Source organism: Cedecea sp. VD22 (assembly GCF_037150195.1).
Lineage (GTDB): Bacteria > Pseudomonadota > Gammaproteobacteria > Enterobacterales > Enterobacteriaceae > Cedecea.
The window spans coordinates 1-44,174 of sequence record NZ_JBBCPX010000021.1; the positions used below are offsets into that span (position 1 = coordinate 1).

Sequence of the window (44,174 nt, forward strand, 5' to 3'; positions counted from 1 at the left end):
AGCAGAGCTGGAAGCCAGCCCATTAGCGGTGAAGCTGCCAGAGTCTTTCTATCCTGATGGCGATATAGATTGCCCGAAGGTAGTGGAAGTTGAGGAAGTTATCGAAGCAATCCGCGCCGCTGGCGGCACCGTGGAGGGGGAGTAGATGGCTATTTGGCTGGAAGTTCGCTGTGAGCGCAGAGGCGATGGAAGGTCGCCATACCACGGTTTTCGTTGCTGGTCTGACGATAATAATGGGCCGGGATTGATGGCTGATGATAACCAATCATCTGTTTTAAAAGTGCTAACTGAATTGAATAACGACTGCATTTCCGCTGGCTGGATTAAGTTTCGCGGCGAGGGCTGGGTTTGTCCGGCCTGCCTGGCTTATGAAAAACAGCAGGGTGAGGGGGAGTAGATGGAATATCTTTTTCTTTACTTTTGTTTCGGCGTCCCCGTGGGTCTTCTCGAGTTTGTGTCAGTGCTGTTTATCAGGGACAGCGGCGCGTGGTGGCTAAAAGGTGTTTATGCGCTGCTCGTGGCGATTGCGTGGCCATTAATCATCGTATTGATGTTTGTTCCCAATAGTGTTCTTTGCAAATGGCGCGAGCGCCTTACCGGGAGGCTTTATGAATAACCTGAGCCTAGACGATATCAAAGACCAGATCCGCATTCTGGAAGAAACAGCGGTAACTGGCGAAAGTGATGCTTTTGCTTTGCGCGCACTTCGCGAGCTACTTGCATTGCGGGAAGCGGGGAAAGAGCCGGTGGGGTTCCGCTGGCGGTATCCAGCATCCCGTGACTACGATCAGGCCTGGGCATACGTGAACCATCGTGCTACGCCCGACGCATTCGAGAGCGAGCAGGTAATCCAGTATCTCTACGCAGCGCCGCAGCTTCCTGCTGTGCCTGAATACCCTGAGTTGCTTCCGTGTCCTGTGTTGCTGGAGCCAGGGCTGCGCCTGAGCAAAGGCGTTAAAACCAGCTCACTACTGATGGCGCTTGCTGGCCGGGCTGAGCATGATGCACTGCTTGAGGCTATGACACCAGGAGAGCGGGCGGAATACGATGCGACTCTGGCAGAGGTGAGAGCAGCTCTTAATGGCGCGATAGCCGCAGCACCAAAGCCGGAGGTGAAGTGATGTCCAGGTTAACTTTCGTTGTTGAGTTTGAAGACGGCAAAGAACCGCCAGTACATGCGCACATGGAGGCGTTCGGCGGAAAGGTGGTTTCTGTCGCGTTTCGTGATGTGCTTGCTGATGAGGACTCCAGGCAGGTGAATGCACCGCCACACAAGTCAATGTGCCAAATTCGCTGTTTTATCTGCGGCGAGAAACACCCGATTGGCGTGGCCTGCCCACTGTCCACATTCACGTCGGTGGTGGGCTGATGGCTAAATCCGCAGCAGAACGCAAGGCCGCGCAGCGAGCGCGGCAGTTAGCTGGCGGCGAGCGTCGTATCGATCTGCCGCTGGATGCGCAGGAACTGGAAATGCTGACGCAGAACTGCGCCGCCCGGCGCCCGGGAAAGGCGCCGTACGATGCAGCGGAGTACATTGCGCTACTGATCCGGCAGGACAATGCACGCCTGAACGGCCTGATTAAATCGATGAGCGCAAGCAGCTGCGGCAAATGTGGTGACCGCACTCCAGTTAGTTCGTGCCCGTGCGCCGGTGATAGTCAGTGCTGGGTAAGTTCCGGCTGGCGCCGTATGAAAATAAAGGTGTGACTGGTCACGACAGATAAATAACAGCAACGGCCGCCGACTATGGCGGCTTTGTTTTGCGTGTTAGTATTACCAAAAAGGTACTTATAGCCAGGTGGTAACGATGGTCGCTAACCCGAAACGGAAATCAACGCAGTACAAGCCGCTGACGGCGAAGGTCGAAGCTTACTGCCAGGAATACATTAAATGCCCGGAGAATCAGACTCAGGCGGCGATTAATGCCGGTTACTCGCACAAGACGGCGGCCAAGTTCGCGAGCCAGAACATGCGCGATGAGCGCGTGCAGAAGCGTATCGCTGAACTAATGGAGGAACGGAACAAGCGCCTGCGCGTCAGCGCCGATTACGTCCTGCTGCGGCTGGTGGAGATCGACCAGATGGATGTGCTGGACATACTGCGCGACGATGGCGGCCTGAAGCCAATAAGCGAGTGGCCGAAGATTTGGCGCACCACGCTTAGCGGCCTGGATATCTCGACGACGATTACCAACTTCGACGAAACTACGATCGAGAACCTGCTTAAAAAAATCAAGTGGCCGGACAAGGTGAAGAACCTCGAGCTAATCGGTAAGCATGTCGATGTGATGGCCTTCAAAGAGCGCCTGGACGTTAACGTGAATGTCACCATTGCCGACCGCATGGCCGCCGCCCGCCGACGCCTGGCTAAATCAAAAGGCGGTGATGAATGACCGACGCCGCCAGCCTTTCCCCGGAAGAGCAACTGATCGAGGACATAGCCGGATTTACGCATGATCCGCTTGGTTATGCGCTCTACGCATTTCCTTGGGGCGAGGACGGCACCGAGCTTGCTCACGCCTCTGGCCCCCGCCAGTGGCAGGCCGACGCATTCCAGGAGATAGGCGATCACCTGCAGAACCCAGCAACGCGGCACCAGCCGCTGATGATTGCCCGCGCATCCGGCCACGGCATCGGCAAATCCGCTTTCATCTCGATGCTGATTAACTGGGGCATGTCCACGTGTGAGGATTGTAAGGTTGTGGTGACAGCCAACACTGACAACCAGCTGCGCACCAAGACCTGGCCGGAAATCATCAAATGGTCGAATCTGGCCATAACCTCCGAGTGGTTCACCACGACCGCCACCGCGATGTACAGCAACGATCCCGGTCACGATAAGCGTTGGCGCGCCGACGCCATACCATGGAGCGAACACAACACTGAAGCGTTCGCCGGGCTGCACAACGAGCGCAAGCGCATCATCGTGGTATTCGACGAGGCGTCGAACATTGCCGATCTGGTGTGGGAAGTAGCAGAGGGGGCGCTTACCGACGAAGACACTGAAATTATCTGGGTGGCGTTCGGTAACCCGACACGTAACACCGGTCGTTTCCGCGAGTGCTTCCGCAAATACCGGCATCGATGGAAGTCCAAGCAGATCGACAGCCGCACGGTGGAAGGCACCAACAAACAGCAGTTGCAGAAGTGGGTGGACGACTACGGCGAGGACAGCGACTTTGTGAAGGTGCGCGTGCGCGGGATATTCCCTGACGCGTCCGAGCTGCAGTTCATCCCCACCGGCCTGACCGATGCCGCAATGAAGCGCGTCGTCACAGGCGCACAGGTGGCGCATGCACCGGTTATCATCGGCGTTGACCCGGCGTATTCCGGTGTGGATGACGCGGTGATATACCTTCGTCAGGGGCTGCACAGCAAGGTGTTATGGACGGGCTCAAAGACAACCGACGATCTGGTGATGGCGAAGCGCATCGCTGATTTTGAAGACCAGTACCAGGCTGATGCGGTGTTTATCGACTTCGGTTACGGCACCGGCCTGAAATCCATCGGCGACGGCTGGGGGCGGTCGTGGACACTTGTGCCGTTCGGCGGCGCCAGCGCAGACCCTCAGATGGCGCGTAAGCGCGGTGAGATGTTCAACAGCTGCAAGAAGTGGCTCGCCCTGGGCGGCATGCTGGATGACCAGGAAACAGCAGACGACCTTTCGGCAGCGGAGTACAAAGTCAGGGTGGACGGAAAGATAGAGATGGAACCGAAAGAGGATATCAAAAAGCGTTTAGGGCGATCGCCTGGTAAGGGCGATGCCCTGCTGCTTACGTTCGCTTTCCCGGTGTCTAAACGGATGAATATCCCCGGTCAGCAGCAGGGCAGAGCCATCACGGATTACGATCCCTATGCTTGAGCAACTACTGAATAATTTGCAGTAGTTCGAAATGCTGTGTTTGTAGGTGATGGAAAAATAAAAGCCCGCGCATCGGCGGGCTAGTTGTGACAGGTCACGGTGTTATATTAACTCATTCCACTCAACCCATTTACCTGTTCTGCGTTTAACCTCTTCTCGCTTTAAAAATAAAAGTTCACGGCATCGCTCGCAGCCGTCAAACTCATCTGAATGTTTCTTAAAAGGCGCGCCACGCCGATACGTATACGTTCCGCATACGCACCTGGCAACATATCTTGCTCCTGATTTCCCTCCGCCTTGTTGGTCTGCCAGGCCAATAATTGTCAGTCTTCCTCGCTTTCTGCCGATCATTGATTCCACTTCACGCCGATGCTGAGGGTTTTTAATGTTATAAGCGGGAAATATTGGAAGTGGGAAATCACTGTCACCGGTTTGAATAACTTTGTTCGGTGTCCAGTCAACACCTTTGCCGACCACTCTCGCCGCGACCCTATCCACAGGTAATCTCTTCATATCGAATAGGTCTTTGCTCATGATTATCACCTTAAAAAAATGCCCGGCTAACCGGGCGAACTGGAAGTAATAGGAGTTTGGTTTTCACAGCAGGAAGTCATCGCAATGGCGTCATGATGTAAAAAGGGCGGTGGTCAGTAAGGGAATAACTGCCACCGCCAAGACTACACACAGCATTTTTTACCTCTGGTACCACGCTGGCTACGTGATTGGGTTGTGGTGGTGGTGCCTCCACCTGCCAGGCTGGCAACACCTGGCGACGTCAGACCATCTAAAACGTTTCATTTTCAGTGTTTGAAAACATGCCTCGTCGCGAGCGCTTAGCCGCAATTGCCACAACGAAGAGAGCACTAATTACCACAGTGGGCCGCCCGGCGAGAGAGGCGTTGCTTCCGTTAATGCGCTCCTCGTTATGTAATCCGTTTCGTGGATTGGACGGCAGGTGATCAGACTGCACCATGGTGGAACTTATTTTCAGCGTTATGCTCATGCCACAACGGGAGGCACCTTCCAGTTGCGTTTAACTGCCAACCACATTAGTGAGAGGGAGTTCTGAACGATGCCTGCCGTTGTGCCCTCGTCTCTTCCGAGGTGTCACACCGTATCGCCGCGATGGTGAGTCGCCATGTCAGGCAGTAACCAAGCCCGGCTTGCACATTCCGGCTTATCCCGTCGGTATGAGTACGCAAGGAACCTTCGGGGCCGCTAACGATGCATGTGCCATACACCGTGCTATTACCAATAAGGTAATAATTACATTGCAACCTGTCAATATACTACGTCAAATAATTCTTATGTGGTTTAATTGGTAATAATTTAAACGCATTGGAGTTAGCGTATGTGCATCGGAAAGACACCATCTGCACCGGCAGCACCAGAGATTCAGGCGGCACCTCAAGAGCAGGATGCTGCTGTTACTGGTGCCCGTGATGACGAAGAGCGTCGCCGCCGTGCCGCAGCAGGCCGTAACTCGACGCTGCTTACCGGTGCCCAGGGCGACACATCAACCGCGACAACCAGCGGTAAAACGCTGCTTGGACAGTAAGGGTTAACGATGCCGGATACTCTGAAGGAGCAATTGCAGAAAGAGCTGAGCCAGCTTAAGCAGGACAGAAGCTCTTTCGAGCCGCACTGGCGCGACCTGAGCGACTGGATAAGCCCGCGCAGCAGCCGCTTCCTGAAGAGTGACGTCAATCGCGGCGACCGCCGCAACACCAAGATTGTTGACCCAACTGCCACTATGGCTAACCGCACGCTGTCATCCGGCATGATGTCCGGCATTACCAGCCCCACGCGCCCATGGTTCAAACTGGCAACACCTGATCCCGAGATGATGGACTACGGCCCGGTGAAGATGTGGCTGGAGACTGTGCAGAACCGCATGAACGACATGTTCAATAAGTCGAATCTGTATCAGTCCCTGCCAATCATGTACGGCAGCCTTGGCACTTACGGCACTTCCGCCATGTCAGTGCTTGAGGACAACGCGGACATCATCCGCACGTATCCGTTCCCGCTGGGTAGCTTCTACATTGCGAACAGCCCACGGCTTAGCGTTGACACTGCGTATCGCGAATTCTCTATGACAGTTCGCCAGATGGTGCAGATGTTCGGCATCGACAAGGTGAGCACCACGGTTAAAGGGCTGTGGGATACCGGCGCTTACGAAACGTGGATCGAAGTGGTCCAGGCCGTTTATCCGAACCTGAACCGTGATACCGGAAAGCTGGACGCGAAGAACAAGCTCTACAAGTCCGTGTATTACGAGACTGGTGGCGACAATGACCGCGTGCTGCGTGAATCTGGTTTTGATGAGTTCCCGATTCTGGCGCCGCGCTGGGAAGTTAACGGCGAGGATGTTTACGGATCGTCATGTCCTGGCATGCTGGCGCTGGGCCAGGTGAAAGCGCTGCAGCTCGAGCAGAAGCGCAAAAGTCAGCTCATCGACAAAGCAACAAACCCGCCAATGGTCGGGCCTTCTTCGCTGAAGAATCAGCGTGTTTCTCTGCTGCCCGGCGACATCACTTACATCGACCAGATGGGTTCTCAGGACGGCTTTAAGCCTGCCTATCTGGTTAACCCTAACACTGCCGACCTGATCGCCGACATCCAGGACACGCGCAGCATTATCAACAGCGCCTACTTTACTGACCTTTTCATGATGCTGCAGAACGTGAATACACGCTCTATGCCGGTTGAAGCAGTGATCGAGATGAAGGAAGAGAAACTACTGATGCTTGGGCCGGTACTTGAGCGCCTGAACGACGAGTTCCTTGATCCGCTGATCGACCGCTCGTTCTCCATCATGGTGAAGAAAAACCTGCTACCGCCACCGCCAGATGTGATGCAGGGAATGCCGCTGCGCATCGAATACATCTCTGTCATGGCTCAGGCCCAGAAAGCTATCGGTCTGGGAAGCCTTGAGCGGTTTGTGGGCTTCGTGGCGAACATGGCGCAGGCCAAGCCTGAGGCTCTCGATAAGCTCAACGTTGACCAGGCGATCGACAGCTACGCGATTATGTCCGGCGTTTCGCCGACGGTTGTCGTTCCTGAAGAGGACGTGCAGTCCATGCGCCAGCAGCGCGCGCAGCAGCAACAGCAACAACAGGCAATGCAAATGGGCATGGCAGCAGCGCAGGGCGCTAAAACTCTTAGCGAGGCGCAGACAGCAGATCCGAGCGTTCTCTCTGCTCTGGCTGGAGGTGCTCAGCAATGACAGATTTTGACGAAGAGAAGCTGAGAGCTGACAGAGAAATAAAAGCGCGTGACCTGTCACAGCGAGAAGCCGATGACATCAATCAGGTGATGAGCACTGAAGGTGGCCGCCGCGTCGTTTGGTCAGTGCTGGAGCAGGGGCGTGTTTTCTCAGCAATCCCGCCAATGGATGCACTGGCAATGGCATTTAACGAAGGGCAGCGCAATCTGGCGCTGGCGCTGTTTCAGCGTGTTATGCAGCACTGCCCACATCAGTATCTGAAGATGGCCGAGGAGGCCAACCAACAGGAGCAATCATGAATTTGTTTGAACGTCTCATGTTCCGCCGGCTGTGCAACGAGCAGTCAGTGGAAGGCGGTGAGCATGCTGCGGCATCTACCGGCTCAGAAGTTTCTCAGGAGTCTGGTGAGAGCCATCAACAACAGCAGGGTCAGGAGCAAGATCAGGAGCAGAAGACTGAGGAAGGCGCTCAGAATCAGAAGACTGAAACTGAGTTGAATGCTGAAAAGCAAGCAGCTGAGAAAGCTGCTAAAGAGCAGAAGCCTGAAGGCGCTCCGGAAAAGTACGAGTTCAAAGCCGCTGAAGGTCAGGAGCTTGACCAGGTGGCGATCAAAGAGTTTGAGCCGATTGCGCGAGAGCTGAACCTGACCAACGAGCAGGCGCAGAAATTCGTTGACGTCTACACCTCAAAACTTCTGCCGCAGCTACAACAGCAGCAGGTAGAGAAGTGGACTCAGCAAACCGAGCAGTGGGCCTCTGACGTCAAGGCCGACAAAGAGATCGGCGGCGACAAGATGACGGCTAACGTCGGTCTGGCGCAGAAAGCCTTCGACCAGTTCGGAAGCCCTGAACTTAAAGAATACCTGAACACCACCGGGTTGGGTAACCACCCCGAAATCATTCGGGCGTTCATGAAGGTCGGTAAAGCCATGTCAGAAGACGACATGGTTATGACCGGTAACATTGGCCAGCGTAGTGCGGCCGAAGTTTTGTACGGCAAATAAGAGGATATGAACTATGTCTGTTAAAGGCGTAATTGCGCTGACGCTGGCCGACTGGGGCAAGCGCATCGATCCCAATGGCAAGGTGGATAAAATCATCGAGCTGTTGGGCCAGACCAACCCGATTCTGCAGGACATGCTGATTGTTGAAGGCAACTTGCCGACTGGTCACCGTACTACCATCCGTTCCGGTCTGCCGTCGGCTACCTGGCGCTTGCTGAACTACGGTGTGCAGCCGAGCAAATCAACCACCGTCCAGGTTACTGACGGCGTTGGCATGCTGGAAACCTATGCCGAGATCGACAAGTCGCTGGCTGACCTGAACGGTAATACCGCTGAATTCCGTCTGTCTGAGGATCGCGCTTTCATTGAAGCGATGAATCAGCAGATGGCGCAGACGCTGTTCTACGGTGACTCCAGCATTAACCCTCAGCAGTTTATGGGGCTTTCCTCGCGTTATTCCAGCCTGAGCGCCGGTAACGCGCAGAACATTATCGATGCTGGCGGCACAGGTACCGATAACAGCTCTATCTGGCTGGTGGTGTGGGGTGAGAACACCGTTCACGGCATCTTCCCTAAAGGCCAGAAAGCGGGCCTGCAGATGGAAGATAAAGGCCAGCAGACGCTCAAGGATGCTAATGGGGGCCAGTACGAAGGCTACCGCACCCACTATAAGTGGGATAACGGCCTGGTGCTGCGCGACTGGCGTTACGTTGTTCGCATCGCAAACATCGATGTGAGCGATTTGTCTGACCCAGCCAAGGCGGCCAATATCGCAAAACTGATGGTTAAAGCGCTTCACCGCATTCCTAACCGCGGCATGGGCAAGCCGGTGTTCTACGTGAACCGCACCATCGGGCAGGCGCTTGACCTTCAGTCTCTGGAAAAATCTTCCCTGGCAATTTCCGTCAAGGAGACGGAAGGCGAGTGGTGGACTGCGTTCCGCGGTGTACCAATCCGCGAAACCGATGCGCTTCTGGAAACCGAAGCGCGCGTAGTTTAACCCCTGACTTTAACCAGTGGCCCGGCAACGGGCTACTAAACGGAGAGATAAAGATGATCACCGACAAACTGTTGATGTTCTCCGAAGCGCAGGCGGTAACGGCTACCGCAGCTTCAACTGATGTGATTGACCTCGGGCCAATCGACGGTACTCGCCGCGATATCGGCGTTGGCTACCCTCTGGAATTCTGGACTCTGGTAAACACCACAGCAACCGCCGAAGGTGCGGCGACAGTTAACGTTCAGCTTCAAACCAGCCCTGACAACTCCGCATGGACCACCATTGCAAGCAGTGGCGATCTGGCTCTGTCTGCTCTGGTAGCGGGTAAGCGTATCGTTTCCCAGAAGGTGCCGGCGGGCGTTCAGAAGTATTTGCGCGTTAACTATGTGGTCGGTACCGGTCCGCTGACGGCTGGCGCGTTCACTTCTGGTATCAACCTGGATGTGGACAACAACACTGCCTATCCAACCCGCTCGAAAATTACTGGTTAAGGGGATTTAGATGTCAGGTGAAAAAGCAAAATACCGCGTACTTCGCCTCTCTCACATCCACAACCAGTTATGGGAAGAGGGTGCAGAGGTTGAGTACGACGGCGTGCCAGGCACTGCGCTTGATCCGCTGAACGATGCGGCCAAAAAGGCGAAGGCAGCAGGCAAGAAATTACCTGTGGAAATTACAGCCGGTGGCCAGGGTGGCAATGATCCGCTGAACGATGCTGAGCTGGAAAAGCTTCGCGAAGAGTATGAGGCGCTCTTCGGAGATAAACCCCACTTCAACACCAAAGCCGAAACTCTCCGCGAGAAAATTGCGGAAGAGCGCCAGCGGCTGGGCGTGTAACCGGCACTCACAAGGGGCCAGGCGGCCCCTTTCTTTTCTGGAGCGGATTATGGAACTCGTAAATTTAAAGACCGGCACCGATAGCTACCAGGATGAAAACGGGAGTGATGAGTAATGGCCTCCGTTATCGAAATCTGCAACATCGCGTTGAGCCGCATCGGCAACAGCCGCTCTATCAATAGCCTTACCGAGCAAAGCAAAGAGGCCGGTGCGTGCAGTCTGCACTACGAGGCTTGCCGCGATGCGACGCTCAGTGACTTCCCGTGGCCGTTTGCCACAAAACGCGCTGCTCTTGCAGATACCGGTAACCCGCCTCCTGACTGGCAGTATGCCTACACATACCCGCCGGATTGCAAACGCATCATTGAAATCATGGTGCCAGGTGTGCGTAACCCAACTGCTGCCATGCGTATTCAGTACGTGATTGGCGCTGACGAGGCTGGCACCGGAAAGCTTATTTACACGGATCAGCCTCAGGCATGGCTCAAATACGTTTCCCAGGTCACTGACGTGAACATGTTCGACGACATATTCCGTGACGCGCTGGCCTGGCGACTGGCCGGAGAGATTGCCATGCAACTAACCGGTGCCCGCGATCAAGGCAGTATGCAGATGTATGGCAGCACAATCCTCAGCGCCGGATCGCGCAGCCTGGAAGAGTCGCAGGAGCCGCCACAGCCTGAGAGTGAATTCACTATTGCGAGGTTGTCATAATGGCTTTCAGCCTGATTCAGCCAAGTTTCGCCGGCGGTGAAATTGGCCCCTCTCTGTATGGCCGTATCGACATGGCCAAATATTCCGTGGCGCTGCGCAAGTGCCGTAACTTTGTTGTGCGCCAGTACGGCGGCGTGGAAAACAGGCCTGGTACGAAGTTTATCGCCGCGGCTAAATACCCTGATAAGAAATGCCGACTGATCCCGTTCCAGTTCTCAACTGTGCAGACGTATGCTCTGGAGTTCGGCGACAAGTACATGCGCGTCTACAAAGACGGCGGGCAGGTGCTCGTGACGAATACCACCACAATTTACGAACTGGCAACGCCATACGTCGACGCTGATCTATTCCGCCTGAAGTTTACCCAGTCTGCCGACGTGCTGACCATCGTTCATCCGGCATACCCACCAATGGAGCTGCGCCGTTACGCGCATGACAACTGGCAACTGGTAGCCGTGGAGACCAAGAACGGGCCGTTCGAAGAAATCAATGTCGATAACGCTGCGAAGGTTTACGCCAGCGCCAGCACTGGAACTGTTACGCTAACCTCCAGCACCACGATATTCGGTGCCGAGCAGGTTGGAAAGCTTTTCTACCTCGAGCAGCCGGCGGTTGATTCCGTTCCCGTGTGGGAAACGAACAAGACGACAGTAGTGAATGATGTTCGCCGTGCGGAAAGCAATTACTACCGTGCGAATACTGCTGGCAAAACTGGCACGCTTAGACCATCACACACCGAGGGAATGTCATGGGACGGCTGGAGTGGTGACTCTGGGATTCAGTGGGAATACCTGCACTCTGGATTCGGTATCGCCATGATTACCGCAGTGGCAGCTGATGGCTTGACGGCTACAGCAACGGTTATTTCTTACCTTCCGTCACAGGTGGTTGGCTCCGCCAATGCCAGCTACAAGTGGGCCAGGTTCGCATGGAACAGCGTGAGTGGCTATCCGGGAACGGTAGTTTACTACCAACAGCGACTCTACTTTGCCGCGTCTACCGCATACCCTCAGACCATCTGGGCCAGCCGAACCGGAGACTATAAAGACTTCGGAAAGAAAAACCCGTTGCAGGATGATGACCGGATCATCTACACCTACGCCGGACGGCAGGTAAACGAGATTCGCCACCTGATTGATGTCGGCTCTTTGGTAGCACTGACTTCTGGCGGTGAATACCAGATCACCGGCGACCAGAACAAAGTGCTTACCCCAAGCTCTTTCGCGTTCAGCTCTCAGGGATCTAACGGATCGAGCAACATCCCGCCGATTGCTGTGGCAAACATTGCCCTGTTTGTGCAGGAGAAGGGTAGCGCGGTACGGGATCTGGCTTACTCGTTCGACGTTGACGGTTATCAGGGTAACGACCTGACGATACTGGCAAACCACTTATTCGCCAATCACACGCTGGTGGACTGGTCCTTCTCAATCGTGCCTTATTCAATAGCCTGGGCGATCCGCGATGATGGCATGCTGCTGGCGCTGACGTATCTCCGTGAGCAGCAGGTTTTTGCATGGGCGCCGCAGCCAACTGAAGGGAAATTTGAATCAACGGTATGCATCAGTGAGGGCGGTGAAGATGCTGTGTATTTCGTGGTGAACCGCACCATCAACGGCCAGGTCAAGCGCTACGTTGAGCGCCTGCAAACTCGCCAGTTCACCAGTGAAGAGGACGCTTTCTTTGTCGATTGTGGCCTGAGCTATGACGGGCGGAATGGCAGTGGGCGCACGGTAACTATCACCGGCGGTGCCGGGGAATGGAGTTATCAGGAACAGTACACGCTTACCGTCAGTGGGACCGAGTATTTTTCAGTTGGAGATGTTGGCGCGGAGATCCAGTTACCGTACACCGAAACGAACGATGACACTGGAGCGCCGGTAGATAAGCAACTGCGCTGCGAGATCGTGGAATTAGTGAACGGCAACACTGTGACCATTTCAGCAAGCCGCAATGTGCCCGCGCAGTTCCAAGCTATAGCTACAGCTAACTGGCGTATGGCACGCGGCCACTTCTCAGGGCTCGAGCACCTTGAAGGCAAAACAGTAAGCATTCTTTCTGATGGTAGCGTTGAGCCGCAGAAAGTTGTTACTGGTGGATCGGTCACGCTGGAATCGCCGGGCGCAGTCGTACACATCGGCCTGCCAGTCACTGCTGAATTTGAGACGCTGGACATCAATATCAACGGCCAGGAAACGCTGCTGGATAAGACCAAACTTATTCCTAAAGTGGCGCTCATTGTTAACGCCAGTCGTGGCATCTTCGCCGGTACTGACAAAGACCACCTTTACGAGTACCCGCAGCGTGAGTTTGAGTTTTACGACGATCCGGTTTCCGATGCCACCGGCGTTGTTGAGGTAAAACTCGATTCCCAATGGGATAAAGGCGGGCGCGTGTACATCAGGCAATCAGATCCTCTTCCGCTCTCTGTGCTGGCTGTGATCCCTCGCGTATCAGTGGGTGGTGCATGATGAACAGCACCAACATTGTTCCAGCCACTGCAGATCATGTGGCTGCATTGCTTCCGCATATCAGGCCCGCTGATGTCGATGAGTTCATTGCTGCTTCTGGCCAGTCACCAGCTGAAGTTCTCGAGCACGCACTTCGCGTTTCAACCCGTGCATGGGCCGGGGTGGTTAACGAAGAAGTGATCGGTATCTTCGGTGTTGCCCCGTCATCTCTCATCGGCGGTAAGGGTACGCCGTGGCTGGTGGGCACAACGCTGATTGAGAGCCACTACCGCACCTTTCTGCGCAACTCACGCCCAGTGCTTAGCGAGCTCCTTTCCCTGTACCCATATCTGGAAAACTTCGTCGATCAGCGCAATCACGTCGCTAAAGCCTGGCTGCACTGGTTGGGGTTCAGTCTTGAAGAGCCAGCCCCATATGGTGTGCAGGGCCTGCCTTTCCACCGCTTCCACATGGAGAAAAAATAATGTGTGACCCAACAGTGATCGGCGGTGCCGTGCTGGCAATGTCAGCAATGCAGGCATACAGCCAGAACCAGCAGGGTAAGTACCAGGCTGAAGTAGCCAATCAGAATGCGGGCATTGCTGAGCAGCAGGCCCAGGATGCTATTAACCGCGGCAATGCCCAGGCCGATGAAGTTCGCCGACGCAACCGGCAGGCCGCCGGTACTCAGGCTGCAACGATGGGCGCCACCGGCGCAGACCTTAGCTCTGGTAATGCGCTTGACATCTTCGGCGACACTGCGCAGTTCGGCCAGCTTGATGCGCTGACTACGGTGAATAATGCCCAGCGTGAGGCTTATGGCTTCCAGGTGCAGGCAATGAACTCAAGGGCGGAAGCCAAAGCCGCGCGCTCAAATGGGCGCACAGGCGCATTGACCACTATTCTCACAGCGCCGCTGCAGGCGTATGGCGCATATCAACTGGCAGGTGGTACGTGGAACCCGTTCACGCAATCTAAAGCCGCACCAATTTCCGCCGCCGTTGGCACACCGACAGGACGATAAGGGGGCTCTATGCCAGTAGTACCTACAGTACAGGGCCGCCAGGTACAAAGCATCGGCGTGCAGACCGGTGGCTTTACTCCGGCGCCCACTCAGGATGCTTTCGGCGCCATTGCCGGAGTTGGCGAGAAATACGCTGGTGCCTTTGCCGAAGCTAAACAGCGGGCCAATGTAGCTATGGTCCAGGATGCGTCGCTGCAGCTTAGCCAGCGCAGCAACGATCTGATGACCAACCCGGAAAACGGTTTGCTGTCACTTCAGGGAAAGAACGCGATCGGCAAGGGTCAGGAGTACACCAGTCAGTTTGATGCAGCAGCCAGCGAATTAGCGATGCAACTGCCGGATGATGCCGCTCGTAAAGCGTTTATGGATCAGGCGCAGCAGCAGCGCATTCAGTTCATGACGCAGGCCGGGCGCCATGAGATGGGGCAAGTTAAGCAGTACGAGGCTGGCATGCAGCAGGGTACGCTTAGCTCACTCACCCAACAGGCCATTGCCAGCCCTGAAATGTTCAATCATTCAGCAATGAATGCCTACCAGTCGATTATTGCCTACGGCAAAGCCCATGGCCAGAGTGAGCAGGAAATCGAAGGTAACTGGGTACAGTGGCGTGAGCAGGCGGCCAACAAAGCCAGCGAGGCCTGGTACACCCCAACCTACATGCAGATGATGGGGCCAGACGGAAAGATAGAGGTTACCGACACGCCGAACGAAGCACAGCTATTTTCCGCGATGATCTGGAATGAAAGCGGTGGAAACCAGTTCGGTAAGGACGGAGCCCCGCTTCGTTCTGGCAAAGGGGCCGTTGGCGTAGCTCAAGTTATGGAGGATACCGGTCCCGAGGCTGCCCGCCTCGCTGGTCTGGAATGGGATCGTGATAAGTGGCTCAATGACCCTCGGTATAACGCGCAGTTGGGCAAAGCGTACTTCGGTGCGCAGATGAAAAAATATGACAACAATCCTGTGCTGGCTGTGGCGGCATATAACGCTGGGCCAGGTGCCGTTGATGGCTGGATCAATAAGCTTGGTGATCCGCGTACCGGTCAGGTTTCTAATGAGCAATTTGCCGCGGCAATCCCGTTTGAAGAAACCAGAAACTATGTTGCCAAAGTGACTGGTAGCGCCGGGGCAATACCCGGTAAGGCGACCATGGAGAGCCTGGCAAGTCAGCCATTCTGGAATGCCATGAGCCCACAGAATAAGTCAGCGATGATGGCTAAGGTTGCCGGTATGTACGACATGCAGGCTTCCGCTGGGCGCATAGCGCTTCAGAGCAAGATGGGTGATGACATCGCCGCACTAGAAGCGGGCAAGACAGTTACGCCTATCACTGCAAAACAATGGGCGGCCACGATGCCGCTCCAGGCATCACCGGCAGAGCGCATGCAGCTGGAAAAAAACTACCAGCAGTATCAGCAGGCAATGACACTCCAGCCGGTATACCAGAGCATTATGCAGGGAACGCCGCAGCAGGGTATGGCGGCAGTTCAGGCCATGGCGCCGCAGGAGTCTGATCCAGACTTTAAGTATAAGCAGGGTCTTTACTCCACAGCTCAGGCGAAGCTCAATGCCGTGCTGAAAGCCAGGGAGTCGGATCCCGGCACGTGGCTGCAGAAAAACTCTAACGTCGCTCAGAATGCTTTCCAGCTCTACCAGAACGGGCAGGCATCCGGTGAATATCTGGCATCCCGCCTGCAGGCAGAAAAAGACCGCCTTGGCATCGTCAGCAAAAAAGTGCTGCCTGATACCATGGTCGATAACATCCTCACCAAAATTGACAACAACAAAGAGTCCAGCGTGCAGGCTATCCAGGCCGTTGCGCAGTCTTTTGGTAAGTATTCTGATCAGGTAATGAGGCAGGTTCAGAATAAATCATATCCGGCTCTCAAAGTTATTATGTCAACGCAAAACCCAAGAGCTGCAAATGCGCTATGGCAAAGTCGTAATGTTTCAACCTCTGATATTAAATCTGGGTTTGAAAAGACTGATACAGATAGTGCTGATTCATCATGGAATGATCAGTTCAAGGACTTTTCCTCTACGCTTATTCCTCAGCGTGATGGTGTAGGTAACTGGAATATTTATAATGAGCAGGGGAAGCGACTTACATATATTTATATGCAGCGTGGTTTATCCTCTGATAACGCAGCCAAGCAAGCATATCAAGATATGCTAGGCGAGCAGTATCAAACAAACTCTACATGGCGCCTACCAAACTCATCCGGGCAGGATTTACGGGATGTTAAGGACGGGGCCAGCAAATATCTTAACGACCTGAAGCCTGAGCAAATTATGCCGCTTATCGGCGATCCGCGCTTGCCGGATAATGTGAACCTCGATCAAAGTATTTCCCGCATTCGTGATAATGGGCAGTGGGTGACAAACACTGATGAAACAGGGCTTACGCTGATGATGAACGGCCTGTTGGTGAATGGCGCCGACGGCAACCCGATTACAGTGACATTCTCTGACCTGGCGAAGCTTGGTGCTGGCGATCGCTCAACCTGGAATAGCCTGACTAAGTTTGTCGATTCGCCTGTGAAATATACACCAGGGCAATCGAAAAATTACAGCGTTGAAAGCCAGCGTGACCAGTTGATTAATATCATCCAGAACGGCCAACAGCAGGGACGGTAACATGCCAATTTATACCGATGATCCAGGCCAGGGGATTAACCAGCCTATCAGCAACGCAGAATCAGGACTGGGCGAATCCCTGCTTTCTTCACTTAAGCAGGGGTTTGAAGAGGGGCCGGTAATGTCCGGCATTCGCTTTGCTCAGGCTGATATGCTGGCAAATGACCCAAACTCTGCCGTTATCAGCAAATCAGATGCGGATGCCCGGCTGAAAGAATACGGCGTGAAGAGTATCAATGTTCCTGATTCAGGCGTCACCCAGGCGTTTCTGGATCACGTCATTGATGAGCGTAAAACCTCGCTGGCCAAACAGCAGATAGCAATGGCTGCTCCTTCTGGATGGTTCGCAACGCCGCTGAATTTCACCGCCAGCCTGGCGGGCTCTATGGCCGATCCTGGTAACGTTGCACTAGCGTTTGTTCCATTCGCAGGAGAAGCAAAGGCGGCCTCTGTCGCTGGCAGGTTTGCCGAGCGTTTTGTGGCTGGTTCAAGAATGGGCGCTGCGCAGGCGGTGGCGACTGTCCCGCTAACTGCTCAGGCAGCAGCAGCTGAAGGTGACGACTTCACATACGGTAATGCGCTGGAGAGTACATTCTTTAACACCATGGCTGGTGGCCTTATGCACGCCGGTGGCGGGCTAATCGCTGACGCTGTACGAGCCAGACGCCCAGCGGCATTGCCTGATGAACCTGCAGCACCTGCAGTTGATATCGCCCAGCCTACGCCAGTCGTTACGCCTGATAGTATTCCATCCGGGATCGATATTCCTGAAGTCGGCACCAATGCAGACCTGGCCACAGCAATCTCACGCGATGCTGAAGGATATGCCTACAGCCGGGCCTATGATGATGTTGTGCCTGATTACCTGGCCCGCCAGCAAGAAATGCAAACTGGTTTTGCCGATAACGTTGGCGATCTGCGTTCAGAATTGGCGTCCAATAACCAGGAGATCGCATCTCTGGATGGCTCATTGCAGCAGCGCACCAGCGAATACCAGGCGCAGAGAATGAAGTTCAAGGATGCCCGCGCAAAAGCGCTTAAAGATATTCAGGCTGAGAAGGACGCTATCACTGCGCGGAATGAAGAGATTAACCAGACCATTCAGCGCAATGCTGATGCTGAGCAGGGGCGCGCCCGTGAATCGCAGTTGTCGAGAGGTGAAATACCAGAAGACCTGAAGCCCACAATCGCCTCGCGGGCGCAGGAAATCAGAGAAGGCATGCAGATGTCCCCTGTCGCTGGTGCTGTGAGAACTGCAGCAAGTGCCGTAAGGGAGGCAGACTGGAGTGTTAACCAGCAGGCGTACCGTGCTGCGCTGGCGCACATGATGGACGGGCGCAGCCCGGATGTTCAGCCGTTCTATGATCTGCATAAACCAGCACTGCGCGAGCGTGCTGTTTCCCGCATACAAAACCCTGAGCCAGTGCCAGATGAAGGCGGCCGTGTTGTCAGTGAAAGAGCCGATCGAGTATGGCAGGATACCCAGAAACCAGACCACGAAATGAATAACGCAGCTGCTGATCTGGAGAATGAATTTAACCTGAGCGATGCGTTGCTAAACGACATTGCAACTGACAACCCTGAGCTGGCTGCAACGATGCGTGAGAATATCGCAACCATCCGCGCTGAAGCTAATGACGAATCCTTTGGCAAGGCCCTGCGTGCTTTTGCCGCCTGTATGATTAACCGGGGGCTGTAATGGCTAACGAATTTTTAACGCAGTGCGAAATGACCGTGAACGCGGCCGCCGGCAGAAAGTTAAGCGAAACAGAAATGGAATCGCTGGTGCGCGACATGAACGACACCACAAATAGGATCCTCGCCAGCAATGAGGCGCTGTCACTTGAAGAGGCAGCGTTGCGCGCTGCTGAAGAGCTAACCGGCGCTGACAAACTGGCAAAGGTAATTGAGGCTCGCAACAAAGCTATCAACACCCGCATTGCCGCCCAGCGCCTGAGTGAGCTGCGAACCACATGGAAGGACAGGCCAGACATTGGCCTTGAGGCTATGCTTGTGGGCCGTAACGATGCCCGCACCGGCTCCCGCCGCTCAGTAGCTTCAGAAGTTGCTCAACTGCGCGGGAAATATCACGCTGGCATCAACTATGACCTGGACCAGGCAGGACTGGTGAAGTTTATCGCCAGCGGCAGTAATGACCGTGAGATCGCCGATGCAATGTGGCGTATCGGTCGAGAAATGAAAACTGACGGTATGACAAGACAATCAGTCAGCGCTGCACAAATCATCATGAAGTGGCAGGAGTCTGCCCGCATCGATGAGAATCGTGCTGGCGCATGGATACGCAAAGAGCCTGGTTATATCGTACGGCAGTCGCACGACATCCTGAAAATAAGGTCAGCGGGTTATGAGGCCTGGCGAGATGCTATTTTGCCGCGACTAGATGAACGCACGTTCGACGGCGTGAGCGATCGTGAAAGCTTCATGAGCAATGTCTACAAGGGCCTTGCCTCAGGCGTTCACCTGACATCTGAAAAGCCTGACTGGATGAATGGCTTCAAGGGCTCTCAGAACGCCGCTAAGCGTGCGAGCCAGGAACGTGTGCTGCACTTCAAAGACGGCGTTTCATGGCATGAGTATAACCAGCAGTTCGGTACCGGAAGTCTCCGTGAGGCCATATTTGGCGGACTGAATAGTGCGGCCCGCACCACCGGGATGATGCGCGTGCTGGGCACGAATCCGCAGACCATGTTCAAGTACCTGACTGACACTATCGCCGACGACGTCAGTAAGGCCGGAAACCCTGCGGCGCTGGCAGACTACATGACGCAGGTCAGACGGCTGAACCGTAACACCATGCCTCAGGTTGATGGTTCCCTTAACATACCCGGCAGCGTTGGCCTGGCCAATACCTCTTCCACTATTCGCGGCTGGTTGCGAATGACTCAGTTGGGTGGAGCCGTAATCTCATCATTCAACGACGTGCCGGTTGCGGCCACGGAAATGCGATATCAGGGACAGAACTTCATGGGCGCGCTGCTCACTGCGATGAAAGGGCGCTTTGCTCGTTACACTTCGGCTGAGCAGAAAGAAATTCTTTCTTCGGTGGGCGTCTACTCCGACACCATGACACAGGAGATCATCCGCCGTATCTCTGGTGACGATACGTTAACCGGAAAAATGGGCCGGGCACAGCAGTTGTTCTTCAAGTACAACCTCATGAACTTCTGGACAGAATCCGGGCGTAACTCTAACGCCATGATGATCACCAACTGGCTGGCACAGAATGCAGAGTTGCCGCATGTGCGCCTGAACGATGACCTGCGCCGCGTGCTTGATCTGCACGGTATCGGCGCGAAGGAATGGGACCTGCTGCGCGGCATGGACATGGCTGGCAGTGAAGGTCGCAAGTTCATGACCGGCAGCGGTATCCGAGGCATACCTGAAGAGCAGATTGCGGCATACGTTGAGAGTAAGGGGCTGAAAGCAACAGATCGCGCTATCGCTGACGCCAGAGAAACGCTGGAGGGGCAGTTGCGAGGCTACGTCCTTGACCGCCTGAACATCGCTATGTCGGAGCCCGGAGAGCGCACCCAGGCGCTCATGAAGATGGGCACCGTTCCCGGTACGGTTCCGGGTGAGGCGATCCGCTTCGCTGGTCAGTACAAATCATTCACCGCCAGTTTTATGCAGAACGTCATGGGTCGTGAGGTATTTGGGCGCGGCTATACACCTGCTGGCCTGGGTGAATCGAAAACTACCTCGCTCACCAACGCCCTGCTGCGCAACGGGAAGGGTGCATTCATGGGGGCGGCTAACCTGTTTGTGTGGGCAACGATGTTTGGCTACATCTCCCTGCAGACAAAGCTTATGCTGAAGGGTCAAACCCCGCGCCCGGCGGATGGTAAAACCTTCTTGGCCTCCGCAGCGCAGGGTGGCGGCCTTGGCATCCTGGGCGACTTCATGTTCGGAGAGGTTAACCGAATGGGGGCAGGGCCGGTTACTTCCCTCATGGGCCCAGCAGCATCCAATGCAGATACCATCATTACGCTGCTCCAGCAGTCGACACGCGGCGATGCAAAGTTGGGCGACTTCTACCGCACTGCACTGGACAACACGCCGTTCCTGAATGTTTTCTGGCTGCGCACAGCGATGAATGGTTTAATATTGAACCGTATACAGGATGCGTTAGATCCCGGTTCGCTGGAGAGGTACCAGCGCCGCGTGCAGCGCGAGCAGGGTAACGAGTTCCTGATCCCACCTTCGCAGTTCATGTTAGGAAAATAATAATGAGATTGATTTTATGCACAGCAATTCTTGCATTATCTGGGTGCTCTTCTTCATTTGATACATTTGATGGTGTAGATAAGGCATATTGTGACAAAGTAAAAATGAATTATTCGCTATCAATATTGGCTAAAGATGTATGTATAGATAACTACATAAAAAAATATACGAAAGACAATTCAATACCCACTGATGTGGCTGAAGCATCAATGTCTGAGTGTGGTAGGGTTATATCATCAGCGGCAAACTCATCTTACGATGAGGCAATGTGCGAAATGGCATATAAAAACGGAATGTCAGTTCAACGCCTAAGCAGCATGGTTTCTGACAGAGACAGAAATACAGCCATTTCGAACACGGATAATGTTAAAAGGGATGCTATAAACAGGGTCGTAAAGTATCAATCTACTTTATAACACCCCACAAAAAAGCCCGCAGCGCGGGCTTGGTTATTTTTAGTGGCTCTTCGCCTGCTTAATGATGTACTCGGCATGCGTCAGCATGTCACCAATCGCCTTGCGCTGTTGCATCAGGCAGTAGCGGATCACCTCCAGCTCACGGTACGCACCGGAAACTTCGTGGTTATTGTTTCCCAGTTCGCGTATCAGAGCGTGAAGCTGTAGCCCTTCGCGTTCCTCAGAGAGCAGGGCGGTCAGCACTTCATCCGGACCAATCTCGCAGTTGGAATAGTGGTACTGGTAATCGCGCATCTCGCGCAGGATCACCGGCACGCACTTCTCGGCGATACGTTCTGCCGCTTTGCGGTCCGTTTCCTTCTTGCTGCGGCGACCGTCACGCACGCTCAATGATGTAGGCTTGGTGTTAACCAGGTCACCCAGGGTATTTTCACCGACGCGCAAAGACAGCAGTTCAGATTCCATTTTGTCGAACTCTGCTATGTACGCTTCTTTGAACTCTGCAGCTTTCTTACCAGTGAATCCCATCACCAAAAACACGAACCCGTTTTTGGTCATTTCATACATTTTATAGGTGTTCCCGTTGTGCTCATAGGTAACCAGCGAAAAATTGCTGGTTAAAAATTGTTCTGAGCAATCAAGGGATTCGACTTTCTGCGTGACGTGTTGGTGCTGCTTGGCAAAGAAAGCGGCGACGGATTTAGTGGTAGTGACCGGACGGCCGCTGCGAACAATAACTTCTGGTGTGATACCGCATGGGAATTGACTAGCCATTGTGATTCTCCTTCGACTTGGATAATCACCACCTGAGGTGCAAATCTCGCTGGTGGTGAACTGAGAAGGGTTTGCACTACCGGCGTCGAAGGAAACCGGCCAGCCTTACGGCTGCCCCGCCCAGCCCACCATTGAGATGTGGCTGTGCCGCACAAACAAAAAACACGCATAGCGCGTGTCGTGCGCCTTCAACATTCCGGGGTGCAAATCCCGGCACCGGATTTTGCCGATGCCTGATAACTATGGCGCAGCTTTGTGCGAAAGTAAATACACCAAAATGTTAAATTAATCAACGATTTTTGGTAATTAAAATTCGTTTAGGGTTTATCTGGCAGGTTCTTTTTGATGATCGAAGTGCAATAGTCCAGGTGAGAAAGCAGGTCACCCATCGAAACATTGGTGCTGCTGACGTAGTTAATCAGCGCTGTCAGTTCTGCCGCCGCCCCGCTAACATCATACCCATCGCCATCCAGGGCTCTCAGTAATTTCATAAGGCTTGAATCCTCTACCAGCATTCGAACACCAGCTGGGCTGTGGATCCTTTCTTCCTGTCCTTCTTCAAGAGGGTAATGATACTCGCACGGCATGTGATGACCTCCACCATTGTACTGTATGGATATACATATATCAGAGGGTAGCAAGTTTCGCCAGAAAAAATAGTTACCTTATTGGTAATTTTTTGCTTTAAAAAACCCTGATTAATTCATAAGCGGGTTTATTGGTCATAGAATGACGATTATGCGGCCGCGCCGGGCGAGCCGATTCCCGGGAGTGAAAAGAGAAATGACAGTCTCAACCGAAGTAGACCACAACGAATACACTGGTAACGGCGTCACCACGTCGTTTCCGTACACCTTCAGGATTTTTAAAAAAGGCGATCTAGTAGTGCAGACGGTTGACCTGAGCGAAAACATCCGCGTGCTAACCCTGGATACCGATTACACCATAACAGGCGCTGGAAAATATAACGGCGGAAATGTCGTGCTTACCGCACCACTGGCAAACGGATGGCGAATCTCTGTGTTGCGTGAGCTACCAGTTACCCAAGAAACCGATCTTCGTAACCAGGGAAAGTTCTTCGCCGAAGTGCATGAGGATGCTTTCGATAAGCTGACGATGCTGATCCAACAATGCTTCGGTGGTTTACGCCTGGTGTTGCGTAGGCCGTCTTTTGTCGCTAACTTCTATGATGCGATGGGGTATTACATCCGTAATCTTCGTGACCCGTCACGACCTCAGGATGCAGCCACTAAAAGCTATGTTGATAGCGTGGCAAATACGAACCTTAACCACATCCTCCGAACGCCTGAGGCAATATCGCCGCTACCGGCAATTGAGCAGCGCAAAAATAAAATCGTTGCCATGGATGATAACGGCAACCCGATAATGGTACTCCCTGAGTCTGGTTCAGCTGCTGACGTTCTAATTGAGCTTGCAAAACCACCGGGCGCGGGTTTGATTGGGCATGGTGCTGGTACGGTAGAAGATTCCCTGGTTAGCCTGGAAGATAAAACCGGGTTTAACGCTGTGGGACGCTTCCTTAATCTTGCAGAGTTACGAGCTACTGTGCCAACTAGCGCAGGGATGATTGTTTATGTGGCTTCTTCGGCCAGTACAACGCATGCAGAATCGCATGTAGGCGGTGGATATTTCGAATCTGTAGATAATACCCAGGCATGGCCGGATGACGGTGGGATTGTCATTAAGCCAGCGACAGGTACGATTGTCTGGAAGCGCATTAATTTCACGCTGTACGATATGCAGTTCTGGGGGGTAAAGGCTGATGGAGTAACCGATAACGCCGCAGCCATTACAAAGGCAACGGATTACGCGAGAGCTAACAGGATTATTCTTGAAGCTCCAGCAGGTAGCATTAATACATCCAAAACTGTCCCCATATATGACAACATGGGTATTCGTGGCTTTGGAAAAGCCGAGGCCACTGTATTCTATAAAACGACAAATGATAAAATCGACCTAACAAAAAATGGAGCCGTCGTTCTCCAGGTCGATGCATTATGTGCATTCGTCCCTAAGCAGTGGGATATTAGTGATTTTTCAATGCAATCATTTTGCGCTAACGGTCGGATTGAAAACTGCATGTTCCGTAGGCATGGATTAACCGAGTCAAATGTACTTGCTATTAAACCGCAATACGGTTTATTCCTGGGAAAAGCAGCAGCCCCAGTGGCTCGACAAAGTGTTTTTGAATGCGCAGACATTGGTTGCTTCTCTTATTGCCCGTTCTCGGGAGTGATGGAAATGCTAGGTTTTCCGCAGTACGCGGGAAAGGGTTTTGCTGGAGTATTCTTTGAGGATTTCCGTGGCGGCCAAATCAGGGTTATCGGAACGTCTATGGATATGCGATTAGTACAAATTAACGGGTATCAGTTCGGCTTTAGAATGTCGGGAATGCAATACACAACAATGACAAACTGCACAGCAGAAAATTGTACCCCGATGGCTGGCGAAACGGTTAGTTACGCGTTTGATTTTGTTAATCCTTACTGCATAATTATGAATACTTGCGCAACAGAAGAGTGCGTAGGTGGTCAGATTCGAGTATCTGTGCAGGGAAATCCATCATTCAGGCCATCTCTGATTGTTAATGGATTCTTGCCAATCGGGCAACACAATCCACGCGCACCAACTCCTATAATTAACATAGACAATATCGGTATAGTTGAATCAAGCGTTATTATAAACGGCGGAGACCTTGCAATAGCACCTGGCCTCCCAAACTTAACTGTGCCTGTGGCCAGCGGGTCAGGGCAAAAGGTAAGGATGATTGGTGTTAATGGGTCGCCAAAATCAATATGGAACATCAGTGCCGGGGCTGATGTTCAGGAATTCTGATTTACACTCGTTGACATAGAAGCCATATGAAACTAACCTGCCAGAAATATTTAACTTTCTGGCAGTTATATGTCTAAAAAAATCAATATAATTCACAGTCTTACATCTCTTAGAAATTTTGCTGCCCTTGGTGTTTTTGTGAGCCATCTTGGGATTTTGTCGTTATCCACAATACCTCAGTTCAACGAGGCATCCCGTTACTTCTTTAACGGTTATGTTGGGGTGACATTCTTCTATATACTTTCAGGGTTTATTATTAACTACAGCTTCAAAAAAAACATAGCAAGTGGAGAGTTCAGTAAAAAAGATTTCATTGTCCACAGGCTGGCACGGTTGTTCCCTGTGCATTTAGTGTCATTGTTATGTGTGCTTTTTTTATTTGGATATACAGCAAACTTTGAGACCGTAAATAAAGAAGCATTGGTTTACAATTCACTATTGCTTCATGCTTTCATTCCAGACGTTAAGTATTACTTCTCTTTTAACCCTGTCTCATGGAGCATTTCATGTGAAATGTTCTTCTATGCTTGCTTCTGCTTGCTCGTAAAAGTAAAAACTAGATACCTTGTGTTTGTTTTGTTTGCTATTTTAGCAATTAACATCTACTCAATGATAAATCCATTATTTAACGTTACCCCTCATTGGCTGTTTTATATTAATCCATTCTTTAGAATTGGTGATTTTATAATTGGCGTTATCATTTGTAGAGTTTTCATAGATAACCCTGTGAAGCCAAAGGTTAGCGTATGCAGTGCTATGGAGGTTCTATCTTTGGCGTCCCTTGCATTGACTATTTACCTCGCAACAAATCATATCTCAAACATGAATGTTAAATATGATTTATTGTATATTCCATGCATGTCTTTCATAGTTATCGCGTTCTCATTTAATAACGGATTTATCTCTAGGATCCTGTCAGGAAAGTATTTTATTCTTCTTGGTGAAGCATCATTTTCATTCTATATGTTTCACTGGATGGTTATATCTAAGCTTATAGAAATAATTAATCCTGACAAAGATGATGCAATATCTGTTATTACGTATATTTTTGCGTGCCTGGCATTATCAATAGCTATTTCAATAGCTTCATTTAAATTCATTGAAATGCCAGCCAACAGACTGATTAGAGCAGCGTGGTCAAAATTATCTTCAAGGGAAAAGAAAGCCGAAAGCGTAGCCTGATGCACTAACATCAACACATAAATGATAGTCAGGATTCCTACCTCCCGACAGCAGAGCAAGCCCACTCCGGTGGGCTTTTTGTTGTACAGTATTGGTAATGTTTATCCATAAACGGTTTATTGTGTACTATATGATCACCAACTAAGGGGGTCTATATGCACATTGAACGGTGGCTGCTATGTCAGCATCCATAGCCAGCACGGCGCTTAACCAGACACTGGGTATCGCCGCGCTGGCGGCCTGGTTCGCAGGCGTTCCGCCAGAAGTCGCCCTTGGCGCGCTGGCCGGGGCTATTATCTTCGTAACATCAGCGGTCGAGTATCATATTCACCGGCGGCTACTCCTCGCAATATTCAGCTTCCTTTGCGGGCTTCTCTTCTTCAAACCCATTGCCTCTGTGCTTATCGGCGTGGCCAGCATCATACCGTCGATCACTTCCAGCTCGTTCGAGCGCGGTAGCGTAGACGCAGCTGGTGCTTTTGTGGCGGCCATTGTCGCCGTGCGTATCGGCACATGGATTTACCGACGTTCTGACAATCCGGGGCAGCTTATCCCAGGGGGAAAAGACGATGGTAAATCATGATCCGTGGACAACGTTTAACGCGCTTATATGCGCAGTGATAGCTATCCGCGTCCTCACCTTCCGACGAGGCGAATCCCGCCACCGGCGCTGGGGGGGGATCCTCGCTTACATCCTGATATTCATCTCGGCCAGTATCCCGGTGCGCACAGTGCTGGGCGACTACCCACAGGCCGACTGGTCAGAAGTCATCCTTAACGCCGTCATGATGGTTGCCGTGCTGCTGACGCGGGGCAACGTCGTGCAAATTTTCAAAGTTACGAGGTCACAATGAAGATTTCCCAGAACGGCCTGGCCGTCATCAAGTATTTCGAAAGTTGTTCTCTGACCGCTTATCCGGATCCCGGTACCGGCGGTGCCCCATGGACAATTGGCTGGGGGCATACCGGGCGTGATGTTGTGAAAGGTGTTGTCTGGACTCAGGCGCAGGCGGACGCAGCGCTACTGGCTGACCTGGACAAATTCGAGAAGGGCGTTTCCTCGCTGGTGTCTATCGAGCTAAAGCAAGGCCAGTTCGACGCATTAGTATGCTTCTCATTTAACGTCGGCCTGAAGGCGCTGGAGAATTCAACGCTGCTGGAGATGGTGAACAATAAACGCTTTGATCAGGCGCTGGCGCAGTTTTCCCGCTGGAACAAGTCCGGTGGTCGGCCGATGAAAGGGCTGACCCGGCGGCGCGCCGCTGAGTCATGGCTGTGGCGTGACGCCACCGGCTCAGAGGCAATCAAAAAAGGAGTCGCTGCTGCATGATATCCGCCATTCTCAAAGCCTACTGGAAACCATTGCTGGTGCTGGCGATCGCCGGGGCGCTGGTGGCTGGCGCTCGGTGGGCATGGGTTAGCCATGGTCAAGCCCAATACGCCTCAGGCTACGCCCAGGCAAAAGCAGAGCAGCGGCGGGCCGATGATGCAGCGAAGAAACAACGCGAACAGGAGAAAGCCAACAATGAACGTGACGCGCAGCAGCGCATTGATCAGGCGCGCAATGATGCTCTTGATGCTGCCAATCGTGCTGGCCGGTTGCAGCAGCAGATTGCCGCCATCAGGAAGCAGCTCGGAGAGTATAACGCCGCTGTCGGCGCTGGGCCGTCAGCCGGAGAAACCGGCGTTCTGCTCGCCGACGTGCTCAGCAAATCTCTCGAGCGAAACAGACAGCTGGCAGAATACGCTGACCGGGCAGCAGAAGCAGGGCGAGTCTGTGAACGGCAGTACGATTCGCTGACAGTCACCAGGTGAAAGAAGGGCACCTTAAAACATTGTGTACTTAAGTGTGCCCTTTTATTGTTTTGATTTGGTTTTAGCTATAATTAAATACAATTAAAACAATGTATTAAATTAAATCTAGAACACTTTCTTGTACGGTTTTACTTCAACTTTAGCGTACACGCCTGCGGCGATATACGGGTCTGCATCAGCCCAGGCTTTCGCCTCTTCCAGAGACACAAACTCGGCAATCACCGTGGAACCGGTAAAGCCGGCGCTGCCAGGATCGTTGCTGTCAACCGCCGGCATCGGGCCTGCGGTCAGCAGACGACCTTCGTCACGCAGCACCTGAAGGCGAGCCAGGTGGGCAGGGCGAACGGACAGGCGCTTTTCCAGTGAATCGGCAATATCTTGGGCATAAATGACGTACAGCACGGGCACACTTCCTTCTTGATGTTGGGTTGTAAACCACGGTAAGTGAACCTCGGGCAGACTGCAATTGAAAGATAAACAGGATGTTAAATCCTTGAGAAAATAGCGGGAAACTCGCGCAGACAGCAGGAAAAAGTGCGCCTTTGGGCAATGCGTTGTTGAATATGATTGTTATTTGCATTTAAAATTGTCGTCTCTTGAAAGACACTGAAACCATTATGACGTCAATGACCCTGGAATTACCTCGCCGCTTTCCGTGGCCGACTCTTCTCTCCGTCGGGATTCATGGTGCCGTTGTGGCCGGGTTGCTCTACACCTCGGTACATCAGGTTATTGAGTCCCCAGCACCTTCGCAGCCGATCAGCGTCACGATGGTTGCGCCTGCTGATCTTGAGCCTCCTCAGCCTCAGGTTGTTCAGCCTCCGCCACAGCCGGTCGCGGAACCCGAACCGGAGCCAGAGCCGATACCCGAGCCGCCGAAAGAGGCGCCCGTTGTTATTCACAAGCCTGAGCCTAAGCCAAAACCGAAGCCTAAACCGGTGAAAAAGGTTGAGCAGCCGAAGCGAGACGTTAAGCCGGTTGAGCCTCGTCAGACTTCTCCGTTTGAAAACAATGCGCCCGTGCAGCCTGCGCCAACGGCAGCGGCGAAACCAGCTCCTGCATCGCCTGCACCATCGGTGAACACCGGGCCGCGAGCGATCAGCCGCGACAGGCCGCAGTACCCTACGCGAGCTTTTGCATTGCGCATGGACGGCAACGTTCGCGTGAAGTTTGATGTCGATGCCGATGGCCGGGTGAATAACGTTGAGATCCTCTCCGCCCAGCCTGCAAACATGTTTGAACGTGAAGTTAAGCAGGCGATGAAGAAGTGGCGCTATGAGAGCGGGAAGCCAGGGCAGGGCATTACCGTCAACATTAAATTCCGCATTAGCGGCGGCGCAAGCATGGATTAATAATCATCACCCACCTTTTAAAAAAGCCACGTATGAGAATACGTGGCTTTTTTATTTCGTGACCTGTTTTGCCTAATGTTGCAGGACAATTATTGTTTAAATATTCATCAGTTAAACGATTCCAGAAAAATAATAAATGAGTTATTTCATTCCTTATCTTAAATTCAATAATCAAACTTAAGGTAAATTAACTACTAATATTAATAGGGTGTTTATTTAAGACTTTTCTTATTTATTGCTGCGCTGGCATACTAAAAGGAAATGACAAAAATAGACTCTTCCTTTATGCGCCATTATTATAAGGCCGCCTTTTTGTGCGTGCTTTTTTACTCCGAATTAAACTATGCTGCGCCGCTGACGCCTGCCGACCGGGACACTATTCTCCAGCAGCAGCAGGATTTGCTGTTGCAGAACAGGCAGCAGCGAGAGGAGATCCAGCGTAGCCTCCAGCCCCGACTGGCAAGCCCTGTGGCCCAACCTGACCAGGGACCCTGCTTCACCATTCGCCATATTGATATTGAAAATGCCACGCTGCTTTCCGACCCGGCCCGGAATCGCCTAATTACGCCCTATATTGATCGCTGCCTCGGCATGGCGAAGATCAATCAGCTAACCCGGGATATATCTGACTGGTATATTAGCCGCGGATATATCACCAGCCGGGCATTTTTGACCGAGCAGGATCTTTCGGGGGGAACGCTGCATATTGCCGTGCTGGAGGGCAGGCTGCAGGCTATTCGTATTGAAGGGGCTCCTTCACGCCAGCTAAAAATGGCGTTTCCGGGACTGGAAGGGAAAATACTTAACCTGCGCGATATTGAGCAGGGGATGGAGCAAATAAACCGGTTACGCACCACGCCGGTACAAATTGAAATATTACCGGGCGAGAAGGCCGGGGAATCAATTGTCAATCTCACGGCCACGCCTGAATTTCCATTTTCCGCAGCCGTCGGGTTTGATAACAGCGGGCAAAAAAGCACCGGCACCGGGCAGCTCACCGCCTCGCTGACCGCCAATAATCCGCTGGGGCTGGCTGATAAATGGTTTATCAGCGGTGGGCGCAGCAGCGATTTTGCCAGCGACCATGATGCCCAAAGCTTTCAGGCCGGGGTCAACGTGCCATGGGGTTATAGCCTCGTTGATTACAGCTACAGCTGGAGCGACTACCTCACCACCCTGGATAACAAAGGTTATCTGTGGCGTTCGACCGGGCGAGCCGAAACGCATCGCCTGAACTTCTCCCGCGTGCTTTACCGAAACGGTGACTTAAAAACCGCCGCCTCCATCGGCCTGACTCACCGTATTAGCCGCAACTACCTGAACGATGCGCCGTTGCTTAGCAGCAGCCGGAAGCTCACCAGCCTGCAGTTCGGCCTTAACCACACGCAGAAAATCGCAGGCGGCGTGGCAACTCTGAACCCGTCATTCAGCCACGGCGTGCCGTGGTTTGGGGCCGAAAACGATAACGGCAAGCGGGGCGATGTGCCAAAAGCCGAATTCAAAAAATGGAGCCTGAGCGGCAGTTTTCAGCGTCCGCTGACGCAAAAAATTTGGTGGTTAACCAGCGTCTACGGCCAATGGTCGCCCGATCGACTTTACGGCAGCGAGCGCTTAACGATAGGCGGTGAAAGCTCCGTGCGCGGCTTTAAAGAGCAATACCTTTCCGGCGATAACGGGGGCTATCTTCGCAACGAACTGAACTATGCCCTGTTCAGCTTCCCTTATCTGGGCGAAGTCAGCCTGAACGCTGCCGTAGATGGCGGTTGGCTGCGCAATGACAACGAAGACAGGCAGGCATCCGGCACGCTTTGGGGTGCCTCCGCTGGCCTCACTGTCGCCGGGCGTTTCTACTCCAGCCAGTTCACCGTTGGCACGCCACTTCACTATCCGGGCTATCTGGCACCGGATCATCTCGTGATTTATTACCGCCTGGGCCTGGCGATTTAAGGTAAAAATATGGATAAGCACCCGGTTGGATTAGCGCCGCGCCTGTTAAGTTACCTCATCATCTGCCTGATTGCCGGGCAGCCGGTCTTTCCGGCGGTGGCGGCGACCATCAACCCGGTCACGCCGGGTACGCAGATGGATCAGGCCGGAAACGGCGTCCCGGTAGTTAACATCGCCACGCCCAACCAGGCGGGTATTTCCCATAACCAGTTCCAGGACTATAACGTCGGAAAAGAGGGGCTGATCCTTAACAACACCACCGGGCAGATGACGCAAACTCAGCTCGGGGGGATTATTCAGAACAACCCTAACCTTCGGGCCGGCCAGGAAGCGACCGGCATCATCAATGAAGTCATCGGCGGCAATCGCTCACAGCTGCAGGGTTATACCGAAGTGGCGGGCAAGGCGGCCAACGTGATGGTCGCTAACCCCTACGGCATTACCTGTAACGGCTGTGGATTTATCAATACCCCCAATGCCACGCTGACCACGGGCAAACCTCAGTTTGATGCGGCAGGTAACCTGCTGGCGCTGGATGTCAGCAAAGGCACCATCACGGTTGAAGGCCAGGGCCTCGATGCCAGCAAAACCGACGCGCTGTCGATCATTGCCCGGGCAACGGAAGTCAACGCCGGTATTCACGCCAAAGATCTTAAGGTGACCGTGGGCGCCAACCGCGTTTCATCCACGGGCGTGGTCACGCCGATAGCCGGAGAAGGTGCCGCGCCCGTGGTTGCCGTGGATACCGGCGCGCTGGGCGGCATGTATGCCAATCGTATTCACCTTGTTTCCAGTGACAAAGGCGTGGGCGTCAACCTGGGGAACCTGAACGCGCGCCAGGGCGACATCACCCTGGATGCCAGCGGCAAGCTGGTGGTGAATAACAGCCTTGCAAGCGGGAGTCTCTCGGCTCAGGCGGATAGCGTCGTGCTGAGCGGCGAGCATAAAAGTGGGGGCGCAACGCAGGTTAATAGCCGCTCTGACATCACCGTCGCCAACGGTAAGTTAGCCAGCGATAGGGACATCACGCTGAACGGCAGCGGAAAACTGGCCCTGAACAACGGCCAGCTCACCGCAGGCAATGACATTGCTCTCAATGCCGGGGCGGTAAGTATGGACGCGGCCAGCGAGGCCAACGCGGGCGGCGCGATCCGGGCCAGCGTGGGGGCAGGCATGGGCAATGCCGGGAAGCTGACGGCGGGGCGAGACATTGCTTTATCCGCTGGCCAGGTAAGCAACAGCGGCCAGATTACGGCCAACGGGGACCTGAACGCCAGAGCCGGCAGCCTCAACAACAGCGGGAACGTACAGGCACAGCGCAATATCCAGCTCGACCTCGGTTCGTTCACGCACAGCGGCCAGATGCTGGCCGGGGCAGGACTCACGGCCACGACCGGGGATGCCTGGATAGACGGCATGTTGAGCAGCGGCACCGACCAGGCGTGGACCAGTCGCAACACCTTCAATATTGGCCGAAATGGTCAACTTCTGGGCAGCGGCAATCTTGCGCTTCAGTCCGGAACGTTCAGTAATGCGGGGACGGTTAACGGCAAGCAGGATGTGACGTTAAGCAGTCAGCAGTTTTACGGCCAACAGGGAAGCTCTCTGGCAAGCGGGGGCAACCTTGAGCTGGTTACTCAGCAGCTACAAAGCGCCGGGCAAATCACCTCGCAAAAAGATCTGACGTTCAAGGGTGAGCGATTTGATACCCTGGCCGGCGGGCAATTGCAATCTGAAGGCAATATGCTGCTGCAGGCTAATAATAGCCTCACGCTGAGCGGCACGCAGGCCGCAAAAGGTGCGCTCGTGATTAACACCGGCACACTGACACACAGCGGAAGCACCCAAGGTAATACCGTTACGCTTGGCGCCCGTCAGATCGACACCAGCGGAAATATTCAGGCTGATGGCGCAATGTGGCTCACCGCAGACAATATTGTGCAACAGGCCGGTGGTGCCCTGCTGGCGCAAAAAAACTTACAGCTTAATGCGCTGAACTTTACCAACCGGGGCTCGCTGGACAGCGATGCGCTGACGCTGGCTATTGCCGGGAATATTGACAACCAGACAAGCGGAAAAATCACCGCTCGCAATGGCCTGAACAGTACCTCCGATAGCTTTAACAACGCTGGGCAGGTAGCGGCCTCCGCGCTTGACGTCACTGCGCAGACCGCCCTGACCAACACCGGCAGCCTGCTGGCTGAGAAAAACCTGAATGCAACGGCAGCGCAGCTAAAAAACACCGGCCAGCTTGAGGCGGCCTCTCTCGCGCTGCATGGCACCACGCTAGACAACGGCGGCCTGATTCAGGGCGGTCAGCATCTCACGTTAACGGCCGCGGACCTGGCTAACCGAAGCGGCGGCAAAATCATCAGCGGCAGCGGCCTGGCGCTCAGCATCCCGCAGCTCACCAATGCAGGCCTGATTTCCGTTCAGCAGGGGCTGGCCATTGATAGCCTGACGCTGGTTAACAGCGGGAATATTGAATCTCAGGCGATGACGCTGAAAGCGGGCCAGCAGGTAGACAACCAGGCCAGTGGAGCACTGCTGGCGAAAGATGCGCTCTCGCTCTCGGCTGGCAGCTTCAATAACGCCGGGAGCCTGCAGGGAAAAAATCTCGCTATCGGCGCGGGGCAATGGAATAACAGCGGACTGACCCGCGGAAGCGAGAGCTTAACGGCCAGCGTTAGCGGGGAGCTGAATAACGGCTCACAAGGGAAAATCATCGTCGGCCAGCCGGACGCTCTGGGCGTCATCGCCGGCGGTCAGTTTAATCTCAACGCCGGGAGCGTGACCAACGAAGGCTGGCTGCAAAGCGGCGGCGGGGCGAACGTGACCGTTCAGGCCCTGGTGAACGCGGGGGTGATTTCCGCTAACCAGGGCGCAACCCTCGAAGGGCTGACGCTCGATAACCGGGGCCGCATTGAAGCGCAGGATCTTCAGCTAAAACTGCGTGACAAAGTGAATAACTTTGCTGGCGCCGTGCTGGTGGCAAAACGCAACCTGCAGCTTTCTGCTCCTGAGTTAGATAACGCCGGCCAGTTAATTGCCGACAGTACCGTTCTGGATGTGCAAAACGTCGCTAACACGGGCTTGCTGCAAGGGGATTCCGCGCTCAAAGCCACGGGCGACACCTTCAACAATGCCACGGGGGGCACCGTGCTGGCAGAAAGGGAGCTGACGCTTGCCGCTCGCCAGATGACCAATGCGGGAGAGATTCAGGCCGACAGCGCGACGCTCAATACCGGCCAGATGACCAACAGCGGCAAGCTGCTTGGCTTGTCCATCCTCAACCTGACCGCGACTGATAACCTGGCCAATACCGGTAAAATCCTCGGCAAAGACAAACTCGTACTGACCAGCGGCAGCCTCGAAAACCAGGGCACGCTGGCGGCGTCTGATCTCAGCGTCGACAGCCAGCGTAACGTCAACGGCGGCCTGTTGCAGGGCGAAAAATCGCTGCGTCTGGGTGCCACGGTGCTGAACAACCTCGCGCAGGGGAAAATTATCAGCGGCAGCGGGTTGTCGTTGTCTATTCCTGAGCTGAACAACGCCGGGCTGATTTCGGTAGCGCAAGGGCTGACGATCGACGGGGTCAATCTCAGCAACCGCGGGAACATTGAAGCCAGCGATCTGAACCTGGGGCTGACGCAAGGGCTGGATAACCAGGCCAGCGGCGTGCTTCTCGCCGACAACACGCTCTCGGTGACAACGGCCAAAGGCAGTAACACCGGGAAACTGATTGCCAACAATACAACCCTGACGGTTGATGACCTGACCAATAACGGATTGCTCCAGGGTAACCAGGCCATTAGCTCCCGGGGCAAGACGCTGACTAACGGTGGTCCAGGCCAGCTATTAAGTGACGGAAACATTGCCGTGAATGCTGCGCGTCTGGATAACGCCGGCCGACTGCAGGGGAGAAATATTACGCTCACCGGCGGGCAAAACGGCGGTGAAAATACAGGGCAGATCCTTGGCCGCGACGCGCTGAATATTTTATTCGGCGGGGCGTTCAACAACGGCGGCCGGCTGATTAGCCAGAACACTCTCGGCCTGACGACCGGGCCACTCAGCAATACCGGCATTATTGCGGCCTCTACCCTGAATATAGATGCCGGATCAGCCCAGGCAAACAATAGTGGCTTGATTCAGGCCGACGGCAAACTCACCTTCACCGCCGCTGCCTTGCAAAATGATAAAGGGGCAACGGTGGCCGCGGGCGATGGCGTCACTTTGACCCTGCCGGTGTTAAATAATGCAGGCAGCATTTCTGCAGTCAAACACCTCCAGCTCAACGGGGGACGTTTAGATAACCTCGGCGCCATCGACGCCCAAAATCTGGATTTCGACCTGAGCGGGCAGTTAAATAATCTGGCCGGAGCCTCACTGCTGGCGGACAACCGGCTGGCAATGACCGCTCACGGCTGGACTAACGCCGGGCAAATTATCGGTGACAACGTCACGTTATCTGCTCTGCAGGGGCAAAACGATGGCCTGCTGCAGGGCGACAGCAGTTTGAAGCTCAACGCCACTCAGTTTGGCAACGGCGCGGCAGGCAAAGTGCTGACCGGAGGCTGGCTTGATCTTCGCGGCGGCCAGTGGAACAACAACGGGCTGCTTCAGGGGCAAACCCTGACGCTACAAGGCGGCGATCTGAGTAACATCGGGTCGCTGTCCGGCAAAGACAGGCTGTCGATTAACACCGATAAATCGGTCACTAACGACGGGCAGATGCTGAGTCAGGGAGAGCTGCAGCTTTCCACCGGCCAGCTGGATAATAATGGCGTGCTGGCCGCGACAAAGGTCGGTGTTCGGGCCGACACGCTTAATAACCGGGGAACGCTGCAGAGCAACAGCGGGTTGGATCTCCACAGTGCCGTTGTGACAAACAGCGGCACGCTGCTGGCTAAGCAGGGGCTGAATATCACCGGCACCAGCCTCGACAACGGCGGTATCGTTCAGGGGGACACGCTCACTCTTGCCTTGCAAAACGGGCTAACCAACCAGGTGACAGGGAAACTGCTGGCAACCGGCACGCTTGATTTCAGTGGAGAGTCGCTGAGCAATAGCGGTGCGGTGGCAGCGGATAACGCGCGCCTGGCGGTAAACATTTTCAATAACGGTGGGCTGGTGCAGGGCAATAATGGCCTGTCGCTGTCCGGTGCAGGGGCAAATCGCCCTCAGACCATGCTGCTGAGAAGTTTTGCCGCAGCGCCACCTCCGGCCGTTCGTGTCCTGAATAACCTGAGCGGCGGGAAGCTGCTGAGCGGCGGCCAGCTCGACATTGCCGCTAATGATGTGAGCAACGCTGGCACCGTTCAGGCCCGCGACAATCTGACCTTCACCGCAGGGAGCCTGAATAATCAGGGTACACTTTCGGCGGGCAGTTTAGCGCTCGATATCGCCGGACAGTTGAATAACCAAAGCGGCGGCAAATTACTGGCGGCAGATACGCTGCAAGGCCTGAGCGAAACCCTGGCTAACGGCGGCGTGATTGCCGCAGGCAAGCTCGAACTCGGCAGCAACCGCATCGATAACCAGGGCGTGCTCCAGGGCGACACTGCGCTGGCGCTGAATACTCCGCAGCTCAACAATCTGGCCGACGGGCAGATCGTGAGCGGCAGCTCGCTGAACCTGACCATTCCGCAGATGGTCAACCTGGGCCTGATCTCCGTGAAGGAGGCGCTTACGCTGTCAGGCGCGAGCCTGGATAACCAGGGCATGCTGCAGGGCGGCAGCCTGGCGCTGAACTTTACCGACAACATCCTCAACCGCAACGCGGCCAAACTGCTGGCAGAGAAAGGTCTGTCTCTGCAAACGGCCAATCTTAACAATCAGGGCACGCTGGCAGGTGACACCGCAGAGATAACGACCAATACCCTGAACAACGCAGGCTTGCTGCAGGGCAATACGGCGCTGACGCTGGCCTCGGATACGCCATCCACGCTGACAGTCACGAACCAGAATAACGGGAGAATACTGACCGGCGGGACGCTGGCGCTTAACCTGTCGACGCTCGCCAATCAGGGAACCCTGCTGGCTCAGCAGGGAATGACCGTCCATGCCGATACCGTGGACAACCAGGGCACGATGCAGGGGCAAGATCTGACGGTTAACGCTTCCACGGTGAATAACTTATCCGGCGGCAGAATGCTCACGGGGGGGCAGCTGGCGCTTAATGGCCAACAGATCGCCAATGCCGGCATTATGCAGGGCCAGACCCTGGGCGTGAAAGCGACTGACTGGGACAATAGCGGCAGCGCGCTCGGCCTCAACGGGCTGACGGCCCAGGTTGATAACCACCTGACCAATGGCGGGCGTTTGCTCAGCCAGGGCGTGAGCCAGGTAACCGCCGGAACGTTAACCAACACCGGCGCAGTGTTGAGCGAGGGGGACTTAACGCTCAGCGGCGGCGCGCTGCTGAACCGCGGCAATATTCAGGGCAGCAATCTCACGGCCAACAACGGGGCGATAGACAACGCGGGTTCGGTAATTGGCCTGAAATCACTGACCCTGCAGCCTCAGCAGGACATCAACAACCGGCTGGGTGGCGCCATGCAAACCCAGGGCGCCATGCTGGTGTCCGGGCAGAACGTCACCAACGGCGGCCTGTGGCAGGCGCAGTACCTGAAGCTGAACGCTCTGCAACTGCAAAATAACGGCACGCTGCAAAGCACCGGCAACCTCGATCTGGCGCTGGCGTCCGGCCTGACGAATAGCGGCTCAATAACGGCCAATAACGCGGCCACCGTCACGGCGCCGGGGATAACAAACCAGGGGCAGATCCAGGCCAAAAATGTCGCGCTCAGCGGCAATTCACTCAATAATGGCGGCACTATCAGCGGCGTTGACGGCCTGGGACTCTCGCTGGGCGGTAACCTGGACGTGCAAAGCGGCGCGAAACTGCTGACCAATGGCTTGCTGACCGTTGGGGCCAATATCATCACCAACCTCGGCCACGTTCAGGGCAACGCAGTGACGCTCAATGCTGAAGCACTGAATAACCAGGGGCGAATGGAAGCGGCCACCGCGCTGAACGGCACGCTGCACGGCAATCTTGATAATGGGCAGAATGCGGTCTTGCTCAGCCAGGGCACCTTCGATCTCGGCGCGCAGCAGCTAAGCAATAGCGGCACGCTGCAGGGCAACGGCAATACCCGGATCGATCTGCGTGAGCGCGGCAACAACCAGGGGCAGCTCCTTAGCGGCGGTCTGCTTACGCTCAACACGCCTGGGTTTACCAACGGCGGCTGGGTTCAGGGCTTCGCACTTACGCTGAATGCGGGCTCGCTCAACAACGGCGGAACGGTACTGGCGCAGCAGCAGGGGACGATCGGCGGCAGCTATATCCTGAATAATGGCATGCTGCAGGGGGGCAATTTAACCGTTAACCCAGGGCAACTGGACAACAACGGCACCGTGTATGCCACACAGAACCTGGGCATCACGGCCAGCCAGGTTAACAGCGCTGCCGGGGCGCGGCTGCTTAGCCAGGGCAATATGGGGATCAACGCCGGGAATACCAGCCTGCAGGGGCAGGTCGCGGCGCTGGGCAACCTGTCGCTCAACAGCCAGGGCAGCTACAACCAGCTGACCACGCTGGCGGCTGGCAATACGCTGGCGGTCAGCAGTCAGGGCGATATTAACGTCAATGGCCTGCTACAGGGCCAGGGCGTGCAGCTCTCTGCCGCAGGCACGTTGAATAATAACGGGCAGGTCCGGGCGGGCTACGGCGAAAGCCACCTCAATGCCGGGCAGCTGAATCTGAACGGCGCAGGTAGCGTGCAGGCGGGTGGGGCGCTGCGCCTGACCAGCCAGAACGGCATCAACAACGCGGGCTTCGTCGGCACCGCCGGTGATTTAATTGCCAGCGCGGGCGGGACGCTGCTCAACAGCGCCCTGCTGTATGCGGGCAATAACATGAGTCTGTTTGCCAACAGCATTCGCAACTATCGCGGCGATATTCTGGCGGGCAACAGCCTGTGGATGCAGCGTGATGCGGCGGGCAATGTCAACGCCGAAGTGGTGAACACCTCCGGAAGTATTGAAACGCAGAATGGTGATATTTCTATTCGTACCTTGCATTTATTGAATACCCGCGATGGCCTTAGTATTCAGCAAACTACAACAAATAATTCGACTGTGGCGGGTATTGGGAGTGCTTCCATTTTTGTTAAACCAGAGCAATTACCTGGCGGCGCAATGGGGTATTTTACTACTGATGAGGTTGTTCAAGTTGGTTCATGTAATGGCCACGGGGCGTGTAATTACGTGCACCACACATATTACCATTATGCCCCCTTCAAAGATTTTGCTACGCAAAAATTCGCAGTTTCACAAACAAATATAACTGTTGCTACAAATGGTGGAAGCGGCAGGATTGCTGCTGCGGGTAGCATTAACGGTAGTGTTGATAATCTCGAAAACCAGGCGAGTAATATTCTTGCGGGTAGCAATATTATATTCACCGGAACACAGTTAAATAACCAAAGCTGGCAGGCAGGCACAAACTACGACTTTTTAGTTTACCAATACGCCGATCCTGGTACGCGTAAGCCTCGATTTGCGAATATTAAAGAGGCTCCGCTTGGCGCCGAAATAAAGGGTAATGGTGCGCAATTTAACCTCACTGGGCATGATACTCAGTATGAGCCGGGTGAAATTTATCGTTCGGTCATTCAGGCCGGAGGCGCAGTCGTCGCCAACTTTAGCAACAATATCAGCAATACCTCTGTCTCAGCCAATACCCCTGGCTATACCCCAGGACGAAGTGCTCCGGGGCTTAATTTAGCCGGTGGTCCTGGTGTAACTGGCGGCGCGCAGGCCACCGATCTAAAGACGGGCACCAATAATACTGTGACCGCACCGCAGGCAACGATCAATTTGTCTGGAACCGGGATTGGTAACATCGAAAACCCAATCGGAAGCGGCGGATTAGCCGCCGTGAATAGTCGGCCGCAGAATGGCGCGGACTATGGTCAGGCCGGCGGTAAGATCGCCGATGTCAACCTAGGCCAGCAGGGCGGGCCTGATATTGATTTAGCGGGCAACGCGACGGGACTGGCGGATTCGAAGGCGAATGGTGGCAATCTAACGCCTGTAAACGGTGAGACCGTTGAGCTGACCAAACAGCAATCGGGCGAGCCCTCTCGTCATAAAAATGATGATATTGCCGCCGCTGCCGCTCAGGTGATAGCGCAATCCAGCGGGGGGAAAACACCGCCGCCAGGGTATGATTATCGCCCCATTGAACTGACGAACATCTCGGATATTACCTCGAAGCTGACGGCCAGCGGGTCGCCAGTTAAGCTCAGCGATTATCCGCTGCCTGCCAGCGATAACGGCTATTTTGTCGCGAATAAAGATCCGAAAAGCCCGTATCTGATCGTCACCAATCCCAAGCTGGATAGTCTTGGACAGCTGGACAACAGCCTGTTTAACGATATCTATAAGCTTGCCGGGATGGCCGGACCAACCGCACCGCTGGAAACGCGCGCCACTTATACCGATACCAATAAATTCCTCGGCTCGGATTATTTCCTGGCTCGACTGAACCTGCGCCCGGACTATGACTACCGCTTCCTCGGAGATGCGGCCTTTGATACCCGCTATGTCAGTAATCAGATCCTGAATCAGACCGGCAGCCGCTACGTGAACGGCGTCGGCTCCGATCTGGAGCAGATGCAGTACCTGATTGACCATGCCGCTCAGGCCCGGGACAAACTGGGTCTTAAACTGGGCGTCAGCCTGTCTGCCGATCAGGTCGCGGCCCTCGACTCCAGCATCCTGTGGTGGGAGAACACGGTGATCGACGGGCAAAATGTCCTCGTGCCTAAACTGTATATCTCGCCGAAGGACGTTGCGGTGAATAACGGCAGCGTCATCGCCGGGAATCAGGTGATCCTCAACGCAGGTAATATCACCAACGATGGAAGCACGCTGCAGGGCAAAGCGCTGCTGAGCGCCAGCAGCCAGAACGCCATCAGCAATATTAACGGCGGGGCCATTAACTCGGGCGGCAGCCTGCAGCTCAGCGCCCTGGGGGATATCAACAACATTGGCTCCACCATCGCCGGCCAGAAAGTCAGCCTTGAGAGCGTGGGCGGCAGCATCATTAACCAGACGCTGACCAGCCAATGGAATGCCTCCGGCAAAACCGGCGGCTGGAATGGGATGGATGTGGCCTTCACTCAAACTGACCTGGGCCCACTCGCTTCCATTACCGCCGCCGACGGCCTGAGCCTCAGCGCCGGCAAAGACATCCTCAATACCGGGGCTAACCTCAGCGCCGGCGGCGATATGCTGCTCAAGGCGCTGGATAATATTGCTCTCACCGGCAACCAGCTTGTGGAGCGCGACCAGCGCGGCCGCAACATCAATGAATCCATCACCAGCCAGGGCAGCAGCGTCAACAGCGGGGGGAATCTGAGCCTGCAGGCCGGGCGCGATCTGTCCGTTACCGGCAGCAACCTCAATGCCGGTGGCAGCGCCGCGCTATGGGCAGGGAACGACCTGACGCTGGACGTGGCGAAGAACAGCCGCCATAGCCAGACCAGCAATATGGACATCCTCGATACCAGCAATACCCGCACGACCATTAGCGCCGGGAAGGATCTCTCCCTGGCGGCAGGGCGAGACCTGAACAGCATGGGTGCGGCGCTGGCAGCACAGGACAGCGTAGGGCTACATGCCGGGCGGGACGTTAACTTAGATGCGGCGGAATCTACCCACAGCGATAAGTACACCGCGAAGAAAAAAGTCGATATCAACGAATCCGTGCGCCAGCAGGGCACGGAGATCGCCAGCGGCGGAAACACCACAATTATTGCCGGGCGCGATGTTAACACCGAGGCCGCGCAGGTGACGGCCCACGGGGATATCGGCGTGGGCGCAGGGCGGGATATCAACCTGACCACGGCCACCGAGAGCGACTACCACTACGACGAAGAAACCAAAACCAAAAAAGGTTTCCTCAGCAGCAAAACCACGCACACCATCAATGAAACCAGCTCGACCCGCGAAGCCGGAACGCTGCTGAGCGGCGATAACGTGACGCTGAAAGCCGGTAACGATCTGCTGGTGAAAGGCTCGTCCGTGGTAGGCGACGGGAATGTGGCGCTGAACGCGGGTAATAACGTCGATATCGTGGCCGCGACGGACACAGACACGGCCTGGCATTTTAAGGAGACCAAAAAGAGCGGCCTGATGGGCACCGGCGGCATCGGTTTTACCCTCGGCAGCAGCAAAAGTACCCACGATCTGCGTGAGCAAGGCACCACCCAGAGCCAGAGCATCAGCACTGTGGGATCAACCGCCGGCAACGTCAGCGTGAACGCCGGGGGAACGGCGCATATTGGCGGCGCCGATCTGGTCGCAAGTAAGGACCTGTCGGTCTCAGGCGATAACGTTCTCATTGAGCCGGGGCACGACAAACGTACCCGAGATGAGAAATTTGAGCAGAAGAGCACCGGGCTGACCGTGGCGCTTTCCGGGGCGGTGGGAGACGCGGTCAACAGCGCGGTAGAGACCGCGCAAACAACCAAAAATGAAAGTGACGGCAGACTGGCTGCCCTGCAGGCCACGAAAACGGCGCTGGCCGGGGGCCAGGCCTATCTGAACGACCAGAAAGCGGGGGCAGACAAAGATCCTGACAACGGCATTCGGGTAAGCGTCTCTCTGACCACGCAAAAATCGAAATCTGAGCAGCACGCCGAGTCGGACGTAGTGAAAGGCTCGACCCTGACGGCCGGGAATGATCTGAGCATCACCGCCACCGGAAAAGGAAACAGTGCGGACAGCGGCAATATCCTGATTGGCGGCAGCCAGCTTAAAGCGGGCGGCGATACATCGCTTTCTGCGAGCCAGGATATTGTCCTGGGCGGGGCGGCCAATACGCAGCTGACGACCGGCAAAAACAGCAGCAGCGGCGGCGGGATTGGAGTTGGTTTCGGCGTGAACAGCGGTTCAGCGGGGCTGAGCGTCTTTGCCAACGTCAACTCCGCCAACGGCAAGGACAAAGGGAACGGCACCAGCTGGACGGAAACCACGCTCGACAGCGGCGGCGCGTTGTCGCTCACCAGCGGCCGGGACGCCATTCTGAACGGGGCCCAGGTCAACGGCGATAAAGTTGTCGCCGACATTGGCCGGGACCTGCTGATCGGCAGCCAGCAGGACTCGAACAACTACGACAGCAAGCAAACCAGCATGGCCGCAGGGGGCAGCTACACCTGGGGCACCAACCCGGGCGCATCCGGTTATGTCAGTCTCAGCCAGGACAAGATGAAGAGCACCTATGACTCGGTGCTGGAGCAAAGCGGTATTTTTGCCGGAAACGGCGGCTTTGACATTACCGTGGGCAACCATACCCAGCTTAACGGGGCGGTGATAGCCAGCCGGGCCGGGGCGGATAAAAACAGCCTCGATACCGGGACGCTGGGCTTCACTGATATCAGCAATAAAGCCGACTACAGCGTCAGCCATAGCGGAGTGAGCCTGTCCGGCGGGACTAATATATCTGCCGGATCAATGCTGGCCGCTAACGGCCTCGCGAACGTTGGTACGCTGCTGGCCGGGATGAACGGGAAAGGCCACGCCGAAGGCACCACGCAATCCGCCGTGGCAGATGGTAGTATCACCGTGCGTGACAAGGCGAATCAGCAGCAGGACGTTGCCACGCTGAGCCGCGACACCGACCATGCCAACGGCAGTATCGGGCAGATCTTTAACAAAGAGGAAGAGCAAAAACGCCTGCAGACGGCGCAGCTGGTGGGTGAGATCGGCGGCCAGATGACCGGCGTGGTGGCCACCTATGGCGATCTGCAGGCGCTGGATGCCG

At 54.7% G+C, this 44,174-nt stretch carries 35 protein-coding genes; 31 read left to right on the forward strand and 4 right to left on the reverse strand.

Features of this window, described 5'->3' with window-relative positions:
- Positions 1–145 precede the first annotated feature (145 nt).
- From WFK85_RS21790 to WFK85_RS21820, 7 genes are all read left to right on the forward strand, one after another.
- Complete coding sequence (locus WFK85_RS21790) at positions 146–397, forward strand: hypothetical protein (RefSeq protein WP_336709612.1); 252 nt, start codon at positions 146–148, stop codon at positions 395–397.
- Positions 398–616 carry a hypothetical protein gene (locus WFK85_RS21795; RefSeq protein WP_336709614.1) on the forward strand — a complete coding sequence of 73 codons (219 nt, stop codon included), beginning with the start codon at positions 398–400 and terminating at the stop codon, positions 614–616.
- The gene (locus tag WFK85_RS21800; RefSeq protein WP_336709615.1) at positions 609–1,121 is read left to right on the forward strand and encodes a hypothetical protein; all 513 of its coding nucleotides are present in this window, start codon (positions 609–611) and stop codon (positions 1,119–1,121) included. The genes WFK85_RS21795 and WFK85_RS21800 overlap by 8 nt, the downstream gene beginning before the upstream one ends.
- A complete protein-coding gene (locus WFK85_RS21805; RefSeq protein WP_336709616.1) occupies positions 1,121–1,369 on the forward strand; it encodes a hypothetical protein in 249 nt (82 codons plus the stop codon). Before WFK85_RS21800 ends, WFK85_RS21805 begins: the two co-directional genes overlap by 1 nt.
- Positions 1,369–1,707, forward strand: coding sequence for a hypothetical protein (locus WFK85_RS21810; protein ID WP_336709617.1), 339 nt, complete (start codon positions 1,369–1,371; stop codon positions 1,705–1,707). The genes WFK85_RS21805 and WFK85_RS21810 overlap by 1 nt, the downstream gene beginning before the upstream one ends.
- Before the next feature lie 100 nt (positions 1,708–1,807).
- Positions 1,808–2,392: a terminase small subunit gene (locus WFK85_RS21815; protein WP_336709619.1), complete on the forward strand. Its 585-nt coding sequence runs from the start codon at positions 1,808–1,810 to the stop codon at positions 2,390–2,392.
- A complete protein-coding gene (locus WFK85_RS21820) occupies positions 2,389–3,861 on the forward strand; it encodes a terminase (RefSeq protein WP_336709620.1) in 1,473 nt (490 codons plus the stop codon). Before WFK85_RS21815 ends, WFK85_RS21820 begins: the two co-directional genes overlap by 4 nt.
- A 102-nt stretch (positions 3,862–3,963) precedes the next feature.
- Here WFK85_RS21820 and WFK85_RS21825 read toward each other — a convergent pair whose 3' ends face one another.
- Positions 3,964–4,395, reverse strand: coding sequence for a hypothetical protein (locus WFK85_RS21825; protein ID WP_336709621.1), 432 nt, complete (start codon positions 4,393–4,395; stop codon positions 3,964–3,966).
- An 817-nt stretch (positions 4,396–5,212) separates the two neighbouring features.
- Between WFK85_RS21825 and WFK85_RS21830 the strand changes: the two genes are divergently transcribed.
- From WFK85_RS21830 to WFK85_RS21900, 15 genes are all read left to right on the forward strand, one after another.
- On the forward strand, positions 5,213–5,419 hold the full coding sequence (locus WFK85_RS21830) for a hypothetical protein (protein WP_336709622.1): 207 nt from the start codon (positions 5,213–5,215) through the stop codon (positions 5,417–5,419).
- A 9-nt stretch (positions 5,420–5,428) separates the two neighbouring features.
- Positions 5,429–7,090, forward strand: a complete 1,662-nt coding sequence (locus tag WFK85_RS21835; protein ID WP_336709623.1) for a portal protein — start codon at positions 5,429–5,431, stop codon at positions 7,088–7,090.
- Entirely contained in the window at positions 7,087–7,389 is a 303-nt protein-coding gene (locus tag WFK85_RS21840; protein ID WP_336709624.1) for a Bbp19 family protein, read from the forward strand. Before WFK85_RS21835 ends, WFK85_RS21840 begins: the two co-directional genes overlap by 4 nt.
- Entirely contained in the window at positions 7,386–8,093 is a 708-nt protein-coding gene (locus WFK85_RS21845; protein ID WP_336709625.1) for a peptidase, read from the forward strand. The genes WFK85_RS21840 and WFK85_RS21845 overlap by 4 nt, the downstream gene beginning before the upstream one ends.
- Positions 8,094–8,106: 13 nt before the next feature.
- Positions 8,107–9,093 carry a major capsid protein gene (locus tag WFK85_RS21850; protein WP_336709626.1) on the forward strand — a complete coding sequence of 329 codons (987 nt, stop codon included), beginning with the start codon at positions 8,107–8,109 and terminating at the stop codon, positions 9,091–9,093.
- Between the two features lie 53 nt (positions 9,094–9,146).
- Positions 9,147–9,584 (forward strand): Bbp16 family capsid cement protein, encoded by a 438-nt coding sequence (locus WFK85_RS21855; protein ID WP_336709628.1) that lies wholly within the window; start codon positions 9,147–9,149, stop codon positions 9,582–9,584.
- 10 nt (positions 9,585–9,594) lie between these two features.
- The gene (locus WFK85_RS21860) at positions 9,595–9,930 is read left to right on the forward strand and encodes a hypothetical protein (protein WP_336709629.1); all 336 of its coding nucleotides are present in this window, start codon (positions 9,595–9,597) and stop codon (positions 9,928–9,930) included.
- A gap of 114 nt (positions 9,931–10,044) precedes the next feature.
- Positions 10,045–10,644, forward strand: coding sequence for a hypothetical protein (locus WFK85_RS21865; protein WP_336709631.1), 600 nt, complete (start codon positions 10,045–10,047; stop codon positions 10,642–10,644).
- A complete protein-coding gene (locus tag WFK85_RS21870) occupies positions 10,644–13,112 on the forward strand; it encodes a hypothetical protein (RefSeq protein ID WP_336709632.1) in 2,469 nt (822 codons plus the stop codon). Before WFK85_RS21865 ends, WFK85_RS21870 begins: the two co-directional genes overlap by 1 nt.
- A complete protein-coding gene (locus WFK85_RS21875) occupies positions 13,112–13,576 on the forward strand; it encodes a hypothetical protein (RefSeq protein ID WP_336709654.1) in 465 nt (154 codons plus the stop codon). The genes WFK85_RS21870 and WFK85_RS21875 overlap by 1 nt, the downstream gene beginning before the upstream one ends.
- Positions 13,576–14,115, forward strand: coding sequence for a virion core protein, T7 gp14 family (locus WFK85_RS21880; RefSeq protein ID WP_336709633.1), 540 nt, complete (start codon positions 13,576–13,578; stop codon positions 14,113–14,115). The genes WFK85_RS21875 and WFK85_RS21880 overlap by 1 nt, the downstream gene beginning before the upstream one ends.
- Before the next feature lie 57 nt (positions 14,116–14,172).
- A complete protein-coding gene (locus WFK85_RS21885) occupies positions 14,173–16,749 on the forward strand; it encodes a transglycosylase SLT domain-containing protein (protein WP_336709635.1) in 2,577 nt (858 codons plus the stop codon).
- 1 nt (position 16,750) lies between these two features.
- The gene (locus WFK85_RS21890; RefSeq protein WP_336709636.1) at positions 16,751–18,448 is read left to right on the forward strand and encodes a hypothetical protein; all 1,698 of its coding nucleotides are present in this window, start codon (positions 16,751–16,753) and stop codon (positions 18,446–18,448) included.
- Positions 18,448–20,994 carry a hypothetical protein gene (locus tag WFK85_RS21895; RefSeq protein ID WP_336709638.1) on the forward strand — a complete coding sequence of 849 codons (2,547 nt, stop codon included), beginning with the start codon at positions 18,448–18,450 and terminating at the stop codon, positions 20,992–20,994. The genes WFK85_RS21890 and WFK85_RS21895 overlap by 1 nt, the downstream gene beginning before the upstream one ends.
- Before the next feature lie 2 nt (positions 20,995–20,996).
- The gene (locus WFK85_RS21900; RefSeq protein ID WP_336709639.1) at positions 20,997–21,410 is read left to right on the forward strand and encodes a hypothetical protein; all 414 of its coding nucleotides are present in this window, start codon (positions 20,997–20,999) and stop codon (positions 21,408–21,410) included.
- A 39-nt stretch (positions 21,411–21,449) separates the two neighbouring features.
- On the opposite strand, the gene WFK85_RS21905 is transcribed toward WFK85_RS21900, so the two are convergent.
- Together WFK85_RS21905 and WFK85_RS21910 are read right to left on the reverse strand one after the other, a co-directional pair.
- Positions 21,450–22,184: a Rha family transcriptional regulator gene (locus tag WFK85_RS21905; RefSeq protein WP_336709640.1), complete on the reverse strand. Its 735-nt coding sequence runs from the start codon at positions 22,182–22,184 to the stop codon at positions 21,450–21,452.
- A 317-nt stretch (positions 22,185–22,501) separates the two neighbouring features.
- Positions 22,502–22,771, reverse strand: a complete 270-nt coding sequence (locus WFK85_RS21910; protein ID WP_336709642.1) for a hypothetical protein — start codon at positions 22,769–22,771, stop codon at positions 22,502–22,504.
- Positions 22,772–22,967: 196 nt separating this feature from the next.
- On the opposite strand from WFK85_RS21910, the gene WFK85_RS21915 reads away from it, so the two are divergent.
- The 6 genes from WFK85_RS21915 to WFK85_RS21940 all read left to right on the forward strand — a co-directional run bounded on the left by WFK85_RS21915 (position 22,968) and on the right by WFK85_RS21940 (position 28,037).
- Positions 22,968–25,040: a phage tail protein gene (locus tag WFK85_RS21915; RefSeq protein ID WP_336709643.1), complete on the forward strand. Its 2,073-nt coding sequence runs from the start codon at positions 22,968–22,970 to the stop codon at positions 25,038–25,040.
- 69 nt (positions 25,041–25,109) lie between these two features.
- On the forward strand, positions 25,110–26,222 hold the full coding sequence (locus WFK85_RS21920; RefSeq protein WP_336709644.1) for an acyltransferase family protein: 1,113 nt from the start codon (positions 25,110–25,112) through the stop codon (positions 26,220–26,222).
- Positions 26,223–26,400: 178 nt separating this feature from the next.
- Positions 26,401–26,805, forward strand: coding sequence for a putative holin (locus tag WFK85_RS21925; RefSeq protein WP_336709646.1), 405 nt, complete (start codon positions 26,401–26,403; stop codon positions 26,803–26,805).
- Positions 26,792–27,076, forward strand: coding sequence for a phage holin family protein (locus WFK85_RS21930; RefSeq protein ID WP_336709647.1), 285 nt, complete (start codon positions 26,792–26,794; stop codon positions 27,074–27,076). Before WFK85_RS21925 ends, WFK85_RS21930 begins: the two co-directional genes overlap by 14 nt.
- On the forward strand, positions 27,073–27,552 hold the full coding sequence (locus tag WFK85_RS21935; protein WP_336709648.1) for a lysozyme: 480 nt from the start codon (positions 27,073–27,075) through the stop codon (positions 27,550–27,552). The genes WFK85_RS21930 and WFK85_RS21935 overlap by 4 nt, the downstream gene beginning before the upstream one ends.
- Complete coding sequence (locus WFK85_RS21940) at positions 27,549–28,037, forward strand: DUF2514 domain-containing protein (RefSeq protein ID WP_336709649.1); 489 nt, start codon at positions 27,549–27,551, stop codon at positions 28,035–28,037. The genes WFK85_RS21935 and WFK85_RS21940 overlap by 4 nt, the downstream gene beginning before the upstream one ends.
- A gap of 105 nt (positions 28,038–28,142) precedes the next feature.
- Here WFK85_RS21940 and WFK85_RS21945 read toward each other — a convergent pair whose 3' ends face one another.
- A complete protein-coding gene (locus tag WFK85_RS21945) occupies positions 28,143–28,439 on the reverse strand; it encodes a YciI family protein (RefSeq protein ID WP_336709650.1) in 297 nt (98 codons plus the stop codon).
- A 215-nt stretch (positions 28,440–28,654) separates the two neighbouring features.
- Between WFK85_RS21945 and tonB the strand changes: the two genes are divergently transcribed.
- From tonB to WFK85_RS21960, 3 genes are all read left to right on the forward strand, one after another.
- The gene (gene tonB / locus WFK85_RS21950; protein ID WP_336709651.1) at positions 28,655–29,389 is read left to right on the forward strand and encodes a TonB system transport protein TonB; all 735 of its coding nucleotides are present in this window, start codon (positions 28,655–28,657) and stop codon (positions 29,387–29,389) included.
- Positions 29,390–29,674: 285 nt separating this feature from the next.
- Complete coding sequence (locus WFK85_RS21955) at positions 29,675–31,336, forward strand: ShlB/FhaC/HecB family hemolysin secretion/activation protein (RefSeq protein WP_336709655.1); 1,662 nt, start codon at positions 29,675–29,677, stop codon at positions 31,334–31,336.
- 9 nt (positions 31,337–31,345) lie between these two features.
- Positions 31,346–44,174 (forward strand): hemagglutinin repeat-containing protein (locus tag WFK85_RS21960; RefSeq protein ID WP_336821306.1); only part of this gene is annotated, 12,829 nt, incomplete at its 3' end.

What these genes read in the sequence shown, in the direction of transcription:
- WFK85_RS21790 (WP_336709612.1), top strand. Translation starts at nt 146, where the DNA reads ATGGCTATTTGGCTGGAAGTTCGCTGTGAGCGCAGAGGCGATGGAAGG.
- WFK85_RS21795 (WP_336709614.1), top strand. Translation starts at nt 398, where the DNA reads ATGGAATATCTTTTTCTTTACTTTTGTTTCGGCGTCCCCGTGGGTCTT.
- WFK85_RS21800 (WP_336709615.1), top strand. Translation starts at nt 609, where the DNA reads ATGAATAACCTGAGCCTAGACGATATCAAAGACCAGATCCGCATTCTG.
- WFK85_RS21805 (WP_336709616.1), top strand. Translation starts at nt 1,121, where the DNA reads ATGTCCAGGTTAACTTTCGTTGTTGAGTTTGAAGACGGCAAAGAACCG.
- WFK85_RS21810 (WP_336709617.1), top strand. Translation starts at nt 1,369, where the DNA reads ATGGCTAAATCCGCAGCAGAACGCAAGGCCGCGCAGCGAGCGCGGCAG.
- WFK85_RS21815 (WP_336709619.1), top strand. Translation starts at nt 1,808, where the DNA reads ATGGTCGCTAACCCGAAACGGAAATCAACGCAGTACAAGCCGCTGACG.
- WFK85_RS21820 (WP_336709620.1), top strand. Translation starts at nt 2,389, where the DNA reads ATGACCGACGCCGCCAGCCTTTCCCCGGAAGAGCAACTGATCGAGGAC.
- WFK85_RS21825 (WP_336709621.1), bottom strand. Translation starts at nt 4,395, where the DNA reads ATGAGCAAAGACCTATTCGATATGAAGAGATTACCTGTGGATAGGGTC.
- WFK85_RS21830 (WP_336709622.1), top strand. Translation starts at nt 5,213, where the DNA reads ATGTGCATCGGAAAGACACCATCTGCACCGGCAGCACCAGAGATTCAG.
- WFK85_RS21835 (WP_336709623.1), top strand. Translation starts at nt 5,429, where the DNA reads ATGCCGGATACTCTGAAGGAGCAATTGCAGAAAGAGCTGAGCCAGCTT.
- WFK85_RS21840 (WP_336709624.1), top strand. Translation starts at nt 7,087, where the DNA reads ATGACAGATTTTGACGAAGAGAAGCTGAGAGCTGACAGAGAAATAAAA.
- WFK85_RS21845 (WP_336709625.1), top strand. Translation starts at nt 7,386, where the DNA reads ATGAATTTGTTTGAACGTCTCATGTTCCGCCGGCTGTGCAACGAGCAG.
- WFK85_RS21850 (WP_336709626.1), top strand. Translation starts at nt 8,107, where the DNA reads ATGTCTGTTAAAGGCGTAATTGCGCTGACGCTGGCCGACTGGGGCAAG.
- WFK85_RS21855 (WP_336709628.1), top strand. Translation starts at nt 9,147, where the DNA reads ATGATCACCGACAAACTGTTGATGTTCTCCGAAGCGCAGGCGGTAACG.
- WFK85_RS21860 (WP_336709629.1), top strand. Translation starts at nt 9,595, where the DNA reads ATGTCAGGTGAAAAAGCAAAATACCGCGTACTTCGCCTCTCTCACATC.
- WFK85_RS21865 (WP_336709631.1), top strand. Translation starts at nt 10,045, where the DNA reads ATGGCCTCCGTTATCGAAATCTGCAACATCGCGTTGAGCCGCATCGGC.
- WFK85_RS21870 (WP_336709632.1), top strand. Translation starts at nt 10,644, where the DNA reads ATGGCTTTCAGCCTGATTCAGCCAAGTTTCGCCGGCGGTGAAATTGGC.
- WFK85_RS21875 (WP_336709654.1), top strand. Translation starts at nt 13,112, where the DNA reads ATGAACAGCACCAACATTGTTCCAGCCACTGCAGATCATGTGGCTGCA.
- WFK85_RS21880 (WP_336709633.1), top strand. Translation starts at nt 13,576, where the DNA reads ATGTGTGACCCAACAGTGATCGGCGGTGCCGTGCTGGCAATGTCAGCA.
- WFK85_RS21890 (WP_336709636.1), top strand. Translation starts at nt 16,751, where the DNA reads ATGCCAATTTATACCGATGATCCAGGCCAGGGGATTAACCAGCCTATC.
- WFK85_RS21895 (WP_336709638.1), top strand. Translation starts at nt 18,448, where the DNA reads ATGGCTAACGAATTTTTAACGCAGTGCGAAATGACCGTGAACGCGGCC.
- WFK85_RS21900 (WP_336709639.1), top strand. Translation starts at nt 20,997, where the DNA reads ATGAGATTGATTTTATGCACAGCAATTCTTGCATTATCTGGGTGCTCT.
- WFK85_RS21905 (WP_336709640.1), bottom strand. Translation starts at nt 22,184, where the DNA reads ATGGCTAGTCAATTCCCATGCGGTATCACACCAGAAGTTATTGTTCGC.
- WFK85_RS21910 (WP_336709642.1), bottom strand. Translation starts at nt 22,771, where the DNA reads ATGCCGTGCGAGTATCATTACCCTCTTGAAGAAGGACAGGAAGAAAGG.
- WFK85_RS21915 (WP_336709643.1), top strand. Translation starts at nt 22,968, where the DNA reads ATGACAGTCTCAACCGAAGTAGACCACAACGAATACACTGGTAACGGC.
- WFK85_RS21920 (WP_336709644.1), top strand. Translation starts at nt 25,110, where the DNA reads ATGTCTAAAAAAATCAATATAATTCACAGTCTTACATCTCTTAGAAAT.
- WFK85_RS21925 (WP_336709646.1), top strand. Translation starts at nt 26,401, where the DNA reads ATGTCAGCATCCATAGCCAGCACGGCGCTTAACCAGACACTGGGTATC.
- WFK85_RS21930 (WP_336709647.1), top strand. Translation starts at nt 26,792, where the DNA reads ATGGTAAATCATGATCCGTGGACAACGTTTAACGCGCTTATATGCGCA.
- WFK85_RS21935 (WP_336709648.1), top strand. Translation starts at nt 27,073, where the DNA reads ATGAAGATTTCCCAGAACGGCCTGGCCGTCATCAAGTATTTCGAAAGT.
- WFK85_RS21940 (WP_336709649.1), top strand. Translation starts at nt 27,549, where the DNA reads ATGATATCCGCCATTCTCAAAGCCTACTGGAAACCATTGCTGGTGCTG.
- tonB (WP_336709651.1), top strand. Translation starts at nt 28,655, where the DNA reads ATGACGTCAATGACCCTGGAATTACCTCGCCGCTTTCCGTGGCCGACT.
- WFK85_RS21955 (WP_336709655.1), top strand. Translation starts at nt 29,675, where the DNA reads ATGCGCCATTATTATAAGGCCGCCTTTTTGTGCGTGCTTTTTTACTCC.